This is a genomic window from Jiella avicenniae, from assembly GCF_021390325.1.
GTDB lineage: Bacteria > Pseudomonadota > Alphaproteobacteria > Rhizobiales > Rhizobiaceae > Jiella > Jiella avicenniae.
Map to the genome: position 1 here is coordinate 166,763 of NZ_JAJUWU010000009.1, position 55,765 is coordinate 222,527.

Here is a 55,765-nt window from a genome sequence, read left to right on the forward strand (position 1 = left end):
GACCGTGCGTATCGCGAACTCTCGCAGATCGACACTGGAAGCACTCCGCTCTACGTCACTTTCAACATCTTTCCGTCCGACCTTCAGGAGCCCGGCCTTTCGGATGTCTTTTCAGACTTCGTCGCCGATTGCGAGCGTTTCGTCCCGGTGGCTGAACTCGTCGAAAGCGAGGCGATCGACGTGAAGACCATGCAGTCGCGCGTGGACATGCTGCGGGCTTCCGGCACCAAGGTCTTGATCGACGACTTCGGGGCGGGCTACTCCAATATCAAGAACCTCGTCGATCTGTCGGTCGACGGCGTGAAGATCGATCGCTCTTTTGCCATGGCGGCGGACGGAACGGTGGCTGCGCGGATGCTCGACCTCGCCGTCGAGATGGTCCACGCCGCGGGACGCACGATCATCGTCGAGGGGATCGAAACCCAGGAACGGCTCGAAAAGTTGCGACGGCATCATCCGGCCGTCGATTTCGTCCAGGGATTTCATCTCTCCCGGCCCGTCGACGTCGCGACGTTCGAGAGGCTTCGCGCCGAGGCTGAACAGAGGCCGAGCCGGTCCTTGGCCGGACGAGCACCCGCGACCGCCGGCGAAGAAGCGAAGGTCGAGGCCTTCGCCTGATCGCTGCGGAGCTGCGGAAATCCCATCCGAGGTCCGGCCGGTGCCTCACTCTTCGAAAGACTGCTCCACGGAATCCGCGATCTCGTCGTCGCCCGCCTCGTTCGGATCGAGGCGGCGCTTGGCGCCCCAGCGGTCGAGAACGGCGTTGATGTCGTCCGCCACGAAGAACCGCGCCGCATCCTTGTCGTAGCCGTCGTCCATCAAGACGTCGTAGTCCGTATGCTCGTGCCGGATGCGGGCGACGGCCGCGAGCCACACCGCCGCTTCCGCCGAAAGGCTGCGCATGTGCCGCGAACGGGCGGCCTCGCGGATGGCTTCGGCGTCGATGAACGGCGCCCTCGGGATCGTCGCCGTCACCGCCCGCATGATGCGCTTCTGTCGTTCCGTCGCCATGGTCCCGTCAGTCCTGCGCCGGCCGGTCGACCGAGGCGAAATAGGGCTTGATGTCGAGGAGCGGCGTCTTGTCGACGACGTCGATCGCGTCGAGGCCGAGGACGCCCGTATCGGGATCGAGGGCGACGATTCGCGCCAGATGCAGGCCGATCGGATTGGGCCGCGCGGGCGAGCGCAGGGAAAACGTGCCGCGCGCCGTCTCGGCATGGCGGGGCTTCTGCATGGCGAGGTCGCGGCGCGCACCGTGCAGCCAGCTCAGGCAGAAGACGTGATCGCCCACCGACAGGCCGGACAGCGCCTCGCGCCAAGGTCGATCGATCTCGACGCCGCCGCCGCCGCCCGCCTCCAGGGCGGCGCGGCGATTCTTCGGGCAGGCGTCGCGTTCACCGAAGGGCGAGCGCAACCGGCCGATGAAGACGAGGCCGGCATCGTCGGCCGCCGGCATGGGACCCGAGAAGTACACCTCGCCGGGGCGGGCTGGACGCGGGTTCGGGGCGCTCATGGCATGTCTCCACAATGGCCTGCGGGTTTCTGTCCGTCGCTTCGGGAGAGGGGACGGCGCGAAGCCGCTTCGTCATCACCCGGCGCGAGAAAAATCGGGTGACAGATCGCGAAAGTGCTTGCGTTCATTGGCGGTGTCACATAAACATATCTTTATATCCTAATCGAGTTGGCCATGTTGGACGTCCGCAAATTTCCGTTCGAGCCCTTTGTCGATCTGCTGCGCGCCGCAGCCGAGCCGACGAGGCTGCGGCTGCTCGTCCTTCTTTCCGGAGCCGATCTGACCGTCAGCGAGCTTACGACGATTCTCGGCCAGTCGCAGCCGCGGATCTCGCGTCATCTGAAGCTGCTGTCCGAGGCCGGCCTGATCTCCCGCTACCAGGAAGGGTCCTGGGCATTCTTCCGGGCGAGCGACTCTCCGGTGGCGCTGCCCGTCATGCGGGCGCTGGTCGGCTGGCTCGATTCCGCCGATCCCGTGCTCGCCCGCGATGCCGAGCGGTTGGAGGAGGTGCGGGCGAAGCGGGCCGAGCGGGCGGCGGACTATTTCGCCCGCAATGCCGAGGAATGGGACCGTATCCGCAAGCTCCACGTCTCCGACGCCGAGGTCGAGGCGGCGCTGCTTCAGGCCCTCGGCCGGCGGCGGTTCGACACGCTTCTCGACGTCGGGACCGGAACCGGACGGATGCTGGAGTTTCTCTCGTCCCATTGCGAGCGGGCGGTGGGGATCGATTCCTCCCGGGAGATGCTGTCGGTCGCCCGGGCGAAGCTCGATGCCGCCAAGGTCGGCAATGCGCAGGTCAGGCTCGGCAGCGTCTATCATCTGCCGATCGAGCGCGGCGGTTTCGATCTCGTCGTCATCCATCAGGTGCTGCATTATCTCGACGATCCGGCCCGGGCCGTGCGCGAGGCGGCAGGCGCGCTCGCCCCCGGTGGGCGGCTGGCGATCATCGACTTCGCTCCCCACGATCTGGAATTCCTGCGCAGCCAGTATGCCCATCTGCGCCTCGGCTTCGCCGACCAGACGCTGGCCTCCTATGCCGAGGCGGCGGGGCTGACCGTCCGGACGCTCACCCATCTGAAATCGACGGCCACCGCCGCCGGCGAACTCACCGTCACGCTGCTTCTCGCCGAGGACCAGCGGCTCCTGGTCGCCGCCGAGGATGCGGCCCGAACGTCAACGACAAGCTGAGGAAACAACGCCATGAGTCAGGTCAACGCCCTGTCGAATTCCGGCATCCGCGTCTCGTTCGAATTCTTCCCGCCGAAGACCGAGAAGATGGAGGAGAACCTTTGGCGCTCCATCGAGCGGCTGGCGCCGATGCAGCCGACATTCGTCTCTGTGACGTATGGCGCAGGTGGCTCGACCCGCGAGCGCACCCACCACACGATCTCGCGGATCCTCAAGGAGACGAGCCTCGTGCCGGCGGCGCATCTGACCTGCGTCGACGCCTCGCGCGAGGAGGTCGACGACGTCGTCCGCCAGTATCGCGACACCGGCGTCAAGCACTTCGTGGCCCTGCGCGGCGACAGCCAGGCGGGCGTCGGCGGCAAATACGTCGCGCGGGAAGACGGCTATCGCAATGCGGTCGAACTCGTCGCCGGCCTGAAGGCGATCGACGACTTCGAGATTTCCGTGGCGGCCTATCCGGAAAAGCACCCCGAGAGCCCGGACTTCGCCACCGACATCGATCTCTTGAAGCGAAAGGTCGACAACGGCGCCACCCGGGCGATCACCCAGTTCTTCTTCGACAACGACGTCTTCGAGCGTTACGTCGAACGTGCGCGCAAAGCCGGGATCTACATCCCGATCGTGCCCGGCATCGCGCCGATCCACGACTTCACCAAGATCGCCCGTTTCGCCGGCGCCACCGGAGCAAGTATTCCGGCATGGCTCGCCGCGCGGTTCGACGGACTGGATGGCGACGAGCAGACCCATTCGCACGTCTCGGCGGCTTTCTGCGCCGAACAGGTTCTCGACCTGACGAAGCGCGGCATCTCCGATTTCCACTTCTACACGATGAACCGTGCCGACCTCGTCTATTCGATCTGCCACATCCTCGGCCTGCGCGCGGCGCTGCCGAAAGGCAAGCTGGAGGCCGCGGCTGCGGCATGAACAATCGGCCGCATCGGCGGCCGCGACGATCCGCAAATGAGGAAAGGCCGGGTTTCCCCGGCCTTTCCTGTTTCGTCCCGCTTCGAAGACGGGGAGCGGCTGGGGCCGGATCCGTCGTCGAGACTTATTCGAAGGCCTCGACGTGGCCCGCCCATTGCGCCTCCTGGCACTGGCTCAGGGCATGTAGCCCGCCACCATGGCTGCGAGAAACGCGAAGGCCGCGCAGATCATGATGAGGTTGAGCGAACGCGTGAGATGCATGGCTGTCTGGCTCCTCGTTGCATTCATCGTGACAGGTTAACGAACGCATACGATCCGTAAAGGCACAATCGTCGCTGCACCGCCGCATGAACGCCGAAGCCTATCCCCAAGTGGCTCGCAATGCAGAGGATGCAACTGCGAAGTCGATGTCGGGAATTCTGCCGATCGTCCCGTTTTGAGACAATCCTGCCGCGGATGTCGTCAGATTTTCGTCATGTTCGCACATCGAGGGGCGCGGCGATCAGCGCCTGGAGGAGGCTTGCGACCTCGAGCGCCAGCGCGTCTTTGCCGAAGCGCGCGATCACCGAGACGCCGAGCGGCAACCCGCCGCCCGAGACCAGTCCGGGCACGTTGACGACCGGGTTGCCCGTCAGCGTCCACAGCTTGTTCACGAGCGCATCGCCGGTGCTCGTCAGGCCCCGCGGAGCCGGCCCGAGCGCCGAGGGCGCGATCAGGACGTCGACGGTCTCGAACAGCGCAGACGCGGCCTTGCGGCCGATCCGCGCGGTCCGGCGCGCATCGTCGTATTCGGCCGGTTCGATCGTCGCGCCGTGATCGAGGATCGCGCCGAGCTTCTCGCCGAGCTGCTCGCGATGGCGGCGATATTCGCCCGACAAGGCCATGGCCGCTTCGAAGCCCTGGATCGTCGTGTGGCACGTTCGGGCTGTGCTGAGGGCAGCCGGTTCCTCGACGGTGACGATGGCGGCACCGGCCCGGTCGAGCAGCCTCGCCGCTTCCGTGACCGCGCCCTGCATTTCGGCCTCGACCTCGTCGTCGACGGCGCTTCGGTAGACGCCGATCCGCAGGCCGTTGCCATCGGTCAACGTTTCCCCACCGAAATATCGGCCGGTGATCAGCCGGGCGGCGAGCGCCAGATCTTGCGCCGTCGCGGCGAAGAGGCCGGCGGTGTCCAGCGTGTATGAGAACGTCTTCATGCCCATGGTCGGCAGCAGGCGAAAGCTCGGCTTGAACCCGGCGACGCCGCAGTAGGAAGCCGGCCGGATCACCGAGCCGCCGGTCTGCGACCCGAAGGCCAGCGGCACCATGCCGGCCGCGACGGCCGCCGCAGAGCCGGAGGACGAGCCGCCCGGCGTATGGTCGAGATCGTGCGGGTTGCGGGTTGGCGTCGGGTCGAGGCTGGCGAACTCCGTCGTCGTCGTCTTGCCGAGGATCGCCGCGCCGGCGACGCGAGCCATCGAGACGAGCGAGGCGTCGACGACCGGCCGGTGGCCGCGATAGATCGGCGAGCCGTGTTCCGTCGTCATGTCGCGCGTGTCGTAGATGTCCTTCACGCCCACCGTGACGCCGGCGAGCGGGCCCCCCGAGGCCGCGGCTTCGGCAAGGCTTTCTTGCGGCGCGAGGCGCAGGAAAGCACCCACCTCGCCGTCGCTCTCGGCGATCCGCCGGCGTGCGGCTTCGATCTCGGCGGCGGGCGTCGAACGGTTGTCGGTGATCGCCGCGACGATCTCGGAAAGTCTCGCAGCGGCTGTCGGATGGCGGTCGAGCATTCTTCAAACGGTCCCTTGAACCCGCGACGGCCGCGGTATTTCGATCCCGGTACCGCTCCCATCGCCTCGCCCGCAAGCACAAACCCTGCTGCCGTCACCCCTTCGCTCCGTTCGACCTCGACGCCCGCCGCCCCATCTTCCGGCGCGCCAACCTCTCGGAGACGCCAGCTTGCAGAGCTTTTCGACGGCCAAAGACGCCGCCCTGACCTTGCGCCCCGACGCGCCCGTCTACTGTTTCCGGCCGGATGTCCTGGCAGCCGATGCCAAGGCCTTCGTGACGGCGTTTCCCGGCGAGACGGCCTATGCGGTCAAGACCAATGGCGAGCCGATGGTGCTGGAGACCCTCGCCAAGGCCGGGATCTCCACCTTCGACGTCGCATCGCCGGGCGAATTCGCGGCGGTGAAGGCGGCGAAATCCGACGCCGAGATGCTCTACATGCATCCGGTGAAGGCGCAGTCGGACATCCGCCTGGCGCTGGAGACATACGGTATCCGGGTGCTCTCCCTCGACCATGAGGACGAGGTCGCGAAGATCCTGCGGATCGTGCGGGCGCTCGACATCGACCCCGGGACCGTGACGCTGTTCGTCCGCATCCAGACCAAGGGCCACGCCGCCTACGAATTGTCCAGGAAGTTCGGGGCCGCGCCCGCCCATGCCGTCGAGCTCTTGCAGCGCTGCCACAAGATCGGCTTCAAGGTGGGCATCTGCTTTCACGTCGGCTCGCAGATCGAGGATCCGGACACCTACGAGCGGGCCCTTGCCTCGGCCGACTGGGTGCGCAACCGCGCCGACGTGCCGCTTGCCGGGCTCGACGTCGGCGGCGGCTTTCCGGCCGAATACGGCCACGACCCGCGCCGCAAGAAGAAGGAGATGCCGGGCTTTCCGGAGATCATGACGCGGCTGAACGCCGACATCGGCGAATGGGGCTTCGGCGACATGCCGCTGGTCGCCGAGCCGGGACGGGTGATCGTCGCGCGGGCGTTTTCGCTGATCGTGCGGGTGCTGCTGCGGAAAGGTCGGCGGCTCTACATCAACGACGGCATCTGGGCGTCGCTGTCGGATTCGTGGACCGGCAAGATCACCCTGCCGGCCCGGTTCATCCCCGATCCGGCGCGGGTGACCCGCAACGGCGATCCGACGAAGATCGGCGCCTTCAAGGTCTGCGGCGCCACCTGCGATTCCGTCGACATCCTGTCACGGCCGTTCTGGCTGCCCGAAACCGTCGACACCGGCGACTGGATCGAGATCGGCCACATCGGCGCCTACTCGCTGTCGCTGCGCACCCGCTTCAACGGCTTTTATCCGGATACCTTCGTCGAGGTGGCGTCGCCCTTCGACGCGGGCGACAAGGCCGAAGGCTATGCCAGCCTGGAGACGATGGCGGACTGAGCGCCGAAGGCGGCGCTCTCCTCGCCCGCGTGGCATGAGAGCGGGGCAGGGCACCGGCGAGACCCTTACGCCGGATTCCGCAGGTGTCCGCTTCGCATCGCGAGGCAGGGGGGCACCGCGATCGCCGCCATCCCGGCAAGAACCAAGGGGAGGCCCGGGCGCGAGGCCGGCGGCTTCGTCTACAGCGCCGCCATGTAGGTCGGCAGCTCGTCGAGGCTCGGGACGACGATCATCCTCCTGACCTGACCGCGCTTGAAGGCTGCCAGGAAGCGGTCGTAGTTCTTGAACACGACGCAACCGTTCGACTGGGAGCGATCGCCGCCGCCGACATACATGTAGGAGTGGGCGAGGAGGCCGTCGCGGTTGTATTTCTTGCGACCGTCCGCCGGCAGGAGACGGATGGCCTCGACACCGTGGAACAGCGCCTCGCGCATACGCAGGTTGTAGAGGTTCGGCGGCGTCGGCCCACGCATCTTCTGGGCGACGTAGCGCGGATTGTCCTGCATGTGGCCGAGGCCGGAATGGGCCTCCAGCTTGCCGTCGCCCGGAAGATAGACGGTCTGCGCGGAGATGTCGTAGACGGCGATGCCGCTGCCGGCACCGGGGAGCTTGGCGGAGCCGCCGCCCTTGAAGAGCTTTTCGAAGAACCCGCCGATGCCGCCGCTTCCGCGCTCGCCCGGCGATGCCGGACGGGTGCTGGCAACGGCCGGGGCGCGCTGCGGGGCCGCCCGCTGGGCGGGTTGCTGGGCCGGCGCGGGCTGGCTCTGCGGTGCTGCGACGACGGGCGGCTGATAGGCCGGGCGGCGCTCCGGCAGCGGGACGGCCAACGCCGTCATCTCTTCGCTCGCGGTGCCGAGCGAACCCGGGCCGTCGCTCGGCTCGAGGCTGGCGACCCGCACTTCCTCTCCGGCCGCCGTTTCGGGGCGTGACGACGGCAGCGGGATCGCAGCGGCGATGGCGTCCTCGACGGGGCCGTCCGGCGTCGCCTCGGCATTGGCCTCGACGGCCGCTGCGGCCTCGACTTCGGGGCGCAAGGAGGGGCGCGGGACGTCGGCGGACTGATAGGCGGCGATTGGAGCGTCTTCGAGGCCGGCCCTTGCGGCGGGCCGCGGATCGAAGGAGGCGAGCCGGGCGAGGGCCTCGTGGCTCGAACCCTCCGCCGTCTTCGGCGCGGGACGTGCGGCGGGCTTTGCCGGCACGGCTTCCGCCGCGACCTGAGCTTCGAGGCTCTTCGGCAACTTGGCGAGGATCCTGGTCGACGCTTCGGGGCGGGGGATCGTCAGAGCCGCGGCGACGACTTCGTTCGTAGCGCTTCGGGCGGCATTCGCGCCCTGACGTTCCGCGACCTCGTCCGACGGGTGAAACACCCGGCCGCCGCGGTCCGCCGGCTCGTGGCCGGCACGCCAGCCGACTGCGTTCGTGGCAACCAGCTTGGGGGAAAACAGGCGAGAGGCGCGATCCTCTTCGGCGACATGCGTCCGTGATGCGGCGGGAAGGGCAGGGCGGCTCTCGGCTGCCGGCTGCGTCGCTGCCATCCGGGCGTCGGAAAGGCGGGCAGCGGCGACGCCACCGCGCGATCCACCGTCGTCCGCTGCAGACGAAGCGAGTTGCGGCGCTTCCACGACCGCGACGCCCACGGTGACCGACATCACCACCGCGCCGGCCCAAAAAGCGCGGCGTCTGGCGTTGCGCGACATGCGCATGAGCCCTCTTGGGCGCGTCCCCTCAAAGCGTTCCGCGGTCAACCGCTTCCCCCATCTGTCTCGTGACGACCACCGGCGAGGGCCCCCTTGCCCGGAGCCGATCTTTCGAACCGGCCCGCCAGTCGTTCATTCATCATCGGCGAAACGTGGTAACCAATTCGTTTCGCCCGCTGAGATTTCCTTCACCATCTTCGTCGACGCCGCTCCTTCGAGGGATCCGCATCGACATCGGTCATCTCCGGCCCGGCTCGATTGGGCTCGGCAATGCGCCCGAGAGAGGCAGCATGCAAGGACGCACGTCGCCCTGCTCACCGCAGTTCGACGATCGATCACGACGCGTTGGCTGAACCCCTCCAGCAACAGTCAAGAAGAGTAACCCGGCGGAAGCGGCATAATTGCGGCAGATGATGCAAATTTGCCTGCGCGGCCAATTTTCGCGCCCGCAACGACCGGCGTGTTCGTCAGTCCGCGGCAGGCGGCCGCGAGCCGCGCAAGAGAAACTCGGTCGCGACGGGCCACAAGGTCTTGCGCACCTCGCGGCGGAAATAGCCCATGTGGCCGATCGGCCGGCCGGCCTCTTCGGGCGACAGCCAGACCTCGTCGATCCGGGCGCCGGAGAAGCGTTCGAGCATCGCCCCCACGGCTCCGGGCGTGCCCCAGCGGTCGTCGGTCATGGCGATCGACAGGAGCGGGATGCGAACGTCGGAGAACCGCTCCGCCTCGGGAACCTCGGGATCGGAGAACAGGAAATCCGGCCTGCGGCACCAGCGGGCCCAGTCCCGGAAGATCGGTCCGGCGAGCGCCGTGCCGAGGCCGACGCTCGCCGGAACGTGGCCGAACAGGCGGGTGGCCGGGACGCCGGCGACGTTCATCCGGGCAAAGATGCTGAGCGGTTCGGCCGTGCGGCGGAAATAGCCGTTCATCGTGGCGACGAGGCAATAGCGCTCGAACCGTGCCGAGACGCCGGACAGGCCGAGAGCGACCCCGCCGAAGGAATGGCCGATGCCGACGACGGGGCCTTCCCCGGCCTCGGCTTCGAGAACGGCGAGGCTCGCCGGAAGATCGAGGACGCCCCAGTCCTTCATGCGGAACGTGCGGGCCCTCGACGTCCGAGCCGCGTCGCCGACGCCGCGATAGTCGTAGGTGAGAACCGCCCGCGAGCCCTGTTCGACGAGATGTGCCGCAAAGGCGCGGTAGAACCGCCGCTCGACCGCTGCCGCCGAGGAGACGAGCACGGCCGGCCCGCGGCCCTCGCCCTGGAACAGAGTGGCGGGCAGGGTGACGTCGTCGCCGGTCTCGACGGTCAACTCCCGCCGGCTGACCGGGAAGAAGGCGTCCGATGCCGCCGCGTTCGGATGGGGGGTGAAATCCGCCATGAACGCCAAGTTGGTTGCCGCTTACGTCCAAGTCAACACGATCCGTCTTCGCCACCGCCATCGGGAAGGGGCGAGGGCGCGGGCCGGCCTGTCGCCGCGCCGGATCTGAGAACGGGCGCGCTCCGGCACGCTCGCCTCGACCGCGCGGCTTTGCTAGGACGCGTTCGATCTTCGCCGTGGCCGTCTTTCGACGACCCGCTGCGGCAGCACCGAACGGGGCAACCGATGCACAACGACGTCTTCCACGAGGACCATCCGGAGCTCGCCGATCTCGCCGCCCAGAACCGCGTCGTCGCCTATTTCGGCTACGGCTCGCTGGTCAATCCGCGCACGCTGCGCACCAAGTTTCTCGGCATCAGGCGAGCCGAGGCGGCGGGTTGGCGCCGGTTCTGGCTGCCGCGCGCGGCGAACGTGGAGATGTCTCTCCTCTCGGTGAAACCCGACGAAGAGGCGGCCGTTCACGGCGTCGTCGTCTACGATCTCGCCGAGCATCTGCCGGCCGTCGACGAGCGCGAGGCCGGCTATGCCAGGCGGATCGTCGATCTTTCGCGGCTCGAAATCGAGAACCCGCCGCTCGAGGGCATTCCGGTCTACATCTACGAGGCGGAGGCCGGAACCGCGACGGCCGAGGACCGGCAGTCGGCGATCCTGCAGAGCTATCTCGACGCGGTGATGCAGGGGTTTCGGATGCTCTATGGCGACGACGGACTGAGCCGTTTCGTCGAGGAGACCCATGGCTTCGAGACCAGGCTTCTCGCCGACCGAGCCGCGCCGCTCTATCCCCGGCCGGTGTCGCTGGAGAGGGGGGAGGCAGAACTGTTCGACCGGCTTTCGACGGAGCGTGGTGTGGTGACCGTGACGCCTTGAGCGGAGAAGCCGGCAGAGCGTTCTCGATCGCAGTCTCGCGACGGCCGTCACGTCCCGCGCCGTTCATGATGACAAACTGATCAAGAAATGCTTAAACGCCGCCCATCGAAGGATCGCCCTGCGACGGAAGGCCGATCGACCGAGAAAAACCACGACAACCCGAGGCGAGTAGTGACCGGCTGGCCCGGTCAGGAGAGATTGCAATGGCGAAGGATTGGACACCATCGAGCTGGCGCGCAAAGCCCGTCATGCAGATGCCCGACTATCCGGACCCGGCCGCGCTCGCCGAGACCGAGAAGCGGCTGGCGAGCTTTCCGCCGCTGGTTTTTGCCGGTGAGGCGCGCAAGCTGACGCGGGCGCTCGGCGAAGTCGCCGAGGGGCGGGCCTTCCTTCTCCAGGGCGGCGACTGCGCCGAGAGCTTCGCCGAGCACGGCGCGGACAACATCCGCGACTTCTTCCGCGCCTTCCTGCAGATGGCGATCGTGCTCACCTTTGCCGGCGCCCAGCCGGTGGTGAAGGTCGGCCGCATCGCCGGCCAGTTCGCCAAGCCGCGTTCGTCCGACACCGAAACGAAGGACGGGCAGACCCTGCCCGCCTATCGCGGCGACATCGTCAACGGCATCGAGTTCGATGCCGCCTCGCGCATCCCCAACCCGGAACGCCAGATCATGGCCTACCGGCAGTCGGCGGCGACGCTCAACCTGCTGCGCGCCTTCGCGCAGGGCGGCTATGCCAATCTCGACAACGTGCATCAATGGATGCTCGGCTTCGTCGCCGGCAGCCCGGAGGCCGAGCGCTACCGCGCTCTTGCCGACAAGATCTCCGAGACCATGGGATTCATGCGAGCGATCGGCATCGACGCGGAGAATCATCCCTCGCTGCGCGAGACCGATTTCTTCACCAGCCACGAGGCTCTGCTCCTCGGCTACGAAGAGGCGATGACGCGCGTCGATTCGACGTCCGGCGACTGGTATTCGACGTCGGGCCACATGATCTGGATCGGCGACCGCACCCGCCAGCTCGACCATGCCCATGTCGAATTCTGCCGCGGCGTGAAGAACCCGCTCGGCCTGAAATGCGGCCCGAGTTCCGATCCGGACGATCTCATCCGCCTGATCGACCGGCTGAACCCGGAGAACAAGGCCGGCCGGTTGACGCTGATCACCCGCTTCGGCCACGAGCGGGTGGAGGAGTGCCTGCCAAAGCTGATCCGGGCGGTCGAACGGGAGGGGCGCAAGGTCGTCTGGTCCTGCGACCCGATGCACGGCAACACGATCACGCTCAACCGCTACAAGACCCGCCCCTTCGAGCGGATCCTCGCCGAGGTGGAGGCGTTCTTCGAGGTGCACCGGGCCGAGGGGACGCATCCGGGCGGCATCCATATCGAGATGACCGGCAAGGACGTCACCGAATGCACCGGCGGCGCAAGGCCGATCCTCGCCGAGGATCTGTCCGACCGCTACCACACCCATTGCGATCCGCGGCTCAATGCCAATCAGGCGCTGGAGCTGGCGTTCCTCGTCGCCGAACTGCTCAAGAAGGACCACGCGGCGGCGGAGATGAAGGTCAAGGCGGCGGGCTGACCGATCGTCTCCTTGCCGGGCGCATGACGGCGCCGAATCGGTGAACGATGCGTCGGGCCCTTTGGGCCTGACGCCGCCACCGGCCGGGCATATCCTTCGAGGACATCGTTTTCTTCGAAGGGCCCGCCATGCTGCCGACGCTGTTCGTTTCCCACGGCTCACCCGACATCGCGATCGTCGAGACGCCGGCGACGGCGTTTCTTCGGCAACTGGCGGCGACCTTGCCGAGACCACGCGCGATCGTCGTCGCCAGCGCGCATTTCGAGGCCGAGGGTCGCGTCTTCGTGACCGGCGACGAGCATCCCGAAACGATCCACGACTTCGGCGGATTCGCGCGGGAACTCTACGCGATGCGCTACGCCGCGCCCGGCGACCCCGAGCTCGCGGGCGAAATCGCCGCGGACCTGGCTTCCGCGGGCTTCTCGGCGGCGGTGGCCAAGGATCGCGGCTTCGATCATGGCGCCTGGGTGCCGCTGATCCTCGCCTATCCGCAGGCCGACATTCCGGTCCTCGAAGTCTCGGTCGATCCGACCCGGGATGCCGCCTATCACTACGGGCTCGGCCGCGCGCTCGCCGGGCTGCCGCGCCGCGACGTTCTGGTCGTCGGTTCCGGTTCGCTGACCCACAATCTGCCCGAGGCCTTTCCGAACCTTCGTGCCGGGCGGCGCCAGGCCGAGGTGCCGGCATGGGTGGACGACTTCGCCGACTGGATGGCCGCGCGGCTGGAGGCGGGAGACGTCGAGGCGCTGCGCGACTATCGGAACCTCGCCCCGCATGCCCGCCGGAACCACCCGACCGACGAGCATCTCATGCCGCTCTATGTCGCGCTCGGGGCGGCGGCGGAGGGAGGACGGGCCAGCATGCTGCATCGAAGCCGGGACGTCGGCGTTCTCGCCATGGAGGCCTTCGCCTTCCGCCAGGCGGCGTGACGCCTCCGCCCGGACCGAGACAGCGCCATCGAATGCGCGAAAGACCGCCGAAAGGATCGCATGGACGTTTCCTTCGACATCGATGCGAGGCCCGGCCTGCCGGGCGACCTGAAGCTTCTCCTGGAGGCGTATCCGCGCGAGACTTGGCAGGGCCACCCGAACGTCGAGGGCACGGCGCGCTTCTGGCTGTCGCGGCACGACATGTTCCGGGAACTCGGCGGGGCGCTGACCGAGGCGCTTCGGCAGGAGCGGGAGGACGAGGTCGAGATCGAGCCCTTCAAGCGGTGGTTCGTGCCGCGGCTCGGCTTTTTCCTCAACGAGCTCGACGGTCATCACCGGATCGAGGACACGTATTATTTTCCGGTCTACCAAGAGGCCGAGCCGCGGCTTGCCCGGGGTTTCGACCTGCTCGACGCCGACCACGTGACGATCCACCACGATCTGCAAAGCGTCGCGGCGACGGCGAACGGTTTTCTGGCGACGATGACGGCGGAAAAGGAGACTTCGGACGCGGTGCTGCGGGCGCGGGACGCCTATCAGGCCGCGAGCGAGCAGTTGATTCGCCGGCTCCTCCGCCATCTCGGCGACGAGGAGGACCTGATCATTCCTCTGATCCTTGATCGCGGAGACGCGGCGCTCGGCTGATGACGCGCACCGAGCGCAGCATGCCGCCCTGTTGCCCGTCGCGCGCTTCGTCGCCGGCGTGTCGGCGACGGCGCCACCAGGCGGTCACCAGCGGGCCCCACTGCCGCCAGCCGAAATAGCCCGTCAAAAGGATGCCGAAGCCGGCAAGGACGATCATCGCACCCTGCTCGAAGATCTTCAGATTGGCGAAGACCGACCAGATCGAATAGCCGAAGACGTAGCCGACCGTCGTGAAGATGCCGGCCCAGAGCGCCGCGCCGAAGAAATTGAGGACGAGGAAGCGGGTGATCGAGATGCGCGACATGCCGAGCGCCACCAGCCCCGGCATGCGCAGGCCATAGACGTAGCGGTTCACGATGACGAAATAGGCCTGGTAACGCTCGACCAGCTCCAGCGCCTTGGCGAAACGCGGCTTTTCCCGCCAGACCCTCACCCAGCGATGGTTGGAGGAGAAGCGGGCGAACAGGAAGACCGCGAGATCTCCGAAGAACGATCCGGCGAAGGCGAGGCCGATCATCATCTCGAACGGATAGGAGCCCCGATAGGCCAGAAAGCCGCCGATGATGGCGAAGACCTCGCCCTCGAAAAACGTCCCCGCCAAGACGATGACCGGGCCGAATTGCGCGATCAGGGACAGGATCTCGTACACGTCTTCTCCGTATCCACTGGCATTCGTCGTCCGAGGCGCCGGGCGCATCCAACGAGCGGGGCGCCCAAGGCCGCTCCGAGGCCGCCTTGTCTCAGAACTTTGCGGCACAAGAAAGTGGCAAGATGCGAGCCGGATGGGGCCGGTGGGGGCGATTTCCCCACATCGTCATGCCGGATCGATGCCACCGCGCCGTTCGATCCGCTCCAGCCGCTCGGCGATCTCCGCTAAAAGGCGTCTCGTCTCGGAAATTTCAAGGTCCCGGATGCGATCGAGCTTGTCGTGCAGGCCGAGGATCTCGATCTCCGCCTTGAGATTGACCTCGTAATCGCGGCTGGCCTCCCGTCGGTCGCGCGCCGCGGCCCGGTTCTGCGACATCATGATGATCGGCGCCTGAATCGCTGCCAGCATCGACAGGACGAGATTGAGGAAGATGTAAGGGTAGGGATCGAACGCGGTGCTGCGCAAGACCAGCGTATTGACCAGCGACCACGCGACGAGGAAGACGAGAAACGACAGGATGAAGCCCCAGGAGCCGCCGATCACCGCGATCCTGTCGGCGATCCGGTCACCCAGACTGGCGGCCTCGATGCCGCGGGGCTTCAGCTCCGTCGAGATCGGCCGGCGCAGCCCGATCATGTCGAGAACGCGCCGCTCGCGCGGCGGCAGGCTCTCGGCCGGGCGGCCGAACCAGCGCTCGGCGCTGTCGTGGGGAGAATGAGTCGGCATGCGTCTCGTCCATCTCGATGTCGCTCGTGGCCTCGATAGCCGGATCGGATCTTGCTATCTGGCGAGTGGCGGGGTTTTGAACCGCGAGCAGTCATAGACAATCGGCGACGTGCCGAGGAGGTGTCCGATGCCCGAGTTGAACGATCGCCTCAAGCTGGCCGTGGCGCAGCTCGATCCGACCATGGGCGACATTGCCGGCAATCTCGCGCTGGCCCGCAAGGCCCGCGACGAAGCCGCCGAGGCCGGCGCCGATCTCGTCCTCTTCACCGAGTTGTTCATCGCCGGCTATCCGCCGGAGGATCTCGTCCTCAAGCCGGCCTTCGTCGCCGCCTGCATGGCGGCGGTGGAGGCGCTTGCGCAAGACACCGCCGACGGCGGCCCGGGCGTCGTCATCGGCTGTCCGCTGCGGACGGATGAGGGGCTGTTCAACGCCGTCGCCGTGCTCGACGAGGGGCGGGTGGTGACGTGGCGCTCGAAGGTGGACCTGCCGAATTACGGCGAGTTCGACGAAAAGCGCGTCTTCCAGGCCGGCGCGATGCCGGGGCCGGTGAGTTTTCGCGGCCTCAGGCTCGGCATCCCGGTCTGCGAGGACGTCTGGGGCGATCTCGGCGTCTGCGAGACGCTGGCCGAATCGGGCGCCGAGATCCTGCTCGTGCCGAACGGCTCGCCCTTCTACGGCGGCAAGCTGGACGTCCGCCATCAGGTCGTGCTGCGGCAGGTGATCGAGACCGATCTGCCGATGGTCTACGCCAATCAGGTGGGCGGCCAGGACGAACTCCTGTTCGACGGGGCCTCCTTCGCCTTCAATGCCGACCGGTCGCTCGCCTTCCAGCTGCCGCAGTTTTCGACCGGCGTCTTCGTCACCGACTGGGTGAGGGGCGAGGACGGCTGGCGCTGCGAGGGCGGCGCCGTTGCCGAGATCCCCGGCGGCGACGAGGCGGTGTGGCGGGCCCTCGTCCTCGGCCTGGCCGATTATGTCGACAAGAACGGCTTCCGCTCGGTGGTGCTGGGGCTATCGGGCGGCATCGATTCGGCGATCTGCGCGGCGCTCGCCGTCGACGCGCTCGGCGCCAGCCGCGTCCACTGCATCATGCTGCCCTATCGCTACACCGCCGAGACGAGCCTCGAAGACGCGGCCGCCTGCGCGAAGGCGCTCGGCGTGCGCTACGACATCGTGCCGATCGCCGAACCCGTCGAGGGCTTCCTGAGCGCGCTCGGCCCGATGTTCGACGGCACGCCCTCCGGCATCACCGAGGAGAACCTCCAGAGCCGCTCGCGCGGCGTCATCCTGATGGCGATCTCCAACAAGTTCGGCGCGATGGTCGTCACGACCGGCAACAAGAGCGAGATGAGCGTCGGCTATGCGACGCTCTACGGCGACATGAACGGCGGCTTCAACCCGATCAAGGACCTCTACAAGACGCAGGTCTTCCGCCTCGCCCGCTGGCGCAACCAGAACCAGCCGGAGGGCCTCCTCGGCCCCTCGGGCGAGGTCGTGCCCGAGCGCATCATCACCAAACCGCCCTCGGCGGAACTGCGCGAGGACCAGAAGGACGAGGATTCGCTGCCGCCCTACGACACGCTCGACGCCATCCTCGAACATCTCGTCGAGCATGACGGCGGCGTCGACGACCTCGTCGCCCGCGGCTTCGACGAGGGCACCGTCGCCCACATCGAAAAGCTCCTCTACATCGCGGAGTACAAAAGGCGACAGTCGGCGCCGGGGACGAAGGTGACGCGGAAGAACTTCGGGCGGGACCGGCGGTATCCGATCACCAACCGGTTTCGGGATGGGGCGTAAGGGGGAGCGGTTGTCGTTATGCTTTTTGATCTCGGATTTAACAGGCAAGAAAGGGTCGCATTCCTAGACCAACGAAGATAATATTATTCGTTTATAATATCGGCCAGATCCCTTGGAGCTACCTACCGCGATAGAGTGCGAAATGCTATTTCTCGAATGGTGTTGAAGCATGATGCTCTACGGTGATCCGCTTAGAAGGTGATCGTATAAGAAATAAGGGATATAGAAAAATTTTACATCTGCGTTCTTAAGAGAAAATCAATTTGTGTCATGCTGTAATTGCTCTAATTGTCTTTCTTCATGTTCGAATTGAGGCGCTTTTCGATGCTGTTGTCCTTTGATAAAACGTGCTGACGTAAAACCTTGAATGCCATCGGATTCTATCTCATACCATACCCCTTCATTGTCGTTGCTTAATTCGCATCCAACAATGTTCACTGCATCTCCAGGTTTTAGATATTCACGACGGTTCGACTCGATGCTAGGTCTTTCTCGAATCGATGTGTTGAAGTCGGCCATCGCCGGCGAAAATTCATTGAAGGTTTCGGTTAAAAATTTTGAATCGTCGCAGCCGAATGCTTGCGCGAGCATGCGGTTCGATACCGGCGTTGAAACGACCGACGGAGCTACGCAGAATTCATTTTGGTCTTGTGGATTTCTCTTACCGCAAGGTTCAAGTGACTTTTGGGCCCCGAGATCTGTTCCCGCCGGGCCTGAGTTAAGGGGGGTTCTCCAAATTGCGATGCTCATGTTCTTGCTGCTATCGAATTGTAATTGACAATAAAACGTCCCATTAAATGTGACCGCACCAGATGTGTTATAATCATTTATGAGTTCTTCAATTCCAATGTTTCGAAACCCCGTTATAGTTGTATCGTCCTGTAAAAATTTGACGGGCTCTCCTCCGAGGCCCGGACTTGTAAAGCTGCCATAAATATAATTATCGTATATTTGAAATGCGTTGCTATAATTAAGATAAAAATCGCATATAAGTTTAGAGTGGAACTCATCTATATTTGAAATTGATGCAACTTTGACTTCGTTTGATTCAGCTACGGGCGTGAAACCATAATTCCATAAATCGGCTGAATCCTTTAAAATCAAAAAATCGTCCTGTCTGCGATGTGATAATATCTTTTCAATAAGACGTGGGGGATTTTTGTTTCGTCCAATTAGGGATATGAAAGAACTAGCTATTTCATAGGACAGATCTAAGCTTTGTTTTAGAGTAAGTGTCTTTTTAGAATCGCTTTCAAGAGCGTAGGGCGAGTGAAAGCCGATAACGCCGCCAGATTCTACATAGCGAGTGTCATCAAGTCCACGGGTATCTGATACTGCAAGAGAAAACGCGATTGCGCATGCCGAAAGACATATAGAATTCTTCTCAATTATAACGCCTTTAGTGTATATCTCCTGACCGCTCAATGTATTTGAGAAAAAATTTCCTAAGCGAATGCCTTCACCGTAAGAGCCCCCTGGGCTATTCAGTGAAAATATTGTATCATAATTCTTTTCAATATTAATAGACCATAATTGAGCGATTTTATCGGTATCTCCAAGTGATAGTTGCCCCGTAATCCTAACTATAGCAAGATCGGAATTACCAAAATCGCTTCCTCCGTATATTGACGTCAGCGCGTAATTTTGGTTTGCAGTGCGCGGGGGTGGCAAAGCGAGGAAAGTCCGGTAAGAATTTGGGGGGTAAAGAGGATAGAGACGCGTCAAAAAGCGGTTGTCAGTAAAATCGACCGTTATTGTTGCTGCGGAGACATGTCCGTAACCACAAAAAGCGGATAGGACCAGGAAAAATAAAGTATTCCGGCAGCGAGATGATACCATTTGGCAAGCCTTTTTCGATTGTCAGACTGCGTCGAATTAAACAGGGATCCTTAAGTGCAAGCGAGAAAATCTCAAAACACCTGCCTAAAAGTTACACTTCATCCATTCAGGGTCGCTGTGCAACAATTTTTTCAGATTCGGTATAAACCAAATGCCTTCAGGAGCGGCAACTGATGTATTGTCGCACTCCATACCTACCCTGCGCTTTCCATCAGAATGGTTGCGAACTTTAGGTGCCATTCTGCTACGTCGATGCCCGACGACTGCGCCCGTTCCCCTATCCGTCGTTCGATGCTAAGCACGTCGTCTCACTCCTGACGGCGGCCCCGCCCCATCGGACCCATCATGGAATTCCTCACCTTCCTGGGCCGGAACGCCCGCTGGCTGGCCGGCGGGTTTCTGCTCTGCTTCTTCTCGTCCTTCGGGCAGACCTTCTACATCTCGCTCTCCAACGGCGACATCCGCCGGGAGTTCGACCTTTCGAACGGCGATTTCGGGCTGATCTACATGGTGGCGACGCTGGCGAGTGCGGCGACGCTGCCGGCGCTCGGCTGGACGCTGGACCGGTTCAGGGCCTGGCAGGTGACCGTCGGGACGGTGATCTGTCTCGCGCTGGCGACGGCCTTCATGGCCTTTGCCCGGAACCTGCCGGTTCTCCTCCTGTCGCTTTATCTGCTGCGCCTGTTCGGCCAGGGGATGATGACCGAGACGGCGATGACGACGACCGGCCGCTGGTTCGCCGCCAGTCGGGGGCGGGCGATGGCGATCATCTCGCTCGGCATGCATTTCGGCACCGGCCTGTTTCCGCTGATCTTCGTCGTCGTCGCGGCCTCGCTCGGCTGGCGCGGCACCTGGCTCGCCTGCGGGGCGACGCTCCTCGTCGTCGCCCTGCCGGTCCTCGTCCACACGACCTCGAGGGACCGGGATCCGCAGTCGGAGCCGAAGCTGCGCGAGCGGCCGGCGGTGCGCGACTGGACCATGCGCGAGGTGGTTGCCTCGCCGACCTTCTGGCTCGTCGCCTCCGCCGTTCTGGCGCCGCCCTTCATCGGCACGACGCTGTTCTTCCATCAGGTCTATCTCACCGAACTGCGCGGCTGGCCGATCGAGGTCTTCGCCTCCGGGTTCGCGGTGATGTCGGCGACAACGGTGGTCTTCGCGCTCCTCTGCGGCTCGCTGGTCGACCGGTTCTCGGCGGTGCGCCTGTTGCCGTTCTTTCTCATCCCGATGTCGCTGGCCTGCTTCGTCGTCTCGAGCTTTTCGGCCGTGGCGGCGATCTTCGTCTTCATGGTGCTGCTCGGCATCTCCAACGGCTTCTCCTCGACGCTGCTCGGCGCGCTGTGGCCGGAGCTCTACGGCACGAAACATCTCGGCTCGGTGCGCTCGGTGACGGTGGCGCTGATGGTGCTCGCCTCGGCCCTCGGGCCGGGGGTGACGGGCGTGCTGATCGACTGGGAGGTCTCCTATCCGCTGCAGATCGGCATGATGGGGCTCTATTGCGTGGCGATCTCGCTGGTGATGGCGCTGGTTTCGCGCCGGCACCGGGCGGTGAGCGAGCCGGGCATCGCGGCGGCCCTTTCCGAACGCCCGGTCGACCGGGTCGACCCGCAGCCGCGCGAGCGGTGAGGGCGCCGCCACCACCGCTTCGTCATCCTCGGCCTCGTGCCGAGGATCTACTGAGGCTCTCGGTCTAGAGCCGTGTCACGGAATGCACCTCTCCTCCACCGATCTGTCGCTTCGACGGCGGTAGATCCTCGGCACGAGGCCGAGGATGACGGTGAGGACGTGGCAGCCGCGCGCGGCATCGACCGGGGCGATCGGCAGGCGCAGGAGCGCTGAGGGAGACGGCGCACGCCCTCAAGCTGCCGTCATCCTCGGCCTTGTGCCGAGGATCTCCTGCCAGTGCCGGTCCGGAGCCCCTGCAGGGTGGCGGCTCTGCCAGCACCGATCTGTCGCTTCGACGGCGGGAGATCCTCGGCACAAGGCCGAGGATGACGGCCTGAAGGGTCGAGGATGACGTAGCGAGGACGGGTGCGAGGCAGGAGCGTAAGGCCAGCGAGGCGGCGCTCTCATCCACACATGGTCTGCTATCCGCGTCAGACCGGTAGGGTGGAAGACGTAGGCAACGCCACCACCGCTTCGTCATCCTCGGCCTCGTGCCGAGGATCTACTGAAAGTTCCCCTCCAGAACCGTGTGAGGGAAGGCGCGCTTCCTGCACCGATCTGTCGCTTTGGCGACGGTAGATCCTCGGCACGAGGCCGAGGATCACGGTGGGGACGTGGCAGCCGACCCTCGTGCCTCGGGACGGGGCCGGAGGACGGCGCCGCGGGAGGGACGTCGCTCCGGCCTTCCGGCTCCAGCCGCTTTGGTGTAGGTCGCTGCCATGACCGCCATCCTCCGCTTCGCCCCGTCGCCCACTGGCCGGCTCCATATCGGCAACCTGCGCACCGCGCTGTTCAACTGGCTGTTCGCGGCCCGGGAGAACGGCACCTTCGTCCTGCGCTTCGACGACACCGACAAGGAGCGCTCGACCCGCGAATTCGCCGACGGGATCGCCACCGATCTCGCCTGGATCGGCATTCACCCTCACAAGACCGCGCGCCAGTCCGAGCGGATCGCGCTCTACGACGCGGCGGCGGAGACGCTGAAATCGGCCGGCCTGCTCTATCCCTGCTACGAGACGCCGGACGAACTCGACCGCAGGCGCAAGCGCCTTGCCGCGCGGGGCCTGCCGCCGGTCTATGGCCGCGAGGCGCTGAAGCTTTCGCAGGAGGAGCGGGCGGCGCTCGAGGCCGAGGGCCGCAAGCCCCATTGGCGCTTCCTCTTGCCGAACTTCGAGGGCGATCCGTTCGCGCCGCAGCGCACGGACACGCGTTTCGACGATCTCATCCGCGGCGAGACGGTGATCGATCTCGCTTCCCTGTCCGATCCCGTGCTGATCCGCGCGGACGGCAGCTATCTCTATACGTTGCCCTCGGTGGTCGACGACGCGGAGATGGGCGTCACCCACGTCATCCGCGGTGACGACCACGTGACCAACACGGCGGTGCAGGCGGCGATCTTTACGGCGCTCGGGGCGCGCGTGCCGCGCTTCGGCCACCACAATCTGCTGACCACGGTGGGCGGGGAGGGGCTGTCGAAGCGCTCGGGCGCGCTGTCGCTCGAGACCCTGCGCGATGAAGGCTACGAGCCGATGGCCGTCGCCTCGCTCGCCGTCCTCGTCGGCATGTCGGGATCGATCGAGCCGATGGCCGATCTCGAGGCGCTCGGCGAGCGGCTGGATTTCGGCGCGATCTCGGCTTCGGCGTCGAAGTTCGATCCCGCCGAGCTGGACCGGCTGAACCGCGAGATCGTCCATGCGCTGCCCTATGCGGCCGTCGAGGGCCGGCTCGCGGCGATGGGCGTCGGCGAGAGCGACTGGGAAGCCTTCTGGCAAGCGGTGCGCGCCAATTGCGACAGGGTGCCGGATGCGAAGACGTGGGCCGGTGTCGCCTTCCGGGAAATCGCCGTGCCGGCACCGGACGACGAGGCCGAGCGCGCGTTTCGCGATGCGGCTTTGCGTCTGCTGCCCGAGGGTGAGATCGGCCCGGAGACCTTCAAGGCCTGGACGTCCGCGATCAAGGCCGAGACCGGGGCGAAGGGCAAGGCGCTGTTCATGCCGCTGCGCCGGGCGATCACCGGCCTCGATCACGGGCCGGAACTCGGCCCCCTCCTGCCGCTGATCGGGCGGCAGCGGATCGAGCGGCGGCTCGGCGCGGGTTGAGCGGCGCCTATTCCTTCATCGCCCCGGGTCCCGGCGTCGCGCCGGGCGGGCATTTGCCGAGGATGATCATGCCGAGGACCTCGTCCTTGGTGACGTCCTCGGTCCGGGCCGAGCCGACGACCTGACCGTTCTTCATCACCACGACGCGGTCCGACAGGTCGAAGACGTCGTGGATGTCGTGGCTGATCAGGAAGATGCCGATGTCTTCCTTCTTCAATTCCTTGATCAGGTCGGCGACCTGGGCGGTCTCCTGCGGGCCGAGGGCGGCCGTCGGCTCGTCCATGATCAGGATCTTGGCGTTGAAGAGGATCGCCCGGGCGATCGCCACCGACTGGCGCTGGCCGCCGGACAGCGCCTTCACCGGCTCCTTGAAGCGGCGGAAGTTCGGGTTGAGCCGGCCCATCACCTTGCGGGCCTCGGCCTCCATCGCGCCGTCGTCGAGCGTGCCCCAGGGGGTCATGATCTCGCGGCCGAGGAAGAGGTTGGCGGCGGCGTCGACGTTGTCGGCGAGCGCCAGCGTCTGGTAGATCGTCTCGATGCCGTACGCTTTCGCGTCGCGCGGATTGCCGATCGAGGCCTTCTCGCCGCGCACGAAGATCTCGCCGGAATCGCGCTTGTAGGCGCCCGACAGGATCTTGATCAGCGTCGACTTGCCGGCGCCGTTGTGGCCGAGCAGCGCGACGACCTCGCCGGAGTAGAGGTCGATCGAGGCGTGATCGACGGCGTGGATGCCGCCGAAGGCGATCGAGATGTCGCGCATGTCGACGAGCGGCGTGCCGGAGCGGTCGACCGTGTCGTGGTGATGGCCGCGGCCGTGGTCCCGGATGTCCTCCATCGTGGCGCTCATGCGGCCCTCCTGCGGTAGATGGTGTCGAGCCAGACGGCGACGACGAGCACGGCGCCGACGACGATGTTCTGCAGCGGCGTGTCCATGCCGAGGAGCACCATGCCCGACTGCAGGGACTGCATGACGAGGGCGCCGAGCATGGCGCCGGCGATGGTGCCCGCGCCGCCGGCAAGCGAGGTGCCGCCGATCACCGCGGCGGCGATGGTGTAGAGTTCGTCCAGCGTACCCTGCGCATTGGTCGCCGAAGACAGGCGGGCGGTGGAAATCGCCGCGGCGACGGCCGCCAGCATGCCCATCAGCGCGAACACCATCAGCGTCACCCGCTTGGTGTTGATGCCGGCGAGTTCCGCCGCTTCCGGATTGCCGCCGATGGCGAAGACGTAGCGGCCGAAGCGGGTCCGCTTGGCGATGAAGGTCATGACGATGCCGACACCGATGAACAAGAGAACCGGCACGGCGTAGCCGAAGCTGATCTCGAGGCCGCCCTCGGGAACGGCGATGCCGTTCGCCTCGGCATAGCGGCGGGCGAGCGGCCCGGGAAGAAGATAGGAATTGACGATCATCGTCGCACCGACCACCGCGATCAGCGAGATGGCGAGGGTGAACGCCTCGGCCCAGACCGGCTTCTGGGCGAATTTGAAGCGCTTGCGCTGCCGGCGGGCGGCGAGCGCACCGACGACGATGAAGACGATGGCGACGGCGGCGACGATCCAGCTCCAGGTGGCGCCGATCGAGCCGTCGCTGCCGCCGCCGAGGAGCTTGAAGTTCTCGTCGGTGAGCGGAATGGTCCGGCCGGAGGCCACCCACCAGGCGCCGCCGCGCCAGACCAGGAGGCCACCGAGGGTGACGATGAAGGCCGGGACGCCGAGATAGGCGATGACGAAGCCCTGCAATCCGCCGATCAGGAGACCGCAGACGAGGCCGGTCGCCAGTGTCGCGATCCACACGAGGCCGGAGTCGTAGCCGAGCATCGGCGTGAAATACTGGGTCTGCGCGACCGCCATGATCATGCCGGTGACGCCGAGGATCGAGCCGACCGACAGGTCGATGTTGCGGGTGACGATGACCAGCACCATGCCCGTCGCCATGACGCCGACCGAGGCCGTCTGGACCGAGAGGTTCCAGAGGTTTCGCGGGGTCAGGAAGGTGCCGCCCGAAAGAATGTGAAAGCCCACCCAGATGACCAGCAGCGCGCCGATCATGCCGAGCATGCGCGTGTCGATCTCCGTCGCGCGCATGAACCCCTTGAACCCGCCGACGCCCGCCGTGGGGCCGGATCTCGTCAGGGACGTGTCCGAGGTCGCCTCGCTCAATGCCGCCTCCCTTGCGCGATGGTGTCGGGCCGACCTTCGGCCGGCTTTTGCCTGCACATCGCGCGGTCTTGTTCTGGTTGAAGCCCGGTCACTGCGGACCGGCTCGTCGCATGGCCTCCCAACTCTTTCATGGCAGCATGGCCGAGTTGCCCTCGTCGGTCGAGGGCGGAGGTCTGGAAAATGGCCGCGGCGCATTCGCCGCGGCCATCCGTCTCATCGCACCATGGCGATCAGTTGCAGGCGGGAACCGAATCCGGCTTGACGCCCTGGCAGACGGTCTCCTTGGAGACCCAGCCGGCATCGATGACGGTGTCGAGGTTGTCCTTGGTGATCGCCACCGGGGTCAGGAAGATCGATTCGAGCTTCTGGCCGTTCGGGCTGTCCCATTCCTCGGCGCCGGTGACTTCGCTCATCTCCTTGCCGCTGGCGAGTTCGAGCGCGATTTCGGCCGCGCGCTTGCCGAGTTCGCGGGAGTCCTTCCACACGGAGACGGTCTGCGTGCCGAGGGCGATGCGGTTCAGCGCCGCCTGGTCGGCGTCCTGCCCGGAGACCGGAACCGTGCCGGCGAGACCCTGCGCCTCGAGCGCCGCGACGGCGCCGCCGGCGGTGCCGTCATTGGAGGCGACGACCGCGTCGACGTCGTTGTTGTTGGCGGTCAGGATCTGTTCCATGTTCTGCTGGGCGTTGGCCGGAAGCCAGCCGTCCGTATAGGCCTCGCCGACATTCTTGATCTTGCCGCTGTCGATCGCGTCCTTGAGGACTTCCATCTGGCCGGCGAAGAGGAAGTCGGCGTTCGGATCGGCCGACGAGCCCTTGATGAAGGCGTAATTGCCTTCCGGCTGGACCTTCTGGACTTCGCGCGCCTGGATGCGGCCGACTTCCTTGTTGTCGAAGGTGATGTAGAAGGCGGCCGGATTCTCGATCAGGCGATCGTAGCCGACGACCGGAATGCCGTTGTTCGCGGCCGTCTGGACGGCCGGGCCGATCGCCGCCGAATCCTGGGCGAGGATGATGAGCGCGTCGGCGCCCTGGGTGATCAGCGACTCGACGTCGGTCAGCTGCTTGGCGGCGGAGGACTGGGCGTCCGCCGAGATGTACTTGGCGCCGGCGGCTTCGAGTGCCTTCTTGATGGCGGCTTCGTCGGTCTTCCAGCGCTCCTCCTGGAAGTTCGACCAGGAGACGCCGACCGTGATGTCCTTGCCGTCCTGGGCAAAAGCCGCGCCGCTGCCCATGGCAGCCATCGAGAACATCGCGCCGGCAAGCGCGAACTTCAACGTTTTCATGAATTTCCTCCCATGGCGCCCATGGCGCCTCTGCGTCACGGAGCCCGACGACGTGGCGCCGGCCGAGACTTTTTCCAAGCCTCGGAAAAAATGGTGACAGCAATTGCGATCCATGTCAACGTGTCAGAGTTGAGCCGCCGAAACGCCGCCAAGAGCGCCACGGTGGAGGGAGGAGAGAAGCGTTGAGCAGGTTGGCGAAGACCGATGCCGACATGGTGCGCGTGCACAATCGGCTGGCGGTGCTCGATCATCTGCGCCGGGTCGCGGTGACGACGCGGAAGGCGGTCAGCGAGGCGACGGGCCTGTCGGTTTCGGCGTCTTCGGCGATCTCGGGCGCGCTGTTGCGCGGCGGCCTCTTGGAGGAGATCGAGGAAGACGACCGCTCGATCCGTCGGGGGCGGCCGGGCAAGAGCCTGGCCCTGTGCGGCAGGGCGGCGCGGGTGGCGGCCCTGAAGATCGCCGTCGGCGAGGTCTCGGGACGGATCAGCGATTATGCCGGCCGGCCGCTCGCCGAAATGCGGCGCGGGGTGGACATCTCCGGGAAAGACGGCGGCTTCATCGTCGATCTCCTCGCCGAACTCGCCAGCGATCTGACCGCAGAACTCGCAGAAGAGCCCCGGGAACTCGACAAGGTCGTCGTCGCCGTCCAGGGCAAGACCTTCAGCGACCTCTCCGGCATCGTCTGGTCGCCGGCGCTGAAGCATCGGCACATCGAGATCGCCGAGCCGCTTTCCATCCTGCTCGGTGCCCCGGTGAGCGTCCTCAACGACTGTTCGCTGATGCCGGAAGCGTTCCGCTGGCGCGCCGACTTCACCGGCCTCGACTTCGCGACGCTGTTCGTCGGCTTCGGTGTCGGCATGGGCCTCAGGCTCAATGGCGCGACCTTTCAGGGCAAGCACTCGTCCGCCGTCGAGTTCGGCCACATCAATCACATGCCCGGCGGCGCGCTCTGCCGCTGCGGCAATCACGGCTGCGTCGAGGCCTATGCCGGCGACTATGCGATCTGGCGCAGCGCCACCGGCAAGGGGGACATTCCCGCCCACCGGATCGGCGACGAGGCGATGCAGCGGCTCGCCGATGCCGCGCGGGCCGGCGATCCGGCAGCGCGCGCGGCCTTCGAGGCGGCGGGAAACGCCATCGGCTACGGCCTCGGCCGGGTCTTCACCATGATCGATCCGCTGCCGATCGTCATGACCGGCTCCGGCGCCAAGGCGATCGATCTTCTCGAAACGTCGATCCGCGGGGGCATTCGCGAGAGCGCGGTGGACGGGCTCGGCAGCGACACACCACTGATCGTCGAGGAGGACACCGACGCGCTCGTCTTCGATGCGGGGACGGCCTATGCGCTGGCGGCACTCGACCAGGAATTCGCCCGCTCGGGGGCGGAAGCGACGGAGGCGGCATGATGAGACGGCGAGGGGCGACGCTGGTTCTGACGGCATTGACGGTCATCGGCCCGGTCCGCTTCCCGGCGGCGGCGACCGAGCCGGCCTGGAGCGAGAAGGCGATCCATGAGCGGATCGACCCGGCGTCCCTCGTCGGCACGATCGCGGGCAAACGGCTCGAGGATCTGGCAAAAAGGGGCCGCGATCTGTTCGAGGCGCGCTTCACCACGCTCGACGGGGCGGGCCGGCCGAACGCCACCCAGGCGATCGTTCCGACGGCGCCGCGGCGGCCGGCCGAATTCGCCTTCCAGCGGCTCGCCGGCCCTGACGCCAACGCCTGCTCCTCCTGCCACAACGAGCCCGTCACCGGCGGGGCGGGCGGCTTCGTTGCCAACGTCTTCGTCTCGGAGGGCTTCGAGAGCGCCCATTTCGACACGCTCGACGCGCAATTTTCCAACGAACGGGGCACCAACCATCTCTTCGGCGCGGGGCTGGTCGAACTGCTGGCGCGGGAGATGAGCGCCGATCTGGCGCTCCAGCGGCGCGAGGCGCTGAGGCGGGCGCGGGCAGGGGGCGAAGAGGTTCGCGTGGAACTGTCGTCGAAGGGCGTCGACTTCGGTCGGATCACCGCCCTTCCGGACGGTTCGGTCGATCTGTCCGGATTGTCCGGCGTCGACGACGACCTCGTCGTGCGGCCGTTCACCCAGAAGGGCGTGATGACCTCGCTCCGGCAGTTCACCGTCAATGCGATGAACCAGCATCACGGCATGCAGGCCGACGAACGCTGGGGCACCCGCTGGACCGGCACGGCCGATTTCGACGGCGACGCTCACGAGGACGAACTCGGCGCCGGGGAGATCTCGGCGCTGGTGGCCTTCCAGGCGACTCTCGCGCCGCCGCGCGAGGAGACGCCCGACGACGAGGCCTGGGCGGAGGCCGCGACGCGGGGGCGGGCGGTCTTCGCGGAACTCGGCTGCGAAAGCTGCCACCGGCCGTCCCTGCCGCTGAAGAGCCTTTCCTTCGAGGATCCCGGCCCGGTCGACATGGCGGGAACGCTGCGCCGGGGCGACGTGAAGACCCCGGCGACCTACGATCTGGCGACGCTCGAATGGGCCGAACGCCTGCCGCGCAACGAAAAGGGCGAAGTGCTGGTGCCGCTGTTCGGCGACCTGAAACGCCATCGCATCGCCGACAGCCGCACGCCGGAACTCGGCAACGAGACGCTGGCCCAGCGCTTCGTCGAACGCGACGTCTTCATGACCGCCGAACTCTGGGGCCTCGCCGACACCGCGCCCTACGGCCATCGCGGCGACATCACCACGCTGGACGAGGTCATCCGCGCCCACGGGGCGGAGGCGGAGAAGAGCGGACGGAGCTATGCCGCGCTCGCCGAGGCCGACCGCTCGGCGCTGATCGCCTGGCTGAAGACGCTGAAGGTGGGGGAGTGAGGGGAATGAGGTCGAGAATGAGGGCGCTCGGGATGACCCTGTCAGCGCCAAGCGCCGGTCCGCCGTGGTGTTCCGCCCTCATCGCCAGGCGAAGGGAGATGCCCTCTCGTCCAACGACGTCGATGCTGGAAGAAATACGGGCGCAGGCGACAACGCGCCGTCATCCTCGGGCTTGTCCCGAGGATCTACTGCCATCGGCGCTCAGAAGCGGCGCAGGCAATGGCCAACCGGCGACGGATCGCAAGGCCCACACGACGGTAGATCCTCGGGACAAGCCCGAGGATGACGACGGAAGGAGCCTCACGGCCAATCGCGGACGTCGCAGTTTCAGAGGCGGCGAAACCCTCTGCATAGTAAGCGCTGCTTTTGCGGCGACTGCCGCCGCTGCGATCGCGCTCACCACCCCCGTCATCGCCGCCGAACCTGCCCCCAGACCCTTCGCCGGCGACATCCCCCTCCTCCACGAAGAAGCCGCCTCCGCCGGCATCGACCATGTCTACGGCGGCCCGTGGGAGTTCTTCGTCGGCGGGGGTGGGGCGGCGTTCGACTGCAACGACGATCGCTTCCCGGACGTCTTTCTTGCCAGTGGCAAGGGCGAGGGAATGGTCTACGTCAACCGCTCGCAGGCCGGCGGGCGGCTTGCCTTCGAGAAAGTCCCGCAGGATCTCGATCCGAAGGATCTCGAAAACGTCACCGGCGCCTATCCGCTCGACATCGACCAGGACGGCCGGCAGGACCTCGTGCTCATGCGGGTCGGCGGCAACATTCTGTTGAAGGGCCTGCCGGAATGCCGGTTCGCGAAGGCGAACTTTGCCTGGCGCTTCGACGGCGGGCGGGCCTGGACGACGGCGTTCTCGGCGATCTTCGAGCCCGGCGCGACCCATCCGACGCTCGCCTTCGGCAATTATGTCGACCGCGCCGCGCCCGGCTCGCCCTGGGGCACCTGCGCCGACAACGTGCTGATCCGGCCGAGAAAGCCGGAGGCGGAGCAGAAGGCAAGGCCGGTCGCTGCGGCGCCGGGGAAAGAGCGCGAGGCGGGCAACGCCGAGCAAGGCGACCAAGGACCCGACTATTCCGAGCCCTTCGCGCTGTCGCCGGGCTATTGCGCCCTGTCGATGCTGTTCACCGACTGGAACCGTTCGGGCGAACCGAGCCTCAGGATCACCAACGACCGGCAATATTATCGCGGCGGCGAGGAGCAGCTCTGGCGCATCGAGCCCGGCCGCGCGCCGCGGCCCTATCGCAAGGCCGACGGCTGGCAGCATCTGTCGATCTGGGGCATGGGAATCGCCGAGGGCGACGTCGACAATGACGGCTATCCGGACTACGCGCTCACCTCGATGGGCGATACCAAGCTGCAGTTTCTCGATCGGGAATTCGAGGACGCGCCGACCTATCGCGACGAGGCCTATCAGCGCGGCGCCACGGCGCACCGGCCCTACGTCCACGACGCCGGCAAGCCTTCCACCGGCTGGCACGCCGGCTTTGCCGATTTCAACAACGACACCGCCCTCGATCTCTTCATCGCCAAGGGCAATGTCGAGGCGATGCCGGATTTCGCCGCCTACGACCCGGACAATCTCCTGATGGGCGGCTTCGACGGGCGCTTTGCCGAAGTGGGGGATCAGGCCGGCATCGCGCTGCCGACCAAGGGGCGCGGCGCGCTGATCGCCGACTTCAATCTCGACGGGGCGATGGACCTCCTCGTCGTCAATCGCGGCCAGAAGGCGAGCCTTTTCCGCAATCTCGGCGGCAAGGCCGATTTCGGCGCCCGGCCGCTCGGCAATTTCGTCGAGGTGAAGCTGTCCCAGAAGGGCGCGAACCGGGATGCCGTCGGCGCCAGGCTGGCGGTGAAGATCGGCGCCAAGACGCTCAACCGGACGATCCAGATCGGCGGCGGCCATGCCTCGGGCACGGCGGGCTTCGTCCATGTCGGTCTCGGCACGGCCGAGCGGGCGGAGATCCGCGTGCAGTGGCCGGACGGCGAATGGAGCCATCCCTACCGGGTCTTCGCCGACAATTTCGTGCTGATCGAGCGCGGGGCGGAAGCCGCGCGCTACTGGTATCCGGACGCCGACCGGCCGGAACCGCCGGAGCCCGAGACGACGGCGCAGTCGCGCCCGGCAAATTGATCCCGCCGGGCAATGGAATCAGCAGGACGATCTCCGGCCGCGCCTCTGCGACCGGCCTTCATCGATACAGCTTCGCCAGCGCCGTCATGTTCTCCGCACCGAGGCCTTCTGCGATGGCGCCTTCGAAGGACTCGCGCACCTTGTCCACCACCGGCGCCCTGTCCGCGCCCGCGAGCGCGAGCGCATAGCGAAAGTCCTTGTCGATCAGTGTGATCGGGAATTTCGGGTCGAAGTCGGACTGGATCATCGACCCAGTCAGATAGCCGAAGTTCGGCGCCCAGACGGCCGTCTTCGCGATGGCGTCCACTGCGGTCTGCGTATCGACGCTCGATCGTCCGAGCATGCCGATGACCTCCGCCCAAGCGGCGACGTTGATGCCGAGGATGGCGTTGGTGGCGAGCTTCACGGTGGCGCCGTCGCCCCAGTCGCCGACGCGGTCGAAGCTCTTGCCGAGTGGTTTCAGGATCGGCCGGGCCCGATCCACCGCGGCTTCCTTGCCGCCGAGAAAGAAGACGAGCCCGGCACTTTCCGCTTGCGGCAAGGTGCCCGATACGGGCGCCTCGACGAGATCGACGCCCTTTTCGGCCGTCGCCTCGCCGAGGGTCCGCACCCAACCGGGCTGCAGGGTGGAGATCTCGACGGCGGTCTTGCCGGGCTTCATGCCGGCGAGGGCGCCGCGCTCGGTGTCGAGCCAGACCTCCTCGGAGGCCTCGTCGTCGGCGACCATGGCAAGCACGAAATCGGACGTTTCACCCGCCTCGCGCGGCGTGGCGGCGACGCGCGCGCCGGCCGCGACGAAGGGCTCGGTCTTCTCCTTGCTGCGGTTCCAGACGACGAGGTCGGTCCCCGCATCGAGGAGGTTCTTCGCCAAGCGCGAGCCCATCGCGCCGAGGCCGAGAAATGCGATCGTGGGCATGGTGATCTTCCGTCGTGATGTTGAGCCGCCCGGCACCGCATCGGCCGGGCGCTGCTTGCTGGCGTAACTCTGGCGGGCGGCGGATGTTTCCAGCGGAAAGCCGCTCTGTGGCCGCATCCGGTTCGGAGAGCGCCGCGAGGGCGGCTCCTTCGCCGCGCCTCGCATCATCCGATCGTCCGGCAATTTCCGGCGGAACGGTCGGTTCGACTTGCCGCGGGGCGGGGCCCCGGCCTATTTGTCGGGATATGAGCAAGATCGGCGACAACAAGCGTCCCCCCCAAGGCAAATCCCAGGATCGCGAGCCGTTTCGGCGCGCGGTGTCGGGCGCATTGCGAGCGATTTCCGGCGATCCGGAAATGGAAGTCACCTATGCCACCGACCGGCCCGGCCTCGCCGGCAATCGGGCGCGGCTTCCCGAGCTTCCCAAGCGCGCGACACTGAACGACGTGTCCGTCACCCGCGGTCTCGCCGACGCCATGGCCCTGCGCAAGGCGCGGCACGACAGCCGGCTGCATGCCAGCCTGTCGCCTGACGGCAAGAGCGCGCGAGCCGTCTACGACGCCGTGGAGCAGGCGCGCTGCGAGGCGATCGGCGCCAATGCCATGGCCGGTGTCGGCGACAATCTCGCCTCGATGCTGGAAGACAAATATTTCCGCTCGAATCTTTCCGACGTCACCGACCGTGCGGAGGCGCCGATCGAGGATGCGGTCGCGCTGATGGTGCGCGAACGGCTGACCGGGCGGCCGGTCCCGGCCAGCGCCCGGGCGCTCGTCGACGTCTGGCGCGACTTCATCGAGGACAAGGCCGGCAAGAATTTCGAAAAGTTGCCTGAGGTTCTGGAGGACCAGCAGGCCTTCGCCCGCGCGATGCGCGACATGCTGGTGTCGCTCGAAATGGCCGAGCAGCTTTCCGACGAGAACAACTCCGAGGAGGACGAGGACCAGGAGGACGAGCAGGGCGACAATCAGAGCCGCGACAACGAGGAGAGCGGCTCGGAAAAGGACGCCGGCAGCGAGGAGGCCGAAGCCGAGGAATCCGAGACCGAGGGCGAGAACGAGGAGACGGCCGAGGCCGAATCTTCCGAAGTGACCGCCGAGGATCCCGTCGACGACGACAGCCAGGACACCGAGACGCCGGGCGAATCGCGCCGGCCGAACCAGCCGCTCGACCGCGACTCCCCGCAATTCGACTACAAGGTCTTCACCCCGCAGTTCGACGAGGTCGTCGGGGCGGAGGATCTTTGCGACGAGGCCGAACTCGACCGGCTCCGGGCCTTTCTCGACAAGCAGCTGTCGACGCTGCAGGGCGTCGTCGGGCGGCTCGCCAACCGTCTTCAACGCCGCCTGATGGCGCAACAGAACCGGTCCTGGGATTTCGATCTCGAGGAGGGCTATCTCGATTCGGCGCGTCTCGTCCGCCTCGTCATCGACCCGATGCAGCCGCTTTCCTACAAGATGGAGCGCGACACCGAGTTCCGCGACACCATCGTCACGCTGCTCATCGACAATTCCGGCTCGATGCGCGGCCGGCCGATCACCGTCGCCGCCACCTGTGCGGACATCCTGGCGCGGACGCTGGAGCGCTGCGGCGTCAAGGTCGAGGTGCTGGGTTTCACCACGCGGGCCTGGAAGGGCGGCCAGTCGCGCGAGGCCTGGCTGAAGGCCGGCAAGCCGGTGAAGCCCGGCCGGCTGAACGATCTGCGCCACATCGTCTACAAGTCTGCCGACGCCCCCTGGCGGCGCGCCCGGCGCAATCTCGGCCTGATGATGCGCGAGGGTCTGCTCAAGGAGAACATCGACGGCGAGGCGCTGATCTGGGCGCACAACCGTCTCCTCGCGAGGCCCGAACAGCGGCGCATCCTGATGATGATCTCCGACGGCGCGCCGGTCGACGATTCGACGCTGTCCGTCAATCCCGGCAACTATCTCGAACGGCATCTCAGGGCGATCATCGAGGAGATCGAGACCCGCTCCCCGGTCGAGCTTCTCGCAATCGGCATCGGCCACGACGTCACCCGCTACTATCGCCGGGCCGTCACCATCGTCGATGCCGAAGAACTCGCCGGCGCGATGACCGAGCAGCTCGCCGATCTTTTCGAGGAGGAGGGGCGCCGTCGCGCTGCGGGCAGCACTTACCGCCGGGCAGGCGCCCAGAGGTGATCTTTTCGATCTCTGCGTCCGCGGGGGCCGGCGGCGCCCCGCCGGCCGTTTTCCCCCGGGCATGGCTCGCCCTGGTCGCCGCCGTCGCCGTCGCGCTGCCCGGTCCCGTGGCGCTCGCCGCGCCGGCGTCGCCGGCAGGCGAGCCGATCACCGTTCGTTCGACCGAAATCCCGCGCTTCGACAAGAACTCTGCCGCCAGGCGTTTCGGCGCCCTGACGTTCGTCGGCGGGCTGCAGTTTTCCTCCTTCGACGGCCGGCTGCACGGCATCTCGGCGATCCGCCTCATGCCGGGCGGCGAACGCTTCGTCGCGGTGACCGACAACGGCTGCTGGATCACCGGCACGATCATGCGCGACGACGAAGGCCGGCCGACGGGCCTCGCCGACGTCGCCGCGAAGCCCTTGACCGATCTCCTCGGGCGGCCGATCGCCGGCAAGGCGTTCGGCGACGCCGAATCCCTGGCGATCGATCCGGACGGCACCACCGCCGCCGTCGGCTTCGAGCAGCGGCACCGGATCTGGGCCTACGATCTCGATCGTCTCGGCGCGGCGAGGCCGCGCAATCTGCCGCTGCCATTCCCGGTCGGCGAGCTGCGCGCCAACAAGGGGCTGGAGATGCTCTCGGTCGCGCCGAAGGCGTCCCCCCTTCGCGGAGCCATGGTCACGGTCGCCGAGCACTCGATCGACGCGGCCGGCAATCTCTTCGCCGGCATCGTCGGCCGGGGCGGAGAGCGCGGCAGCGTCTTCAAGGTGCGGCGGGACGATGGCTGGGAGGTCTCCGACGGCGACTTCCTGCCGAACGGCGATCTCCTGCTGCTGGAGCGCCGGTTCGAAGGCATTTTCAGCGGCCTCGGCATCCGCATTCGCCGGATAGCCGGCGGATCGATCCGGGCAGGCGCTCTGGTCGACGGGCCGGTCGTCTTCGAGGCGGATCTCTCCGACGAGATCGACAACATGGAGGGCCTCGACGTCTGGCAGGACGGGGCAGGCCGCACGCGGCTGACGCTGGTCTCGGACGACAACGGTTCGTTCTTCCAGCGCAACATCCTTCTGGAGTTCGTCTGGAGCGGCGAGACGACCGGAGGGGACGGAAGGCCGGTCGGGCAGTAGGACGAGGTGCATCCGACGCTGCAGCGCTTCCAAACGCCGACGGCGCGGCTCCTTCCGGAACCGCGCCGTCGTTCATTCGGCTATCGGAACGGCGAGCCGGGCCGCCGTTCGACGATCGATCAGGCGGCGACCTGGGCCTTTTCGCCGGTCGGAACTTCCGAGATCGTCTTCAACACCTGCGAGGCGATGGCATAGGGGTCGCCCTGCGAGTTCGGGCGGCGATCCTCGAGATAGCCCTTGTAGCCGTTGTTGACGAAGGAATGCGGCACGCGGACCGAGGCGCCGCGATCGGCGATGCCGTAGGAGAACTTGTTCCACGGCGCCGTCTCGTGCTTGCCGGTCAGGCGCATGTGGTTGTCCGGGCCATAGACGGCGATGTGGTCGTGCAGGTTCTTTTCGAACTGCGCCATCAGCGCCTCGAAATAGTCCTTGCCGCCGACTTCGCGCATGTGCTTGGTCGAGAAGTTGCAGTGCATGCCCGAGCCGTTCCAGTCGGTGTCGCCGAGCGGCTTGCAGTGGTATTCGATGTCGATGCCGTAGCTCTCGGTCAGGCGCTGCAAGAGGTAGCGCGCCATCCACATCTGGTCGGCGGCCTTTTTCGAGCCCTTGCCGAAGATCTGGAATTCCCACTGGCCCTTGGCGACCTCGGCGTTGATGCCTTCGTGGTTGATGCCGGCGGCGAGGCACTGGTCGAGATGCTTCTCGACGATCTCGCGGGCGACGTCGCCGACCGCGCTGTAGCCGACGCCGGTGTAATACTTGCCCTGCGGCTCGGGGTAGCCCTGCGCCGGGAAGCCGAGCGGCCGACCGTCCTTGTAGAAGAAGTATTCCTGCTCGAAGCCGAACCAGGCGTCGTCGTCGTCGAGGATCGTCGCGCGGCTGTTGGTGGAGTGTGGGGTGACGCCGTCCGGCATCATCACTTCGCACATGACGAGCGCGCCGTTGGTGCGGGCGGGATCCGGGAAGACCGCCACGGGCTTCAGCACGCAATCGGAGCTGTGACCCTCGGCCTGCATCGTCGACGAGCCGTCGAAGCCCCAGAGCGGCAGCTGCTCGAGGGTCGGGAACTCGGCGAACTCCTTGATCTGCGTCTTGCCGCGCAGGTTCGGAACCGGCGTGTAGCCATCCAGCCAGATATACTCGAGCTTAAATTTCGTCATCAGTCATCTTCCATGGTGGACGCGGCGGGCGCGTCGAAACACATCGATCGGTCCGGGGGCTCGAAAAGAGCGCGCCGTTCGGAGCCGATCATGACGTAGCATGTTCCGTGCCAAACCGACTGCGGCGTGTCCGGCAGTTTTCTTTCGTGCTGCCCGGCTGGCGCGGCGGGAAGAGGCCACGATCCCGGAGCGGCCGTCTGAAGCCGGGGAAACGCTCGCCGCAGCAGGGGCGCGAGCAACCGTTTGTCCTTGCGTTTCGTTCTCCACCCGGATCGGGACCGAAAAAGCGGCTTCGAACGTCGATGGCGACGCTTCTCGGCAGGGATGGGCTCGTTCGTGGTGATCGGCAAATCGGCAAGAAACAGCCTATAAATTAGGCATATTGCATAAGGGATATGCATACCTATCTCTGGGATGATATGCTGCCGGAAAGCAGAACGAGGGAGAGGAATCGAACCATGCATCCGAACGAACATCGCCAGAGCGCCGAGATCCTGCAGTTTCCGACCGAGGCGCGCCGCACCGCCGTCGAGATGTCCCGACGCTTTTCGAAGGATCGGCTTCCGGACTTCGTGGGCTTCGCCATGGGCGGCGCTTCCTATCACGAAGATGCGATCCGCGAGGAAGCCGAGCGCAACCGGCGCGGTCACTGACGGCTTCGGGATGCTGGACGTCCCTCGGCGCCACGCCTCGACATCGCCTCGCTCGGGTGGCCGGACGGTACGTTCCGCCGAAAGCGTAGGCGTTGATCTCGTCGTGCCGGTGAACGGCGACGCGAATTGGGCCTTGCCAAGGGCGTCGGCGCGTCGCATCACCCGCGGATGGCTGACATCCGATCCAACCGGCCGCGTCTCGACGCCTGTCTCGTCGAGCGGGGGCTCGTGCAGACGCGTTCGCGGGCGCGCGACGCCATCCAGCGCGGGCATGTGCGTGTTGACGGACGGGTCGAGACCAAAGCGAGTTTCGCCGTCGAGGCGGATGCCGAGATCTCTGTCGACGACCCGGCCCAGGCTTACGTTTCCCGGGCGGCGCTGAAGCTGAAGGCCGGCCTCGACCGGTTCGGCATCGATGCTAGGAGGCGGACGGCGCTCGATATCGGCGCCTCGACCGGAGGCTTCACCCAGTTGCTGCTGGAACGGGGAGCGGCGCATGTCGTCGCGATCGACGTCGGCCACGGCCAGATGCACCCCGCGATCGCCGCCGATTCCCGCGTCGGCGCCGTCGAGGGCCTGAATGCGCGCGAGCTGACGCGGGAAGACATCGATGGCCGGACGTTCGACCTCCTCGTCGCCGACGTCAGCTTCATCTCGCTGACGCTCGTCCTGCCGCCGGCGCTCGAACTCGCGGAGCCGGGAACCGACGCCGTCTTCCTGGTCAAGCCGCAATTCGAGGCCGGCCGCGAGGCGATCGGCAAGGGTGGGCTCCTGCGCGATCCCGAAACGGCCTTCGCCGTGGCCGAGCGCCTGCGGGACTGGCTCGGTGCCCAGCCCGGATGGCAGGCTCCGGGTCTGATCGACTCCCCGATCGCCGGCGGCGACGGCAATCGTGAATTCCTTCTCAACGGACGAAAGACCAGCTCTTGCGGGTGACCATCGAAAGCCTCGGCGCCAAGGGCGACGGCATCGCGCAAGGGGCGAGGGGACAGCACTATCTGCCGTTCACGCTGCCGGGCGAGGTGGTCGAGACCGAGGCGGACGAGAGCCTGGTCGGACACGACTTCACGCTCGTCGAAGCCTCGCCGGAGCGCCGCGATGCGGCCTGTCCGCATTTCGGCGACTGCGGCGGCTGCGATCTCCAGCACGCGAGCGACGACCTTTATCACGACTTCAAGCGCGGGCTCGTGGTCCGCGCCCTGGAGCGGGAGGGCATCGAGGCGGCGGTGGCGCCCCTCGTTACCTGCCGCCCGCGCTCGCGCCGACGGGTCACGCTGACGGCGGCGAAAGCCGGCAATCGTGTCGTCCTCGGCTACAATGCGGCGCGCACCAATCGCGTCGTCGCGATCGAAACCTGCCCGATCGCCCATCCGGCGATCGAGAGAGCGCTGCCCTTTCTGCGGCGGCTGTCGTCGCTGCTGATCGACCGCAAGCGGCCGCTGAAGCTCGCCGTCACCGTGACCGGCGCCGGCCTCGACGTCGCCGTGAGCGATGCCGCTCTGCTTTCCGAGAAGCTCCGTCAGCCGGCGGTGACGATGGCGCTCGAAGCCGGCATCGCCCGTCTGAGCCTCGGCAGCGAGATTATCGTCAAGGCAAGGCCGCCGCTCGTCGATTTTTCCGGCATCGCCGTCGAGCTTCCGCCCGGCGCCTTTCTGCAGGCGGTCGAGGGCACGGAAGACGCCATGGCCGATCTGGTGATGGGCCATCTGTCCGGCGGCAAGCGCGTCGCCGATCTGTTTTCCGGCTGTGGCACCTTCTCGCTGCGGCTTTCCCGGCGCGTGGCCGTCCACGCGGTCGAAAGCGACGCCGCGGCCCTTGCCGCCCAGGACCGGGCGCATCGGGCGGCGTCCGGGCTGAAGCCGCTGTCGACCGAGCGCCGCGACCTCTTCCGACGGCCGATCCCGGCGAAGGAGATGAAGGGCTTCGACGGCGTTCTCTTCGATCCGCCGCGGGCCGGGGCAGAGGGTGTCAGCCGCGAACTGGCGGCCTCGGCCGTCAAGCGCGTCGCAGCCGTGTCATGCAACCCGGTCACTCTCGCGCGGGACCTGAAGATCCTTCTCGCCGGCGGCTATCGGCTGGTCTCGGTGACGCCGCTGGATCAGTTCCTCTGGTCCCGCCACGTCGAGGCGGTGGCGCTCCTGGAGCGAGGATGATTGCACGGATGGTGGCGCAAGGCCGCTTGCCGTTCGGCGGCCGCCGTGCGAGCGAAGACCTTGGAACGCCATTCCTGCCAACAGCATTCCAGCGACGGGGCTGACGGATCTTGACCGAATATCTCGCACAATACGGGTGCGGACTGCTTTTCGTCGTCGTCCTCCTGGAATCGACGGGGATGCCGCTTCCGGGCGAGAGCCTGGTCGTCGCGGGCGGGCTGCTCGCCGGCGACGGTTCGCTGAACATTCTTCTCGTCCTCGGCGCGGCCTTCTTCGGCTCGGTCATCGGCGACAATATCGGCTATCTCGTCGGACGGCGTTACGGACGCGCCATCGTGGTCCGCTGGGGCGAGCGTTTCGGCCTCGGGGAAAAGCGCTTCAAGATGGTCGAGGAGCGGTTCGAGAACTACGGCTTCGTCGTCGTCCTCGTCGCCCGCTTCATCATCATCCTGAGGCAGCTCAACGGCTTCGTCGCCGGCACCATGCATATGAACTGGCCGGTCTTCCTGCTCTACAATTCGATCAGCGCTGCGGCCTGGTCGCTCGCCTATGGCGGTCTCGCCTTTCTTTTCGGCACGGCCTTCCAGACCTACTTCGCTGGCCACTCCACCTGGCCGCTCTACCTCGCCGCCGCCGCGATCTGCCTCGTCGGCTGCGTCGGCACATACAAGTTCCTGTTCAAAGTCGACGAGGAGCCCGACAGCGGCAAAGACGAAGCGGCCGAGGCCGGGGCCAGCCGGAAGCACTGACCCGTCGGGGCAGGCCGGAGCGGCCATGTGGCCCGGCCGCTCCAAACGCATCGCCTGCCGTTACCTCGCCGCCGCCGCGTTGCGGCCGTCGCCGCCCTCATATTCGCGCCACGCCTGGCGCAGGATCTGGACGGAGGAGGTGAGGAAGACGCCAGCCATGATCGCCGCCACGGCGAGGTCCGGCCAGGGGCTCGCCGTCGCGAATACCAGAAGCCCGGCGCCCATCACCGCGACGTTGCCGATCGCGTCGTTGCGCGAGCAGAGCCAGACCGATCGCACGTTCGCGTCGCCGTCCTTGTAGCGCATGAGGAGGAGGACGCTTACGAGATTGGCGGCGAGCGCGAGGAAGCCGATCGCACCCATCAGCCCCGCGCTCGGAAGGCCGAGAACCAGCGTGTGGTAAAGCGTCGAGCCGAACACCCAGATCGCCATCAGGCAAAGCGATGCGCCCTTGAACAGGGCCGCCGAAGCGCGGGTCTTCAGCGAGGCCCCGATCACCGCGAGGCTGAGGCCGTAGGTGACGGTGTCGCCGAGGAAATCCAGGGCATCGGCCTTGAGGGCCTGCGAGCCGGCGAGTTCGCCGGCGATCATCTCGGTCAGGAACATGACGCCGTTGAGCGCGATCACCGTCCAGAGGATCGCCTTGTAGCGCGCATCGACGCCGTCGAAGACGGGGACGCCCTCGTGACAGCCGCAGCCTTCCTTCGTCTCGTGGTCGTGCCCTGATGGCGCGGTGCGGCAGCAATCGTCGGTCATTTCGGACTCCTTTCGTTTTACCGACGACCCGTCTACGATCTCTAGCGACTAGAGGTTCAAGAGGAAGAGATGGCATTTTCGATTGGAGAGCTCTCACGCCGCGCCGGCGTGAAGGTGCCGACGATCCGCTATTACGAAGCCGCGGGGCTGATGCCGCCGGCGCCGCGCAGCGACGGCGGTCAGCGCCGTTATGGCCGGGCCGATGCGGAACGGCTGACATTCATCCGTCATGCTCGGGAACTCGGCTTCGAGCCGGAGGCGATCCGGGAATTGCTCGACCTCACGGCGCATCCGGAACAGTCCTGCGCGACGATCGACGCCATCGCCGCACGACACCTGCGCGAGGTCGAACGCCGCATCGCCAGCCTCGGCAGGCTTCGCGACGAACTCGCGCGGATGATCGGCGAATGCGGTCATGGCCGGATCGGCGACTGCCGGGTCGTCGAAACGCTTGCCGACCACGCTCATTGTGCCGGCGAGCATCCCTGACGCCGCGTCGGCAACGACTTCATCCGGATCGGGGCGATTCGATCCGAGCCTTGGGCCGCGCTCAGTCCCTTGCCAGCACGCCGCATTCCCAGCCGAGCATCGCCCGCTTGCGGGTGATTCCCCAGTGATAGCCGGTCAGCGCGCCGCTCTTGCCGAGCACCCGGTGGCAGGGGACGACGAAGGAAACCGGGTTTCGCCCGACCGCGGCGCCGACCGCGCGGGCCGCCTTGGGCGAGCCGATCCTGTCGGCGATCGTCGAATAGGTCGTGGCGCGGCCGAAGGGGATTTCGAGCAGGCTCTGCCAGACCCGGATCTCGAAGTCGGTGCCGATCAGCACGACCTTCAGCGGCCGCTCCGCCTCCCAACGGTCGGGATCGAAGATGCGTCTGGCATAGGGCGCCGTGCGCGAGGCGTCGGCCATGAAGCGGGCCCGCGGCCAGCGACGCCGCATGTCGTCGAGCGCCGTCGCCTCGCCGCCGTCCGTCGGATCGGCAAAGCCGATGCCGGCGAGGCCGCGGTCGGTGGCCACCACGATCGACAGCCCGAAGGGCGAGGGGTGAAAGCCGTAGAAGAGATCGATGCCGTCGCCGCGCGCCTTGTAGTCGCCCGGCGAGAGCGCCTCGTGCTTGACGAACAGATCGTGCAGCCGCGAGGGGCCGGAGAAGCCGACCTCGTAGGCGGCGTCGAGCAGCGAAGCGCCGTCGTCGAGGAGGCGGCGGGCATGATCGAGTGTGACGGCCTGGAGAAACGCCTTCGGCGTCAGCCCCGCCCAGCGCTTCAGAAGCGAGGTCAGCGTCTCTTCCGAGCGGCCGACCGCCTCGGCGATCTCGGCGAGATTCGGCTGGCTGCGATATTCGGTGGCGATGAACTCGATCATCCGGCGGACGGTCTCGTAGTCGGTCAAGGCAGCACGTCCGGTCGGCATGATCTGGGGCAGGGGAACGGCGTCGAGATGGGCATGAGCGAATGACAGCATGGCGGGATCTCCTTCGAGACCATCAGTGCATGGAGTGAAGACATGCCGCCACCCGATTTCCGGATGCCTCAAGATTCGTCGTCGTTCAGATCCGCCATCAGGGACTCGATCGTTGCGAAGGACTTCGTTTCTCCGCGTTCGGCGGCGGCCAATGCTTCCCGCGTTTCCGCATTCGGTACACGCACATCGAATGGCAAGGCCTGGTCGGCGGCGACACGGACCAGCATGAGCCGGATCGCGTCGGACACCGAGAGACCCATCTGCGACAGGACGGCGCTCGCCTGCTTTTTCAGATCAGGGTCGACACGCGCGCGGACGACTTCAGAAGCCGCCATGGCCATCCCCTCCTTGAGTGAGAGTTAAGGCTACAATGTAGCTACAAGATAGTCGGTTGCGCGTCGCCAGATGTCAATGTCCATGAGGCGGTCCATCGTCCCAGGCGCAACGCTCACGTCGCCGAAATCCACTTGAGATCGAATCATGGTCCGACGATGCTGATGAGCGACGGGTGGAATTCATTCGCATGTCGAGGTTGTCGGCGGAGGCAATGGGGTGGCAAGCGCGATACGGAGAACCTCCGGGTTCCGGCGTGATTACAAACGCGAGAAGAGGGCGAACCCGTCCCTCGACGAATTGCTCGTCCCGATCCTCACGATGCTTCTCGCGGGTGAAAAGCTGCCGGTGCGCAATAAGGATCATCCGTTGAGCGGGAATTGGAGCGGCTACCGCGACTGCCATCTCAAGCCGGATCTCGTCCTGATCTACAAGCGTGATGAAGACGATTTGGTGCTCGTTCGCCTCGGCTCCCACGCCGAACTCTTCGATTGAGTTACCGCGGCATCTGCCACTCTGAGCAATCGTCCAGTCTAGCCCCGCCTCGCCCGAACCAGCGCGTCCTGAAAAGCCTCGGCGAAACTGTGCTTGTCGTCGGGATTGAGGAAGCTGCCGATCTCGGTGGAGCCGTCGCGCGAATCGACGCTCATGCGGGTGATCCCGATTTCCTCGTGGCGGGCGACCGAGAACCGCGCGAAGAACGGGTTGTGATGGGCTTCGCGCACGATTCCCTTCGGCGAGGTCTTGCGGATGGCGCAATCGCTGCGGGTGACCATCACCTCCTCGCGAGCCCTGGCGGACCGGTAGCTCGCCGAAAAGGCCCACCAGACGATCAGAACGTCGAGGCCGAAGAAGCCGACCACCGGCCAGGCGCCGTTGGCGAGGAACAGGATCCCGGTGACCAGGCTGACGATGCAGAAGAAGCCCATCATCACCGTGAAACCGCGCCGCCCCAGCGAGCGGTAGGGCGTCAACAGGGCCTGGAAGATCGGCCGTTCCGAGGCAGGGGACGTCGCTTCGTCGCGCGGATCGGCCCCGGCGTTCCGAATGAAGTCTCGATCGTCGTTGGCATCCATCGGCCGGGCTCGCTATAGGGCGATGATGAGCGAAAAGATTGACAAGCCGGCCCCGAGGGTCAAGCGCGACGGCGCAAAGGCCGCAGCGAAGAGCGCGAAAGGCCGCTTGGCCGCGCGACCGCCGAAGATCCCCTATTCGGCCGACGAGATCGGCGAGATCTTCCGGCGCTTCGCGGTGCAGCGGCCGGAGCCGGAGTCGGAACTCGAACACACCAACCCGTTCACGCTGCTGGTCGCGGTGGTGCTTTCGGCGCAGGCGACGGATGCCGGGGTCAACAAGGCGACGCGGGCGCTGTTTGCCGCCGCCGACACGCCGGCCGCCATGGCCGCGCTCGGCGAGGCGGCGATCCGCGAGCACATCAAGACCATCGGCCTCTTCCGCAACAAGGCGAAGAACGTCGCGGCGCTGTCCGAGGCGCTGCTCGAGCGCCATGGCGGGAAGGTGCCGAACGACCGGGCGGCGCTGGAAGCGCTGCCGGGCGTCGGGCGAAAGACCGCCAACGTCGTCCTCAACGTCGCCTTCGGCGAAGAGACGCTGGCCGTCGACACCCACATCTTCCGGATCGGCAACCGGCTGCATCTGGCGCCGGGAAAGACACCAGACGAGGTCGAGCAGAACCTTTTGAGGGTCATCCCGCAACCCTACCGCCGCCACGCCCATCACTGGCTGATCCTGCACGGGCGCTACGTCTGCAAGGCGCGCAAGCCGGACTGCGGGATCTGCGTCATTGCCGACCTCTGCAGGGCCGAGGTGAAGACGACCGACGTTCCGGCCGAACTCAGGCCCCTGCCGCCCGGTCCGCCGGCAGTCTGACGTCGTTTCGGGGAAGTTCCGGGAGGCCGCCCTGCCTGGCCGAAATCCGCTGATGGAGATGCACCATCAGGCTGGCGGCGAATAGCGGCGTCAGGAGGTTGACGATCGGAATCGCCATGAACAGCGCGACGACGAGACCGGCGAGGAACACCGTCGTCGAATGATCGCCGCGCATGTCCTTGGCCTCCGCTTCTGCGCGATAGCGCATCGCCGCGAATTCGAAATACTCCCGGCCGACGAGATAGCCGTTCACCAGGAAGAAGGCGACGATGTTGACCCCCGGAACGAGCAACAGGAACAGCGCGATCACGTTGCCGACGATGACGATGCCGAAGAATTTCACCGACAGGACGATGCCGCGCCAGAACGGCACTGGCCGGCCGACGGGAGAGGCGGGATAGCCGTCCCGCTCGACCACCTCGGCGACGTCGTCGAGAAACAGGCTGGCGATGATCGCGCTGATCGGGCCGATGAGGAAGAGAAGGCCGATGGCGAGGGCGAGGCCGGCACCCCAGCCCGCCACGGTGCCGGCCTGGTCGACCCAGTGCGGCGCATCGGGAAAGAGATTCGACAGGAAGGGCACCGCCAGCCACTCGAACACCGTCTCGACTGCGATCCAGAGAAGGATCAGGACCAGCGCCGTCAGCCCGAGCGACTTCCACAAGGTGGCGCGGAAGGGCGGCGACAACAGATCCGACAGGGCGAGGCGGGCGCTGGTGAAGATCATGGCGTTCTCTCATCTGGCAGGGATGAGATAGGCAGGGGCGGGGCCGCCCGCAACGCGCCGGCGCGCCCCGGTGTCTCGCCTCGCCGAAAACGGCGCGGCCCCGCGCGAAGGCGGGGCCGGCGTCGAATCGCATTTCGGTGGGCATCGTCGCGCGACGAGCGCTCCGAAGCCCGAGATGCGAAGAATGCGGTTACCGGCAGTTCTGGATCGAGTTCAGCGCCGCGGTTACGCCGGAAAGCGAGTAGGTGTAGTTGGTGCTGGTGCCGCGCTGCGACGTCGCGGAGATGCTGAGCGAGCGACCTGCCCGCATCGCCGTGACGAGCTGCGGCTCCTCGGCGGCGTTTTCCATCCAGGCGGAATTGCCCTTGGTGAACATCGAGAACTTCCTGCCGTCGATGTCGACGGTGACCTTGGAGCCTTCCTTGAGGTCGTAGCCCATCACCGCCTGCGGCTCGTAGGAGACGCCCTCGCCGGGCTTCTGGGACACGAGGAAGAAGATGTCGCCGTGGTCGACATTGGCCGGCAGCAACTTCTTCGGCGTCGACAGGATGTAGCAGACCTTCCCGCCGGAGCCGGAATAGGAATAGGTCCCCCAGTCGTTGAAGGTGTTCATCCGTGTCGGCGTCGGGGCGGCCATGGCCGCACTCGACCAGATCAAGATTGCCGCCGCGGTGGTCAGGATCGTCTTGAAATTCATGGTTTCCTGCTCTCCGGTGTGCGTCTTTCGGGCGATTGCCTTGACCTCGCCGAGGCTCGGCGACCGTCGGAAAACGATGACTTTTCGCAAACCTAGACGAGTGCGGTTTAGCGATGGTTAACGAACGGCAAAAGACCGCAAAGCGATTTTCGAGGTCGGTGACGTCCCGAGACCGGCGGTCGGGCCTTGCCGGTCGCGGCGCAGCCCAAGCTAGAAATGGCCCGGCCAGGGCGGCGACGTGCGAAAGATACGGCGGCCGCGAGTGCCGCGGCCGCCGTTTCGAAGAAGAAAAGGAATCAGGCGAGAGTTTGACGATTTCGACGTTTCGCCGCGCCTGCGACGATTGGGACGCGGAAGGGAGCCGCGATGCGCGACGGATGGGCCCGGAGACCGGTCAGAGGTCGTCGAGCGTCTCGCGGGCCCGGCGATAATGTTCCGGGCGAATGTTGCCGCGCACGGCGTTGAAGGCGGCCAGCAGGACGGCGATGTCGTCGGTGAAGCCGATCCCGAGCAGCATGTCCGGGACGAGGTCGACGGGAAGGACGAAATAAGCGAGCGCGGCGATCAGGATGCCTCTGGTCGAAGCCGGCGTCTCCGAATCGATCGCGCAATAATAGGAGGCGACGACGTCCTCCATGAAGGGGACGTGCTTGAGCGCCCGGCGCACCGTGTCGAAGAAGGACGAGCGGACGCGCTTCTCCCGCTTCTTGAAATCCTTCTCGGACCCGATCCTGAGGATCTCTTCGATCTTGCGCTCGTCGATCTTCGATCCGTCGATCGTCATCCTGCCTCTCCCATCCTGGTCGTCGCACAGAGATGGCGAAGACGAGGGCGACGCTCAAGTCCCGGCAGCTGTCCCCGCCGGGTTTTTCGTTTTTGCCGAATGCCTTAGCCTCGACCGAGGTTCCGGCTCGCCGCGCCGGCCCGCTGCAGGCCGTGTCTTCGCCTCAGCCGAAATCGCTTGCAAAGCGCGGATAGGACAGCGGAGCCGCCGGGACGAAGTCCTCCTGGCGCCCGAGACCGAAGGCTTCTTCGAGGACGTAGGGGCCGCCGCCGACGGAATCGCGCGAGGAGAACAATCCGAACCGCTCGACCTTGAAGTCGCGGCTGCGATAGCCGCCGCGAAGCGCCAGATAATGGGCGACATCCGCCGGCTTGGCGTTCTTCAGCCTGGCGAGGGTGACGTGCGGCACGAATTTGCGCTGGTCGGCCGGAAGCCCGAGGCGCTTGCAGGCCCGGTCGATCTCGGCCTGGAGGGCATTGAGGTCCGGCGAGGCGGCGACTTCGGCATGGACCGAATGCGGCTTCTTGTTGCCGAAGGCGCCGAGGCCCGAAAGCGTCAGGCGAAAGCCGCGACGTTCGATCCGGTCCAGGGCGGCGACGAACTCGTCGGCGAGCCGCGGCTCGACGTCGCCGACGAAGCGCAGCGTCAGGTGATAGTTCTCCGGCTCGATCCAGCGGGCGGAAGGAAGGCCGCCCCGCAGAAGCGACAGCGAAACGGCGACGTCCTGCGGAATTTCGAGGGCGGTGAAGAGTCGCGGCATCGGAACGTCTCCGTGCGTCTTGCTGGCCCCGGACGCGCAATACGCCTCATCGCGTCACCCGTTCGCGAGCCTTTCGGCTCGCCCCGGAGCATTTCGATGAAATGCCGGAGGGCACACGCGAACGGGCACCTGCCGACCATTCCGTCCCCGAGAGTTTCATCACACATGCGATGTTTCAAGCAGAGGGCCGGCCGGTGCGGCGTTTTTCTCCGCCGCCGACGCGCTGTTTGCACAGATATCGGATGCGGGAACCGTTGCGTCCGCCTTGAAAAACCGCGTCGTCGGGAGGGTGGCGACGGCACTGCGACGAAAAGCGCGGGTGGGCCGTGATCGGCCCGCCCGTCGCGTCTGTCCTCGGCTTGCGAGCCGGACTTTCTCGTCACGGCTTCGCGCGATAGGCCTCGGGAATCTCGTAGACCTCGTCGGCCCGGCCATAGCCGCCATCCTCGACTTCCTCGATCAGCACCATGGTGTGGGGACGCACGCCATCGCCGAAATATTCGGCGAACATCGCCGTGGTGCGATGGACGATCTCGGCTTTCTGGGCCTTGGAAAGTGCGCCTTCCGGCGTCTTGAAATTGGCGAAGGGCATGGAAGTCTCCTGCTTCGTCTTCGGGGAAAATGGTGGGTGAGACGGGCGGACCGCGACCGGCTCGCCGTTCAGGCGATGCCGCCATTGGCACGGATGGTCTGGCCGTTGACCCAGCCGCCGTCCGGGCCGGCGAGGAAGGCGACGACACCGGCAATGTCCTCAGGCTGCCCGAGCCGCTTGAAGGGGGTCATGCCAGCCAGCGCCGCGACCTGCTCGTCGGTCTTGCCAGTGAGGAACAGTTCGGTTTCGACCGGGCCCGGCGCGACCGTATTGACGCTGATGCCGCGCGGCCCGAGTTCCTTGGCCAGAATCGACGTCATGGTCTCGACGGCGGCCTTGATCGACGCGTAGACGCCGTATGTCGGCAGCTTCATGCCGACGACGCTGGTCGAGAAGTTGACGATCCGGCCGCCGTCCCGCAGCCGGTTCGCCGCCTCGCGCATGCCGCGGAAGACGCCGCCGAAATTGACAGCCACCTGCCGGTCGAAATCTTCGTCGCGGACCCCGGCGATCGGGGAAAGCTTCATGATCCCGGCATTGTTGACGAGGACGTCGACCCCGCCGAACGCCGTTTCCGCCGCGTCGAACAGCGCCTTCATGCTGCCGGGCGCACCGATGTCGGCCTGAACGGCCAGCGCCCGTCCGCCGCTGCCTTCGATCTCGCGAACGAGCGCGTCGGCGGAATCGCGGCTGCGGGCAAAATTGACCACCACGAGAAGCCCGTCGCTCGCCAGCCGTCTGGCGATCGCCGCGCCGATACCGCGCGATGCTCCGGTGACGATCGCGACCTTTTTGGAAATCTCGGACATCGTCTCTCTCCTGCTGTTGTGTGACGATGGCGAGATAGACGATGGTTTGTTCATTGTAATCGACCTAAAGCCGGAAAGACTATTCGGCGTGAGGAAACAATGGATCAGATCGACGCCATGCGGCTCTTCGCGCGGCTGGTGGAAACCCGCAGCTTCACGACGGCGGCCGGCGACCTCGGCCACTCCCGCTCGACGGCGACCGATGCCATCAAGCGGCTGGAGAAGCGTCTCGGCGCGCAACTGCTGACGCGCACCACCCGGCATGTCGCGCCGACCGCCGACGGCGAGGCCTATTATCGGAAATGCATCGAGATCCTCGCCGAGATCGAGGAGGCGAATACGATGTTTGCGGCCGTCAAGCCGAGGGGCCTCCTGCGGATCGACGTCCATCCCCGCCTCGCGATGTCGTTCCTTCTGCCGAAGCTGGACGACTTCCTGACCCGTTATCCCGACATCGAACTCGTCATCGGCGCGGGCGACAGGATGGTGGACCTCGTACGGGAGGGGATCGACTGCGTCCTGCGCACCGGCGATCTGGGCGAGAGCAGCATGGTGGCACGGCGGATCGCCTGGATCGAGGAGATCACCGTCGCGAGCCCCGATTACCTCGCGGCACACGGCTCGCCTCGGCGCGTCGAGGAATTGGAAGGGCACCAGGCCGTCCGCTTCCTGTCGTCGCGCACGGGCGCGGTGTTGCCGCTCGAATTCACCGTCGACGGTGCGCCGCGCATCGTCACCCTGCCCGGGCGGATCACCGTCAACGGCTCGGACCTGATGGCCGAACTCGCCCGGCGGGGATTCGGCCTCGTCCAGGCGCCGCGCTATCGTTTCACGGCGGATCTCGAATCGGGAAGGCTGGTCGAGGTTCTGCCCGACAACCGGCCGGCGCCGACGCCGCTCTGGGTCCTCTACCCGCAGAACCGGCAGCTGTCGCCGCGGCTCCGGGTATTCATCGACTGGGTTGCGACGCTGTTTCCGGGCGGCAGGATCTGAAGCCCTCGACCTCGCTCGAAGGTGGCGAGCCTCAGGCCGCCTGCTTGTCGCTCTTCCGGCTCGAACGACCGGTGTCCTCCAGATCGTGCTCGTCGTCCAGCGCCTCGAGGCTCGCCTCGGCGCGGGGATCGAGCGAGAAGCTCGCCGGCGTCTGCACCCGGGCGAACGGGATCGTCTGGAAGTCCGGCCGCTCGTCGGCGGGGATCGCGACGCGGCGGAAGGTCCGGTAGAAGGCGTAGGCGGCATAGATCGCCATGGCCGATCCCATCGCCTGGAACAGACCGGCGGGACCGGCGGTCTCCATCAGGACGGCGGTGTAGATCGGCCCGATCATCGTGCCGACGCCGTAGAGGATCAGAAGACCGCTCGAGATCTTCACGAAGTCGGCGTCGGCGGCATAGTCGTTGGCATGGGCGACGGCGAGGGAATAGGCCGGATAGATGATCCCGCCGAGGACGAAGGCGACGCCGAAGAGAACGAACGACCCGGCCTGGTCGAGATAGACGCCGGCAACCGCGGCCCCGACGCCGATGATCCCGGCGGCCGACATCACGTAGCGCCGGTCGGTTTTATCGGAGATCCGCCCGAGCGGGATCTGGAAGACCGCGCCGCCGAACATCGCCGAGACCGTCAGCGTCGCGATGTCGGTCGTCGACAGGCCGGTCTGCTGGCCGAAGACCGGCGCCATGTTGCCCCAGCCGGCCGAGAGGATGCCGGCGAGAAGGATGCCGATGGCCGCGACGGGCGAATTGCGGAACAGCATCAGGACGTCGATCTTGACGGCGGCGATCGGCGTCGGCGACTGGGCCCGCGACAGCGCCGTCGGGATGACCGACAGGGCGAACAGGATGGCGCAGAGCATGAAGGGCACGGCAAGCTCGGGCCGGCTCAGCGGCATCACGTATTGCCCGCCCATCATCGCCGCCATGGTGACGATCATGTAGACGGAGAAGATGGTGCCGCGGGTCTCGTTGGTGACCCGCTCGTTCAGCCAGCTTTCGATGACCATGTAGCTGCCGGCGAGGGCGAAGCCCGACAAGGCCCGGAACACGACCCAGCTGATCGGATCGACGACGAGCCCGCACAGAAGGATCGAGATCGCCAGCAGCGCGGCGAGGCTGGAAAAGGTCCTCACGTGCCCGGCGCTGCGGACGAGCCAGGGAATCACCACGCAGCCGAAGGTGAAGGCGAGAGCGTAGCTCGTTCCGAACGCGCCGATCTCGTAGCTGGTCCAGCCCTCGATCGAGCCGCGGACGGGCAGAAGGATGCCCATGAGCCCCGCACCCGCCATCAGGAAGAAGGTCGAGGTGAGGAGCGCTGCGATCGGCAGAAGGTGCATGTCGGGCTCGCGCTGCAAATGAATCCGGATCGGCGGCTGCCGGTGCGACTGCGGTGTGCCTTACGGCCTCACCGGTGATTTGGCGAGGCCTCTAACCGAGCATTGTTGCAGCTTTCGGGCATGTGCCGCGGCGAGGAAAATAGCCTTGGACGCTGCCCTTGCCGCGAGGTGCCCGGCCGACAAGCGAACGGGAAGGACCGGATCAGTTCCCGGTGCTCTCGCCGTCGGTTTCGGCCAGCCTGGCCTTCAACGCCAGGAGATCGCGCCAAGCGAGGCGCTTCTGGGCCGGCTGACGCAGGAGATAGGCCGGATGCAGCATGGCGATCGCCGGGATCGTCGAAGACGGAGAAAGATCGAAGCTGTAGCTCTGCCATTTTCCGCGCATTCTCAGAATCCCCTCGGCCGAGCCGAGAATCGCCTTGGCGGAGGGTGAGCCGAGACACACGATGATCTTCGGTGCGACGAGCTCGATCTGCCGCTGGACGAAGGGCAGGCAGATCTGCGTTTCGGCCGGCGTCGGCGCGCGGTTGCCGGGCGGGCGCCAGGGCACGGTGTTGGTGACCCGGACGTTTTCCCGCTTGAGGCCGATCGCCTCCAGCATGCGGTTGAGCAACTGGCCCGAGCGTCCGACGAAGGGCACGCCCGCCATGTCTTCGTCGCGGCCGGGCGCCTCGCCGATGAACATCAGATCGGCCGTCTCGGGGCCGTCGCCGAAGACTGTGTGCTTGGCGGTGATCTTGAGGTTGCAGCCCTCGAAGCCGTCCAGCAGTTCCTTCAGCTCGGCGAGCGTCGCGGCGGCGCGAGCCCGCTCCCTGGCATCGGCGACGGCGATGTCGTCGGGGATGGCGATCCGGTTCGAGGGGAAGGCGGAATCCGGTGTGCCGTTGCCGGTCGGTGCGCCGGCGGCCGGCTGTGACGGAGAAACGCGATCCTGCGATCCGTGCGCCGACCTCCCGGCTCTTCGCTCCTGCGATGGCGACGTCGGCTCGGATCGCCTGTTCGCCTGGCGTCGCTCGATCTCGGCCGCCGTCTCGGCAAACCGGTCCCGCGGCGCGTCGAGAAGCAGCGTCTCGATTCCTGCCTCGCGATAGAAGGCGAGGAGGGCGATCGCGGCATCGCGTCGGGATGGAGCGTCGGACATGGGCAGGGTCTTAGCCGATGGCGGTGCAGAATGCAGCCACCTCAATGCCCGACGGTCGAGGAGAAGAGGTTGATGACCAGCACCCCGGCGACGATCAGGCCGAGACCGAGGAAGCCGGCGAAGTCGATGTGGACGCGGAACCAGAAGAGGTCGATCGTCGCGAGAAGCGCGATGCCGCAGCCGGACCAGATGGCGTAGACGATGCCGACGGGCATGGTTCTCAGCGGCAGCGACAGGAAATAGAAGGCGAAGGCGTAGAACAGCACGGTCGTCAGCGACGGCCAGAGGCGGCTGAACCCGACGGACGACTTGAGCGCACTCGTCCCGATGATCTCGCAGACGATGGCGACGCCGAGATAGACCGCATTCATGACACCTGCTCCGCCATCGAAAGACGCCGTCGTCTGTACCATCCGGCGAGGCGGGCGCGTCAATCGCATGGCGGACCCGCTCTCGGCAATTCGTCCGTCCTGCCGCTGCAATTTGCCCCGATGCTTCGACCTTTCGGGCAAAAGGACTAGAACGATCCGAAACATGACGGCTAATAAGGCCCGATCTGGTCGGGGGAGAGTCCGGTGCCGGTCGGGGCGAGCCGAAAGTTCGGACGCGAGAGTTCAAGGGAAAGACGATGAGTGAAGCTGCGGAGCTGCCGGAACGCGAATCGATGGAATTCGACGTCGTCATCGTCGGCGCCGGGCCGGCGGGCCTCGCGGCGGCGATCCGGCTGAAGCAGATCGACCCCGAGATCTCCGTGGTGGTGCTGGAGAAGGGCGCAGAGGTCGGCGCCCACGTCCTCTCCGGCAACGTCCTCGACCCTTCCGCCCTCGACCGGCTGCTGCCGGAATGGCGACGGGAGGAGACGCCGATCAAGACGGCCGTCACCGAGGACCGGTTCTTCCTCTACGGTCCGCACGGCTCCGTCCGGCTGCCGAACTTCGCCCTGCCGAAGCTGATGTCGAATCACGGCAACTTCGTCGTCTCGCTCGGTCTCGTCTGCAAGTGGCTGGCGGAAAAGGCCGAAGCGCTCGGTGTCGAGATCTATCCCGGCTTCGCCGCGTCCGAGCTTCTGTTCGGCGACGACAACGCCGTGATCGGCGTCGCCACCGGCGACATGGGGGTGACGCGGACCGGCGAGCCGGGGCCGATGTATCAGCGCGGCATGGCGCTCATCGGCAAATACGTCTTCCTGGGCGAGGGCGTGCGCGGCTCCCTCGCCAAGCGTGTGATCGAAGCCTACGGTCTCGACCAGGGCCGCGAGCCGGCGAAGTTCGGCCTCGGCATCAAGGAACTGTGGGAGATCGCGCCGGAGAAGTCGAAGCCCGGCCGCATCGAGCACTCCTTCGGCTGGCCTCTGGGCGACAAGACCGGCGGGGGCTCGTTCCTCTACCATCTCGGCGAAAACCAGGTCTATGTCGGCTTCGTCGTCCATCTGAACTACAAGAACCCCTACCTGTCGCCTTTCGACGAGTTCCAGCGCTTCAAGACCCATCCCGACGTCGCCGAACTCTTGAAGGGCGGCAAGCGCATCGCCTACGGCGCGCGGGCGATCACCGAGGGCGGATACCAGTCGGTGCCGAAGCTGGTGTTTCCGGGCGGCGCGCTGATCGGCTGCTCGGCCGGCTTCGTCAACGTGCCGCGCATCAAGGGCGTTCACAACGCCATGACCTCGGGCATGCTGGCGGCGGAGAAGGCCGCGGAGGCCCTGAAGGCCGGCCGCTCCGGTGACCGGCTGAATGCCTATGACGAGGCGTGGCGGGACTCGCCGATCGGCAAGGACCTGAAGCCGGTGCGCAACGTCAAGCCGCTGTGGTCGCAATACGGCACGCGGATCGGCATCATGCTGGGCGGCCTCGACATGTGGACGAACGCGCTCTTCGGCTTCTCCTTCTTCGGGACGAAGACGCACGGCAAGCCGGACTACGCCTGCCTGGAGCCGGCGGAAAAGCATCAGCCGATCGCCTATCCCAAGCCCGACGGCGAACTGACCTTCGACAAGGTCTCGTCGGTCTATCTGTCGAACACCAATCACGAGGAGGACCAGTTGGTCCATCTCCAGGTGAAGGATCCGGCCCTGCAGAAATCCTCCGAGCTCGGCGTCTATGCCGGCCCGTCGCAGCGCTACTGTCCGGCCGGCGTCTACGAGTGGGTGAAGGAGGAGGGCGAGGACAAGTTCGTGATCAACGCCCAGAACTGCGTCCACTGCAAGACCTGCGACATCAAGGACCCCAACCAGAACATCGACTGGGTGCCGCCCCAGGGCGGCGAGGGGCCGGTCTACGAGGTGATGTGAGACTGTGGGCGGATGGGCGCGAGCGCGTTCAAGCTTCGGCCTTGCGGTTCGAACCACGCCATCCCACATCGTTTCGCGTCGATAAATCGCGATCTTTCCGCCGCAATCGGTGCCTGTGGACGACCGTCGCCTTTACCTTATGTTCACGACTTTTCGCATCGCGGGGGGCTTGTGAATCGCGGTGAAGGCCGATAGAAGACGCTTTCCAATGGAAACGGCGCGTGGGGTGTTTTGGCACTCTTCACGCGCTTTAGCCGTGAGCAGTTTATGGCCAGGACCAATCCCTTCAAATTTCTGGAGCAGGTGCGTTCGGAGACATCGAAGGTAACTTGGCCGACGCGGCGCGAAACGATGATCTCCACGGTGATGGTGTTCATCATGGTGACGTTCGCGGCGGCGTTCTTTTTCATCGCGGATCAGGCACTCGGCTACGCCGTCGGTCTGATCATGAATGCGGGCGCTTGACGCTGCCGCAGGAGATATCGAAGTTTTCATGACCGCCCGCTGGTACATCGTCCACGCTTATTCGAATTTCGAAAAGAAGGTGGCCGAATCCATCGAGGAGCAGGCCCGTCAGAAGGGGCTCTCCGACAAGTTCGAGAAGATCCTCGTGCCGACCGAGAAGGTGGTCGAGGTGCGCCGCGGCCGCAAGGTCGACGCCGAGCGCAAGTTCTTCCCCGGCTATGTCCTCGTCAAGGCCGAGCTGACCGACCAGGTCTTCTCGCTGATCAAGAACACGCCGAAGGTGACGGGTTTCCTCGGGCCGGACAATCGGCCCGTGCCGATCTCGGAGGCCGAGGCGAACCACATTCTCAGCCAGGTTCAGGATGGCGTGGAGCGGCCGAAGCCGACCATGTCCTTCGACATCGGCGAGAACGTCCGCGTCTCCGACGGGCCGTTCGCCTCGTTCAACGGCGTCGTTCAGGAAGTCGATCAGGAGCGGGCGCGCCTCAAGGTGGAAGTTTCGATCTTCGGGCGGGCGACGCCGGTCGATCTCGAATTCGGCCAGGTCGAAAAGACCTGACCGGAAATTGGCGGCCGGCAGCTCGCCGGCGCCATGATCGTGCGGAAGGCGACGTGGGCTCTTCAAGCCGGCCCATCATCCGCCGCACCGCGCGGGCTGCGAAACGCCGGAGGCCAGGTGTCCCGGCATGAGAAAAGAAGGCAGGAAAAATGGCTAAGAAGGTAGCGGGCCAGCTGAAGCTGCAGGTCGCGGCCG

The 55,765-nt window shown here is 66.1% G+C and carries 54 protein-coding genes (2 of these 54 cut by a window edge); 28 read left to right on the forward strand and 26 right to left on the reverse strand.

Annotation, left to right across the window (positions count from 1 at the left end):
* Positions 1-618 carry the final stretch of an EAL domain-containing protein gene (locus LZD57_RS11130; RefSeq protein WP_233719694.1) on the forward strand. Its footprint begins 1,044 nt before the window's first position, so 618 of the gene's 1,662 nt are visible here — the last part of the coding sequence; the start codon falls outside the window, past its left edge; it ends in the stop codon at positions 616-618.
* A gap of 45 nt (positions 619-663) precedes the next feature.
* Here the strand turns inward: LZD57_RS11130 and LZD57_RS11135 are convergent, their stop codons facing one another.
* Positions 664-1,011 (reverse strand): DUF2293 domain-containing protein, encoded by a 348-nt coding sequence (locus LZD57_RS11135; protein ID WP_233719695.1) that lies wholly within the window; start codon positions 1,009-1,011, stop codon positions 664-666.
* Positions 1,012-1,018: 7 nt separating this feature from the next.
* Positions 1,019-1,513, reverse strand: coding sequence for an SAM-dependent methyltransferase (locus LZD57_RS11140; RefSeq protein WP_233719696.1), 495 nt, complete (start codon positions 1,511-1,513; stop codon positions 1,019-1,021).
* A 174-nt stretch (positions 1,514-1,687) separates the two neighbouring features.
* Between LZD57_RS11140 and LZD57_RS11145 the strand changes: the two genes are divergently transcribed.
* The gene (locus tag LZD57_RS11145; RefSeq protein ID WP_233719697.1) at positions 1,688-2,701 is read left to right on the forward strand and encodes an ArsR/SmtB family transcription factor; all 1,014 of its coding nucleotides are present in this window, start codon (positions 1,688-1,690) and stop codon (positions 2,699-2,701) included.
* A gap of 12 nt (positions 2,702-2,713) precedes the next feature.
* Positions 2,714-3,625 carry a methylenetetrahydrofolate reductase [NAD(P)H] gene (gene metF / locus LZD57_RS11150; RefSeq protein ID WP_233719698.1) on the forward strand — a complete coding sequence of 304 codons (912 nt, stop codon included), beginning with the start codon at positions 2,714-2,716 and terminating at the stop codon, positions 3,623-3,625.
* A 473-nt stretch (positions 3,626-4,098) separates the two neighbouring features.
* On the opposite strand, the gene LZD57_RS11155 is transcribed toward metF, so the two are convergent.
* Complete coding sequence (locus LZD57_RS11155; protein WP_233719699.1) at positions 4,099-5,394, reverse strand: amidase; 1,296 nt, start codon at positions 5,392-5,394, stop codon at positions 4,099-4,101.
* A 169-nt stretch (positions 5,395-5,563) separates the two neighbouring features.
* Here LZD57_RS11155 and LZD57_RS11160 point away from each other — a divergent pair, with 169 nt between their 5' ends.
* Entirely contained in the window at positions 5,564-6,784 is a 1,221-nt protein-coding gene (locus tag LZD57_RS11160) for an alanine racemase (RefSeq protein ID WP_233719700.1), read from the forward strand.
* Positions 6,785-6,963: 179 nt separating this feature from the next.
* Here LZD57_RS11160 and LZD57_RS11165 read toward each other — a convergent pair whose 3' ends face one another.
* A complete protein-coding gene (locus tag LZD57_RS11165) occupies positions 6,964-8,487 on the reverse strand; it encodes a tlde1 domain-containing protein (protein WP_233719701.1) in 1,524 nt (507 codons plus the stop codon).
* Positions 8,488-8,948: 461 nt separating this feature from the next.
* A complete protein-coding gene (locus LZD57_RS11170; RefSeq protein ID WP_233719702.1) occupies positions 8,949-9,863 on the reverse strand; it encodes an alpha/beta hydrolase family protein in 915 nt (304 codons plus the stop codon).
* A 225-nt stretch (positions 9,864-10,088) separates the two neighbouring features.
* Between LZD57_RS11170 and LZD57_RS11175 the strand changes: the two genes are divergently transcribed.
* The 4 genes from LZD57_RS11175 to LZD57_RS11190 all read left to right on the forward strand — a co-directional run bounded on the left by LZD57_RS11175 (position 10,089) and on the right by LZD57_RS11190 (position 13,887).
* Complete coding sequence (locus LZD57_RS11175; RefSeq protein ID WP_233719703.1) at positions 10,089-10,730, forward strand: gamma-glutamylcyclotransferase family protein; 642 nt, start codon at positions 10,089-10,091, stop codon at positions 10,728-10,730.
* Between the two features lie 203 nt (positions 10,731-10,933).
* Positions 10,934-12,313, forward strand: a complete 1,380-nt coding sequence (locus LZD57_RS11180) for a class II 3-deoxy-7-phosphoheptulonate synthase (protein ID WP_233719704.1) — start codon at positions 10,934-10,936, stop codon at positions 12,311-12,313.
* Positions 12,314-12,441: 128 nt separating this feature from the next.
* Positions 12,442-13,242 (forward strand): DODA-type extradiol aromatic ring-opening family dioxygenase, encoded by an 801-nt coding sequence (locus LZD57_RS11185; protein ID WP_233719705.1) that lies wholly within the window; start codon positions 12,442-12,444, stop codon positions 13,240-13,242.
* Between the two features lie 60 nt (positions 13,243-13,302).
* Positions 13,303-13,887, forward strand: coding sequence for a hemerythrin domain-containing protein (locus tag LZD57_RS11190; protein ID WP_233719706.1), 585 nt, complete (start codon positions 13,303-13,305; stop codon positions 13,885-13,887).
* Here LZD57_RS11190 and LZD57_RS11195 read toward each other — a convergent pair.
* Positions 13,844-14,536 carry a DedA family protein gene (locus tag LZD57_RS11195; RefSeq protein ID WP_233719707.1) on the reverse strand — a complete coding sequence of 231 codons (693 nt, stop codon included), beginning with the start codon at positions 14,534-14,536 and terminating at the stop codon, positions 13,844-13,846. The genes LZD57_RS11190 and LZD57_RS11195 overlap by 44 nt on opposite strands.
* 165 nt (positions 14,537-14,701) lie before the next feature.
* On the reverse strand, positions 14,702-15,262 hold the full coding sequence (locus tag LZD57_RS11200) for a DUF1003 domain-containing protein (protein ID WP_233719708.1): 561 nt from the start codon (positions 15,260-15,262) through the stop codon (positions 14,702-14,704).
* 127 nt (positions 15,263-15,389) lie between these two features.
* On the opposite strand from LZD57_RS11200, the gene LZD57_RS11205 reads away from it, so the two are divergent.
* Positions 15,390-17,063: an NAD+ synthase gene (locus LZD57_RS11205; protein WP_233719709.1), complete on the forward strand. Its 1,674-nt coding sequence runs from the start codon at positions 15,390-15,392 to the stop codon at positions 17,061-17,063.
* 258 nt (positions 17,064-17,321) lie between these two features.
* On the opposite strand, the gene LZD57_RS11210 is transcribed toward LZD57_RS11205, so the two are convergent.
* On the reverse strand, positions 17,322-18,902 hold the full coding sequence (locus tag LZD57_RS11210) for a hypothetical protein (RefSeq protein WP_233719710.1): 1,581 nt from the start codon (positions 18,900-18,902) through the stop codon (positions 17,322-17,324).
* Positions 18,903-19,247: 345 nt separating this feature from the next.
* Between LZD57_RS11210 and LZD57_RS11215 the strand changes: the two genes are divergently transcribed.
* Both LZD57_RS11215 and gltX read left to right on the forward strand, forming a co-directional pair.
* A complete protein-coding gene (locus LZD57_RS11215) occupies positions 19,248-20,525 on the forward strand; it encodes an MFS transporter (protein ID WP_233719711.1) in 1,278 nt (425 codons plus the stop codon).
* A gap of 758 nt (positions 20,526-21,283) precedes the next feature.
* Complete coding sequence (gene gltX, locus LZD57_RS11220) at positions 21,284-22,663, forward strand: glutamate--tRNA ligase (RefSeq protein ID WP_233719712.1); 1,380 nt, start codon at positions 21,284-21,286, stop codon at positions 22,661-22,663.
* 7 nt (positions 22,664-22,670) lie between these two features.
* Here the strand turns inward: gltX and LZD57_RS11225 are convergent, their stop codons facing one another.
* From LZD57_RS11225 to xylF, 3 genes are all read right to left on the reverse strand, one after another.
* Positions 22,671-23,498, reverse strand: coding sequence for an ATP-binding cassette domain-containing protein (locus LZD57_RS11225; protein WP_233719754.1), 828 nt, complete (start codon positions 23,496-23,498; stop codon positions 22,671-22,673).
* An 8-nt stretch (positions 23,499-23,506) separates the two neighbouring features.
* Positions 23,507-24,823 (reverse strand): sugar ABC transporter permease, encoded by a 1,317-nt coding sequence (locus LZD57_RS11230; RefSeq protein ID WP_420844793.1) that lies wholly within the window; start codon positions 24,821-24,823, stop codon positions 23,507-23,509.
* A gap of 230 nt (positions 24,824-25,053) precedes the next feature.
* Positions 25,054-26,073, reverse strand: coding sequence for a D-xylose ABC transporter substrate-binding protein (gene xylF, locus LZD57_RS11235; protein ID WP_420844795.1), 1,020 nt, complete (start codon positions 26,071-26,073; stop codon positions 25,054-25,056).
* 215 nt (positions 26,074-26,288) lie between these two features.
* Between xylF and LZD57_RS11240 the strand changes: the two genes are divergently transcribed.
* The 3 genes from LZD57_RS11240 (at position 26,289) to LZD57_RS11250 (ending at position 31,071) form a co-directional block, all read left to right on the forward strand.
* Complete coding sequence (locus tag LZD57_RS11240; protein ID WP_233719714.1) at positions 26,289-27,512, forward strand: ROK family protein; 1,224 nt, start codon at positions 26,289-26,291, stop codon at positions 27,510-27,512.
* Positions 27,509-28,939, forward strand: coding sequence for a di-heme oxidoredictase family protein (locus tag LZD57_RS11245; RefSeq protein ID WP_233719715.1), 1,431 nt, complete (start codon positions 27,509-27,511; stop codon positions 28,937-28,939). The genes LZD57_RS11240 and LZD57_RS11245 overlap by 4 nt, the downstream gene beginning before the upstream one ends.
* A 122-nt stretch (positions 28,940-29,061) precedes the next feature.
* The gene (locus LZD57_RS11250; RefSeq protein ID WP_233719716.1) at positions 29,062-31,071 is read left to right on the forward strand and encodes a CRTAC1 family protein; all 2,010 of its coding nucleotides are present in this window, start codon (positions 29,062-29,064) and stop codon (positions 31,069-31,071) included.
* 58 nt (positions 31,072-31,129) lie between these two features.
* On the opposite strand, the gene LZD57_RS11255 is transcribed toward LZD57_RS11250, so the two are convergent.
* A complete protein-coding gene (locus LZD57_RS11255) occupies positions 31,130-32,155 on the reverse strand; it encodes an NAD(P)-dependent oxidoreductase (RefSeq protein ID WP_338034699.1) in 1,026 nt (341 codons plus the stop codon).
* Between the two features lie 77 nt (positions 32,156-32,232).
* Here LZD57_RS11255 and cobT point away from each other — a divergent pair, with 77 nt between their 5' ends.
* Positions 32,233-34,146: a cobaltochelatase subunit CobT gene (gene cobT, locus LZD57_RS11260; protein ID WP_255699904.1), complete on the forward strand. Its 1,914-nt coding sequence runs from the start codon at positions 32,233-32,235 to the stop codon at positions 34,144-34,146.
* Positions 34,143-35,255, forward strand: coding sequence for an esterase-like activity of phytase family protein (locus tag LZD57_RS11265; protein WP_233719718.1), 1,113 nt, complete (start codon positions 34,143-34,145; stop codon positions 35,253-35,255). The genes cobT and LZD57_RS11265 overlap by 4 nt, the downstream gene beginning before the upstream one ends.
* A gap of 119 nt (positions 35,256-35,374) precedes the next feature.
* Here the strand turns inward: LZD57_RS11265 and LZD57_RS11270 are convergent, their stop codons facing one another.
* A complete protein-coding gene (locus LZD57_RS11270; RefSeq protein WP_233719719.1) occupies positions 35,375-36,415 on the reverse strand; it encodes a glutamine synthetase beta-grasp domain-containing protein in 1,041 nt (346 codons plus the stop codon).
* Between the two features lie 458 nt (positions 36,416-36,873).
* On the opposite strand from LZD57_RS11270, the gene LZD57_RS11275 reads away from it, so the two are divergent.
* The 4 genes from LZD57_RS11275 (at position 36,874) to LZD57_RS11290 (ending at position 39,970) form a co-directional block, all read left to right on the forward strand.
* Positions 36,874-37,068 carry a DUF2735 domain-containing protein gene (locus LZD57_RS11275; protein ID WP_233719720.1) on the forward strand — a complete coding sequence of 65 codons (195 nt, stop codon included), beginning with the start codon at positions 36,874-36,876 and terminating at the stop codon, positions 37,066-37,068.
* Between the two features lie 168 nt (positions 37,069-37,236).
* On the forward strand, positions 37,237-38,004 hold the full coding sequence (locus tag LZD57_RS11280; protein WP_233719721.1) for a TlyA family RNA methyltransferase: 768 nt from the start codon (positions 37,237-37,239) through the stop codon (positions 38,002-38,004).
* Positions 38,001-39,221 carry a class I SAM-dependent RNA methyltransferase gene (locus LZD57_RS11285; RefSeq protein ID WP_233719722.1) on the forward strand — a complete coding sequence of 407 codons (1,221 nt, stop codon included), beginning with the start codon at positions 38,001-38,003 and terminating at the stop codon, positions 39,219-39,221. The genes LZD57_RS11280 and LZD57_RS11285 overlap by 4 nt, the downstream gene beginning before the upstream one ends.
* A gap of 110 nt (positions 39,222-39,331) precedes the next feature.
* Complete coding sequence (locus tag LZD57_RS11290) at positions 39,332-39,970, forward strand: DedA family protein (protein ID WP_233719723.1); 639 nt, start codon at positions 39,332-39,334, stop codon at positions 39,968-39,970.
* A 60-nt stretch (positions 39,971-40,030) separates the two neighbouring features.
* Here the strand turns inward: LZD57_RS11290 and LZD57_RS11295 are convergent, their stop codons facing one another.
* The gene (locus LZD57_RS11295; RefSeq protein WP_233719724.1) at positions 40,031-40,726 is read right to left on the reverse strand and encodes a cation efflux transmembrane domain-containing protein; all 696 of its coding nucleotides are present in this window, start codon (positions 40,724-40,726) and stop codon (positions 40,031-40,033) included.
* 69 nt (positions 40,727-40,795) lie between these two features.
* Between LZD57_RS11295 and LZD57_RS11300 the strand changes: the two genes are divergently transcribed.
* Positions 40,796-41,215: a MerR family transcriptional regulator gene (locus LZD57_RS11300; protein ID WP_233719725.1), complete on the forward strand. Its 420-nt coding sequence runs from the start codon at positions 40,796-40,798 to the stop codon at positions 41,213-41,215.
* Positions 41,216-41,276: 61 nt separating this feature from the next.
* Here LZD57_RS11300 and LZD57_RS11305 read toward each other — a convergent pair whose 3' ends face one another.
* Together LZD57_RS11305 and LZD57_RS11310 are read right to left on the reverse strand one after the other, a co-directional pair.
* Positions 41,277-42,140 carry a bifunctional helix-turn-helix domain-containing protein/methylated-DNA--[protein]-cysteine S-methyltransferase gene (locus LZD57_RS11305; RefSeq protein ID WP_233719757.1) on the reverse strand — a complete coding sequence of 288 codons (864 nt, stop codon included), beginning with the start codon at positions 42,138-42,140 and terminating at the stop codon, positions 41,277-41,279.
* A 119-nt stretch (positions 42,141-42,259) separates the two neighbouring features.
* Positions 42,260-42,526 carry a type II toxin-antitoxin system RelB/DinJ family antitoxin gene (locus tag LZD57_RS11310; protein ID WP_233719726.1) on the reverse strand — a complete coding sequence of 89 codons (267 nt, stop codon included), beginning with the start codon at positions 42,524-42,526 and terminating at the stop codon, positions 42,260-42,262.
* A 217-nt stretch (positions 42,527-42,743) separates the two neighbouring features.
* On the opposite strand from LZD57_RS11310, the gene LZD57_RS11315 reads away from it, so the two are divergent.
* Positions 42,744-43,019 carry a type II toxin-antitoxin system YafQ family toxin gene (locus LZD57_RS11315; RefSeq protein ID WP_476733806.1) on the forward strand — a complete coding sequence of 92 codons (276 nt, stop codon included), beginning with the start codon at positions 42,744-42,746 and terminating at the stop codon, positions 43,017-43,019.
* Between the two features lie 38 nt (positions 43,020-43,057).
* On the opposite strand, the gene LZD57_RS11320 is transcribed toward LZD57_RS11315, so the two are convergent.
* On the reverse strand, positions 43,058-43,600 hold the full coding sequence (locus LZD57_RS11320) for a DUF2244 domain-containing protein (protein WP_233719727.1): 543 nt from the start codon (positions 43,598-43,600) through the stop codon (positions 43,058-43,060).
* 22 nt (positions 43,601-43,622) lie between these two features.
* Between LZD57_RS11320 and nth the strand changes: the two genes are divergently transcribed.
* A complete protein-coding gene (gene nth / locus LZD57_RS11325) occupies positions 43,623-44,414 on the forward strand; it encodes an endonuclease III (protein ID WP_420844796.1) in 792 nt (263 codons plus the stop codon).
* On the opposite strand, the gene LZD57_RS11330 is transcribed toward nth, so the two are convergent.
* The 6 genes from LZD57_RS11330 to LZD57_RS11355 form a co-directional block, all read right to left on the reverse strand.
* Entirely contained in the window at positions 44,380-45,141 is a 762-nt protein-coding gene (locus LZD57_RS11330; RefSeq protein ID WP_233719729.1) for a sulfate transporter family protein, read from the reverse strand. The two genes, nth and LZD57_RS11330, sit on opposite strands and share 35 nt — an antisense overlap.
* 190 nt (positions 45,142-45,331) lie before the next feature.
* Positions 45,332-45,838: an invasion associated locus B family protein gene (locus LZD57_RS11335; RefSeq protein WP_233719730.1), complete on the reverse strand. Its 507-nt coding sequence runs from the start codon at positions 45,836-45,838 to the stop codon at positions 45,332-45,334.
* Positions 45,839-46,232: 394 nt separating this feature from the next.
* Positions 46,233-46,622, reverse strand: a complete 390-nt coding sequence (locus LZD57_RS11340) for a YkvA family protein (protein WP_233719731.1) — start codon at positions 46,620-46,622, stop codon at positions 46,233-46,235.
* A gap of 163 nt (positions 46,623-46,785) precedes the next feature.
* Positions 46,786-47,382 (reverse strand): RNA 2',3'-cyclic phosphodiesterase, encoded by a 597-nt coding sequence (gene thpR, locus LZD57_RS11345; RefSeq protein ID WP_233719732.1) that lies wholly within the window; start codon positions 47,380-47,382, stop codon positions 46,786-46,788.
* 379 nt (positions 47,383-47,761) lie between these two features.
* A complete protein-coding gene (locus tag LZD57_RS11350) occupies positions 47,762-47,974 on the reverse strand; it encodes a tautomerase family protein (protein WP_233719733.1) in 213 nt (70 codons plus the stop codon).
* A 68-nt stretch (positions 47,975-48,042) separates the two neighbouring features.
* A complete protein-coding gene (locus tag LZD57_RS11355; protein ID WP_233719734.1) occupies positions 48,043-48,783 on the reverse strand; it encodes an SDR family oxidoreductase in 741 nt (246 codons plus the stop codon).
* 99 nt (positions 48,784-48,882) lie between these two features.
* Between LZD57_RS11355 and LZD57_RS11360 the strand changes: the two genes are divergently transcribed.
* A complete protein-coding gene (locus LZD57_RS11360; RefSeq protein WP_233719735.1) occupies positions 48,883-49,776 on the forward strand; it encodes a LysR family transcriptional regulator in 894 nt (297 codons plus the stop codon).
* 31 nt (positions 49,777-49,807) lie between these two features.
* Here the strand turns inward: LZD57_RS11360 and LZD57_RS11365 are convergent, their stop codons facing one another.
* From LZD57_RS11365 to LZD57_RS11375, 3 genes are all read right to left on the reverse strand, one after another.
* Positions 49,808-51,115, reverse strand: a complete 1,308-nt coding sequence (locus LZD57_RS11365) for an MFS transporter (RefSeq protein WP_233719736.1) — start codon at positions 51,113-51,115, stop codon at positions 49,808-49,810.
* 202 nt (positions 51,116-51,317) lie between these two features.
* Positions 51,318-52,256, reverse strand: coding sequence for a uracil-DNA glycosylase (locus tag LZD57_RS11370; protein ID WP_233719737.1), 939 nt, complete (start codon positions 52,254-52,256; stop codon positions 51,318-51,320).
* Positions 52,257-52,297: 41 nt separating this feature from the next.
* Positions 52,298-52,627: a DMT family transporter gene (locus LZD57_RS11375; RefSeq protein ID WP_233719738.1), complete on the reverse strand. Its 330-nt coding sequence runs from the start codon at positions 52,625-52,627 to the stop codon at positions 52,298-52,300.
* Positions 52,628-52,884: 257 nt separating this feature from the next.
* On the opposite strand from LZD57_RS11375, the gene LZD57_RS11380 reads away from it, so the two are divergent.
* The 4 genes from LZD57_RS11380 to rplK form a co-directional block, all read left to right on the forward strand.
* Positions 52,885-54,546, forward strand: coding sequence for an electron transfer flavoprotein-ubiquinone oxidoreductase (locus LZD57_RS11380; RefSeq protein WP_233719739.1), 1,662 nt, complete (start codon positions 52,885-52,887; stop codon positions 54,544-54,546).
* Positions 54,547-54,813: 267 nt separating this feature from the next.
* Positions 54,814-55,011 carry a preprotein translocase subunit SecE gene (gene secE, locus LZD57_RS11385; RefSeq protein ID WP_233719759.1) on the forward strand — a complete coding sequence of 66 codons (198 nt, stop codon included), beginning with the start codon at positions 54,814-54,816 and terminating at the stop codon, positions 55,009-55,011.
* Positions 55,012-55,039: 28 nt separating this feature from the next.
* Complete coding sequence (gene nusG, locus LZD57_RS11390) at positions 55,040-55,570, forward strand: transcription termination/antitermination protein NusG (protein ID WP_163465201.1); 531 nt, start codon at positions 55,040-55,042, stop codon at positions 55,568-55,570.
* 149 nt (positions 55,571-55,719) lie between these two features.
* On the forward strand, positions 55,720-55,765 hold the 5' portion of the coding sequence (gene rplK, locus LZD57_RS11395) for a 50S ribosomal protein L11 (protein ID WP_233719740.1). 383 nt of this gene lie beyond the right edge of the window; 46 of the gene's 429 nt are visible here — the first part of the coding sequence; the start codon lies at positions 55,720-55,722; the stop codon falls past the right edge of the window.

Excerpts from the sequence above, each read along its gene's own strand:
- LZD57_RS11135 (WP_233719695.1), bottom strand. The coding sequence starts at position 1,011 with ATGGCGACGGAACGACAGAAGCGCATCATGCGGGCGGTGACGGCGACG.
- LZD57_RS11140 (WP_233719696.1), bottom strand. The coding sequence starts at position 1,513 with ATGAGCGCCCCGAACCCGCGTCCAGCCCGCCCCGGCGAGGTGTACTTC.
- LZD57_RS11145 (WP_233719697.1), top strand. The coding sequence starts at position 1,688 with ATGTTGGACGTCCGCAAATTTCCGTTCGAGCCCTTTGTCGATCTGCTG.
- metF (WP_233719698.1), top strand. The coding sequence starts at position 2,714 with ATGAGTCAGGTCAACGCCCTGTCGAATTCCGGCATCCGCGTCTCGTTC.
- LZD57_RS11155 (WP_233719699.1), bottom strand. The coding sequence starts at position 5,394 with ATGCTCGACCGCCATCCGACAGCCGCTGCGAGACTTTCCGAGATCGTC.
- LZD57_RS11165 (WP_233719701.1), bottom strand. The coding sequence starts at position 8,487 with ATGCGCATGTCGCGCAACGCCAGACGCCGCGCTTTTTGGGCCGGCGCG.
- LZD57_RS11170 (WP_233719702.1), bottom strand. The coding sequence starts at position 9,863 with ATGGCGGATTTCACCCCCCATCCGAACGCGGCGGCATCGGACGCCTTC.
- LZD57_RS11175 (WP_233719703.1), top strand. The coding sequence starts at position 10,089 with ATGCACAACGACGTCTTCCACGAGGACCATCCGGAGCTCGCCGATCTC.
- LZD57_RS11180 (WP_233719704.1), top strand. The coding sequence starts at position 10,934 with ATGGCGAAGGATTGGACACCATCGAGCTGGCGCGCAAAGCCCGTCATG.
- LZD57_RS11185 (WP_233719705.1), top strand. The coding sequence starts at position 12,442 with ATGCTGCCGACGCTGTTCGTTTCCCACGGCTCACCCGACATCGCGATC.
- LZD57_RS11190 (WP_233719706.1), top strand. The coding sequence starts at position 13,303 with ATGGACGTTTCCTTCGACATCGATGCGAGGCCCGGCCTGCCGGGCGAC.
- LZD57_RS11200 (WP_233719708.1), bottom strand. The coding sequence starts at position 15,262 with ATGCCGACTCATTCTCCCCACGACAGCGCCGAGCGCTGGTTCGGCCGC.
- LZD57_RS11205 (WP_233719709.1), top strand. The coding sequence starts at position 15,390 with ATGCCCGAGTTGAACGATCGCCTCAAGCTGGCCGTGGCGCAGCTCGAT.
- LZD57_RS11210 (WP_233719710.1), bottom strand. The coding sequence starts at position 18,902 with ATGGTATCATCTCGCTGCCGGAATACTTTATTTTTCCTGGTCCTATCC.
- LZD57_RS11215 (WP_233719711.1), top strand. The coding sequence starts at position 19,248 with ATGGAATTCCTCACCTTCCTGGGCCGGAACGCCCGCTGGCTGGCCGGC.
- gltX (WP_233719712.1), top strand. The coding sequence starts at position 21,284 with ATGACCGCCATCCTCCGCTTCGCCCCGTCGCCCACTGGCCGGCTCCAT.
- LZD57_RS11225 (WP_233719754.1), bottom strand. The coding sequence starts at position 23,498 with ATGGAGGACATCCGGGACCACGGCCGCGGCCATCACCACGACACGGTC.
- xylF (WP_420844795.1), bottom strand. The coding sequence starts at position 26,073 with ATGTTCTCGATGGCTGCCATGGGCAGCGGCGCGGCTTTTGCCCAGGAC.
- LZD57_RS11245 (WP_233719715.1), top strand. The coding sequence starts at position 27,509 with ATGATGAGACGGCGAGGGGCGACGCTGGTTCTGACGGCATTGACGGTC.
- LZD57_RS11250 (WP_233719716.1), top strand. The coding sequence starts at position 29,062 with ATGCTGGAAGAAATACGGGCGCAGGCGACAACGCGCCGTCATCCTCGG.
- LZD57_RS11255 (WP_338034699.1), bottom strand. The coding sequence starts at position 32,155 with ATGATGCGAGGCGCGGCGAAGGAGCCGCCCTCGCGGCGCTCTCCGAAC.
- cobT (WP_255699904.1), top strand. The coding sequence starts at position 32,233 with ATGAGCAAGATCGGCGACAACAAGCGTCCCCCCCAAGGCAAATCCCAG.
- LZD57_RS11270 (WP_233719719.1), bottom strand. The coding sequence starts at position 36,415 with ATGACGAAATTTAAGCTCGAGTATATCTGGCTGGATGGCTACACGCCG.
- LZD57_RS11275 (WP_233719720.1), top strand. The coding sequence starts at position 36,874 with ATGCATCCGAACGAACATCGCCAGAGCGCCGAGATCCTGCAGTTTCCG.
- LZD57_RS11280 (WP_233719721.1), top strand. The coding sequence starts at position 37,237 with ATGGCTGACATCCGATCCAACCGGCCGCGTCTCGACGCCTGTCTCGTC.
- LZD57_RS11295 (WP_233719724.1), bottom strand. The coding sequence starts at position 40,726 with ATGACCGACGATTGCTGCCGCACCGCGCCATCAGGGCACGACCACGAG.
- LZD57_RS11300 (WP_233719725.1), top strand. The coding sequence starts at position 40,796 with ATGGCATTTTCGATTGGAGAGCTCTCACGCCGCGCCGGCGTGAAGGTG.
- LZD57_RS11305 (WP_233719757.1), bottom strand. The coding sequence starts at position 42,140 with ATGCCGACCGGACGTGCTGCCTTGACCGACTACGAGACCGTCCGCCGG.
- LZD57_RS11310 (WP_233719726.1), bottom strand. The coding sequence starts at position 42,526 with ATGGCGGCTTCTGAAGTCGTCCGCGCGCGTGTCGACCCTGATCTGAAA.
- LZD57_RS11320 (WP_233719727.1), bottom strand. The coding sequence starts at position 43,600 with ATGGATGCCAACGACGATCGAGACTTCATTCGGAACGCCGGGGCCGAT.
- nth (WP_420844796.1), top strand. The coding sequence starts at position 43,623 with ATGATGAGCGAAAAGATTGACAAGCCGGCCCCGAGGGTCAAGCGCGAC.
- LZD57_RS11330 (WP_233719729.1), bottom strand. The coding sequence starts at position 45,141 with ATGATCTTCACCAGCGCCCGCCTCGCCCTGTCGGATCTGTTGTCGCCG.
- LZD57_RS11335 (WP_233719730.1), bottom strand. The coding sequence starts at position 45,838 with ATGAATTTCAAGACGATCCTGACCACCGCGGCGGCAATCTTGATCTGG.
- LZD57_RS11340 (WP_233719731.1), bottom strand. The coding sequence starts at position 46,622 with ATGACGATCGACGGATCGAAGATCGACGAGCGCAAGATCGAAGAGATC.
- thpR (WP_233719732.1), bottom strand. The coding sequence starts at position 47,382 with ATGCCGCGACTCTTCACCGCCCTCGAAATTCCGCAGGACGTCGCCGTT.
- LZD57_RS11350 (WP_233719733.1), bottom strand. The coding sequence starts at position 47,974 with ATGCCCTTCGCCAATTTCAAGACGCCGGAAGGCGCACTTTCCAAGGCC.
- LZD57_RS11355 (WP_233719734.1), bottom strand. The coding sequence starts at position 48,783 with ATGTCCGAGATTTCCAAAAAGGTCGCGATCGTCACCGGAGCATCGCGC.
- LZD57_RS11360 (WP_233719735.1), top strand. The coding sequence starts at position 48,883 with ATGGATCAGATCGACGCCATGCGGCTCTTCGCGCGGCTGGTGGAAACC.
- LZD57_RS11365 (WP_233719736.1), bottom strand. The coding sequence starts at position 51,115 with ATGCACCTTCTGCCGATCGCAGCGCTCCTCACCTCGACCTTCTTCCTG.
- LZD57_RS11370 (WP_233719737.1), bottom strand. The coding sequence starts at position 52,256 with ATGTCCGACGCTCCATCCCGACGCGATGCCGCGATCGCCCTCCTCGCC.
- LZD57_RS11375 (WP_233719738.1), bottom strand. The coding sequence starts at position 52,627 with ATGAATGCGGTCTATCTCGGCGTCGCCATCGTCTGCGAGATCATCGGG.
- LZD57_RS11380 (WP_233719739.1), top strand. The coding sequence starts at position 52,885 with ATGAGTGAAGCTGCGGAGCTGCCGGAACGCGAATCGATGGAATTCGAC.
- secE (WP_233719759.1), top strand. The coding sequence starts at position 54,814 with ATGGCCAGGACCAATCCCTTCAAATTTCTGGAGCAGGTGCGTTCGGAG.
- nusG (WP_163465201.1), top strand. The coding sequence starts at position 55,040 with ATGACCGCCCGCTGGTACATCGTCCACGCTTATTCGAATTTCGAAAAG.